This is a genomic window from Erwinia sp. JUb26 (genome assembly GCF_003751505.1).
Taxonomy (GTDB): domain Bacteria; phylum Pseudomonadota; class Gammaproteobacteria; order Enterobacterales; family Enterobacteriaceae; genus Erwinia.
This window is the reverse complement of record NZ_RJVB01000005.1, coordinates 228489-285221: the sequence shown is the minus strand read 5'-3', so window position 1 is coordinate 285221 and position 56733 is coordinate 228489. Positions and strand designations below refer to the sequence as shown.

Below are 56733 nucleotides of genomic sequence, written 5' to 3'. Positions count from 1 at the left end.
AAGAAACAAATTTACTACTGCCATGTCACGTAGTGGCTGTTAACAAAAAATTAGATGAGATGAAATAATGAAACAAAAAATTATTATGGGACTGGTTTTGGCTCCTCTGACGGTCCAATCAGCCTTTGCGGCTATCGCGTTAGATCGTACACGTGTTGTTTTTGATGGGAGCCAAAAATCGATTAGCCTGAGCGTCAGCAATGAAAATAAACAGCTACCTTATCTCGCTCAGGGCTGGCTTGAGGACGAAAAAGGCAACAAGATTAATTCACCCTTGACCGTACTTCCGCCGGTACAGCGTATCGAGCCGGGCGTTCAAAGCCAGGTCCGCATTCAGTCTGTGGGCGCAGAGAAGGCCTTACCTCAGGACCATGAGTCGCTGTTTTATTTCAATCTGCGGGAAATTCCACCGCGCAGCGAAAAGCCTAATACGCTACAAATTGCGCTGCAGACACGCGTTAAGCTTTTTTATCGCCCTGCTGCGCTAATGACCCAAAGTAACAGCGCACCGTGGCAGGAAAAAATCACTCTGACTCGCCAGGGCGATCGCTATGTGGTGAATAACCCGACCCCGTACTACGTCACTCTTATCGATGCCAGCAGCAGCGTTAAGGGGCCATCAGCAAAAGACTTTGAAGCGGTGATGATCGCGCCTAAAGGTGAGGCCCCGATTAACATTACTGCCGGTATTTTAGGTAACAGCCCGGTATTAACCTATATCAATGACTACGGTGGACGTCCTCAGCTGCAGTTTACCTGCAGTGGCATCACCTGCCAGGCGTCACCGGTTAAGTCCAAATAACGGATAGACAGATTAAACGGCGAGATAAGGAGATCAGGTATGCAAAGACAACAGGGAGAAGAAAATTGCAGGCCACCGGCGCAGAATAAACAACCTTTTCGCTTAATCAGGTTTGCTGTTGCGACAGGAGTTCTTGCTGCGTGCATGCTAAATCACTCCGCCATTCAGGCGGCAGATAACTGGGACGTTGACGGTGCCCATGGCCAAATTCACGTTCATGGCTCGTTAAATGAAAGTGCCTGCCGTCTGGCAACCAGCTCTGTCTGGCAGGATATTGCTATGGGTGATATAGGGACCGCACAGTTACGTCATATTGGCGATCGCGGCAAAGCGGTGAAAATCGAATTAAAACTGGAGGACTGCGCCTCCTCCGCTTCACGAATTAGTGATAGCTTTACGGGAAACGTAACGTGGAGCAAGAGGCAACCCTCCGTTTCAATTAGTTTTAAGGCACCCCTGGATGCCGATAATTCTCAGCTAATAAAGGTCAGCGGAGCAAGCGGGTTTGCACTGCGCCTTACGGATATGCTTGGGAGAGATGTGCGCGTTGGCGGTCATGCATCTCCTCTTATGCTGACCCCAGGAAGTAATCAGCTGATTTACACCATTATCCCCGAACGTACTCGCGCGAATTTAGTCGCTGGCAGCTGGTGGTCTCTGATAAATGTTGGCCTTGATTATCAATAGTTTTATAACAAGGAAAGTAATAATGAGGTTATTGAGAAAGAATGTCGTACTCGTTCTGTCTATTTTATTCTGTCACCAGACCAGCGCCGCTGATAATTTAAAATTTACAGGTACTCTGGTGATTCCACCGCAGTGCACCATTGGTAATGCGGCAGGAGGAATGATTGAAGTACCGTTTCCAGGTCGTATGCCGATCAGTAAAATCGATGGTGTTAACTTTATACTTCCTGTTCCATATAACCTGAAATGTGGTAATGGAACACCGGGATTGGATCTACAACTAACGCTCGTTGGGAGTTCACCCTATGGCGATGGTGTCCTCAAGACTAATCTCGGAGACTTGGGGATTCAGATTTACTATGGTAGCGCGAGCTCAAAAAAGAAATTCACGCTGAACAAACCTATTAACATTAATTTTAAAAATCAGCCTGAACTATGGGCCGTTCCCGTTAATAAGCCAGGAGGAACTCTGAAAGACGGTTCCTTTGAAGCAACGGCGACATTAAAGGCTGAATACCACTAATTGGAGCTGGCTCGATGAAAATATATCACAGGTTTAGCAGGTCGTTTTTATATACTAGCCTGCTGATATCGTCTTTGGCAGCAGGGTCGTATGTTTATGCTGATGAAGAAAAGAATGGAACTGATAACCTGAAGTTTTCGGGGCAGTTGGTCGCGCAGCCCTGTATTATAGGTCCGGGAAATGAATCGCTTGAGGTTGATTTTCATTCAATAATTGACACGTCGCTATATCTGCACGAGCGGTCTTACCCTCGCCCATTTAGCGTAATTTTGTCCGAGTGCGATCTAAGCGTAGGTAAAAGCGTGCGCATATCTTTTACCGGCAATAAAAGCCTCGCTCTTCCTGGCCTGCTGGCGGTAAATACGGATAGTTCAGCTGCTGGCATAGCTATCGGCCTTGAAACAGCCAGTGGTTCACCGCTTCCGTTAGGTAAAGAAACCTCAGAATATCAGCTGAAAGAAGGGGAAAATAGCATTGATTTTAAAGCATTTATTCAGGCTGAGCCAGATGCGATAAGTAATAAAAGTATCGTATTGGGACCGTTTGCAGCCACTGCAACATTCTATCTTGAGTATGAGTAAATCATTAATCCGATAATCTTTACATCAATAATATTACAAAAATTTTAATTTTTTGTATTGAATAAAATTTATTTCTCTTCCTGCTGAGTGTGGTGAATTCTTCAAGATCTAAAATTGACACTCAGCAATACCGCTTTATATATAATTTTATCTCTTTGGTTAAAAATAATCTTGTGTGTCATGCCTACCAAAATTGTTTTATTAAAAATCTGAAATTGAATTAAAAGTTAAATGTCGCCATAAAATTCCCTATAATGGTTTTAGCTATCAAAGAATTATACGCGATATAATATATCGCAATTAATCTATCAATGAAACCCTGCTTTTTTTATTAAATCCTCTGAGATACAATCCTCACGAATGCCATCAGGAGATAGCAGGGGGGAGTTGTTGAGAGTGAAAACAACTTCCTGGGTTAGGGATAACATCAGGATCTATTATGAAAAAAAACCTTTTAACAGTTGTCATCAATGACCCAAATCGCTTCTTTGCTGAAGGGCTAATGGACTGTATACGCGATAACTCATCATCAATGGGAATGAACATAGAGTTTACTGACTGTGTTTTTAATAATCGGGCGAAACTCGTATTTCTGGCGGCGGATACAGTATCTGTTGCTAATCTTCATTATTTGAATCGCAGGCAGGTTTCGCGCGCAATGAGCGTATTTATAATACATGATACGGTATCAGCTAATGCGGCGAACTCATTAAAAATTAGCAAGTTAAATCAGTATTCTCCTTTATTCAGAAATCAGTCTATTGATGACGTGTCTGCTGCTATTCGCCACCATCTCGAGCCGCAGTCTGATTTGCGTAACATTCTGATACCACCATGTTCAGTTCGTACTAAGAACAATTTTACTCGGCGTGAGACTGAAATACTGCGTTATCTCGCTCGTGGTATTAGCAATGGAGCTGTTGCTCATTTTCTGCATATCAGTGAGAAAACCGTCAGTGCTCATAAAAGAAATATTATGTCTAAGCTGAACATGATTCGCCCTGCCGAGCTCAATTACTGGCTGCTCCAGGAAGGGTGGTGTGAATCATGGCGTGCACGTGAAAAATAACTGAGATACCCATGATTATAACGTATTCGAAATTATTTTTTCATGTTAAAAATAAATCGATTTTGTTTTTTGCATTTTTTTTATTTGGTTGTCAGACGGCATCAGACCCAGGAAAATCGATGGTAAATACATCATTGAATGCGGGTCAAGTGCAATCTACCGCCGTGAGCTCTCCTTCCGCTTCTTCTTCCGTCGACTCTGGAAGAACCGGGCTTGAACCACAGAACGGCAGTACCGTACAGCATAGCGATAAGTATAAAACGGACAGTGAAAAACTTGAGCAGTGTCAGTCTCAGCTGGAAGCGCTGAAAGTCATGAGCCCTGCCCAATATACGCGTCTGCGTAGTTCATTCGACTATCTGATGAATGGCGCTGCGCAATACGCCAACCTTCGTCAAAAAACCAATGCCGATACGCAGGACACGGTAGATGCGCTGTATCGCTATCGCGCTAACCTGCTCTGCGCGCAGATCGCGCAAACCCTGCTGGATGGATTGACACGCCGAGGTGAGGCTCGTCCATGAACCGTAAGCCTGGCCCATTCCCTTTCGTTCATTCTCCGATCGCATTGCTTATGCTGAGCCTGACGGTTATGGGCAGCCCGGCTTATGCTGAATCTGATGAGGCGCCAGCCGTTCTGCAATTTGCGCGTCAGTATCAGCAGCAGCAGATCGATTTTCCACGCTACACGCCATCAAAAAAAGCGCCTAAGCCGAAACGCAAGACCCTGCCTAACCCTAAAAAACCTGTTCCCGTATCTGTGGTCAATAAGACGCCGATGACGGAGCCGGATCGACTTCAGCTGGTGCAGCTACAGAGCAGCATTTCGCAGAAAGAACAGGCGATCGCTGCACAGAATCTCACTATTCAGAAGCTCGAAAAGCAGCTCTCCGTATTGCACCTTGCGGCACAAAAAGCATCGGTTTCCCCTGTCGTATCAGCGCATGACGTGCAGATGGTACAAAAAATGGTTGAGAGTCTTTACCGGACATTTACCCTGCGCCCGGCACCTGAGGCTCTGGCCGAAAATCTTAAGCAGGCTAACCAGCAGGCTGCCAGAGCGCGACAGGCGGAATCTGTTCTGCAGGAGCAGCAAAAAGACCTGAAATTGCAGCTTGGTAAGTTACAGAATCAGCTTACGGTTCTCAAAAATGATCGTAGCCAGATGACTGGGGAACGTGAATCGTCACTCAGCGCTCAGTTGGAAAAGCAGAACACGCTCAACCATCAGTTGGAATCAGACCTTACGGCAAATCGTCAAAAAGTCTTGCAGACTTCAGATCGGGTCTATCAGCTAGAATCGTCGATACGTAAGCTGGAAAGCGAGAATAAACAGTACGCCGACGATAACAAACAGCTTTTGCTGCAAATTTCCGGGCATAGCAACGCCAGCGAAACGCTGGCGTCGGTTAAGAACCAACAGAGTAAGCTGCAGGACGAACTGGCTACCCGCCAGCAGCAGCTTACTCATCTGCAAAATGAAAAACAGCAGATGCAGCAACAGTTGGCAGCAGCACCTACGCCTGCTCAGCTTGCCGATAGCCAGAACAAAGTTAAAGCTCTGCAAATAAAGCTGGATGAAAATGTTCAGCAGTTACAGAAGCAGGAGCGCAGCGCTAGCGAGCAGGTGAAATCAAGCAGTGAAGTGCTAATCGCTGAAAAAAAATTAGCGGAAGATAAAATCAAAGCTCTGCAAGTAAAACTGGACGCTTCGCAAACTCAACAGGCTGCCATCCAGTCTGAGAAACAGCAGCTTCAGCAAAAGCTACAGAGCAATCTGCTCAGTAAAGAAGAAAACAGTGCGGCGATTGCCGGTCAGATTAAAGCGCTTCAGGATAAATTGGCTACTGCCCAGCTTCAGCAGACGGCCATGCAGGCGGACAAAGAAAAACTTCAGCAGCAGCTCGATCACGCGCCAACTCCGGCACAGTTGGCCGACAGCCAGTTGAAAATCAAAGCACTTCAGGGGCAGCTGGATAATGCGCTACTACTCCAGAGCAAAGAAGGCGTTACCAGTGAAGACGCGAAAGTCAGTGATCCCATCATCACCGCCGATTACAAAGCGGCAGAGGATAAGGTTAAAGAACTCCAGCAAAAACTGGATGCAACGCAGGCCCAGCTTACCGAGGCGGCAAAACAGAGTGCAGCGCCTAAAGTGAAAGGTACGCCTGAGATGAATTCGGAAACGCTGAAGAAGAAAGCAACCCGCGAAGCTTATGCCGTTGGCATCTCTCTTGGAACAGAGATCCTTCAGATCCAGGCAGAAAACCGTAACTGGGCATCAACGGACAGCGATAAACCGAGCGTTCTGGCCGGGATTATTGATGCATTCCAGGGGAAAGAAAAGCTCGCTCCTGATGAACTGCATAAAGCGCTGATGAATATCAGCGAGCGAGTAAAATCCGGTCGTGAAAAATATATGGGCGATTTAGATAAGTCGACTAAAAAATTTATTGCCAACTTTACCAAACAGAAGAATGTCAAAAAAAGCGATTCCGGTTTCTGGTATCGTGTTGGTTATGTCGGTGATGTCCCTATCCCTGCCGGTGCGACCATTGATGTGGTTGTTAAAGAAAGCCTGGCAAATGGTATGATTATTGAAGATATGGATGCGAAAGGTATTGTACTGACCCAGCCAATTTCAGCATTCCCACCGGTATTCCGGGAAGCACTCTCGAGGCTGAAAAATCATGGATCAATTACTATCGTCGTACCACCGTCGCTGGCCTATGGGGACAAAGGTTATCCTCCTAAGGTGCCACCGAATGCGACTATGGTTTATGATCTTCGCGTTTCAGATATTTATCCAGAACAGTCGAAGAAGTAATGATATAGTCGGGCAATGTAAACGATAACGCATTCAGTAATACTGAATGCGCGATTTTTTCACCGGTCAACCAGTAAAAGACTCGGTTTTATTCCAGTACAAGCTCTTTCTCTGTTTAACAGAGGTGATAACGCCTTCTTTTTCCAATTTGATCAGGATATGCCTGGCATTGTAAATGCTGAGTTCAGATCTGTCGGCGATATCTCTGGTGCTGGCATACACCTTAGTATCACTTTCTTTATAAAATTCCTGCAGTGCAGTGATGACACGTTCAACGGATGTTGCTCTTTGAAAGTACCTGGTGGATTCAATCATTTTATAACTCCTTCTTGGTAAACCCGGCTCCTGCCGATAAATAAAAAACCAACCCCTGATAGTCAAGTGGAGTAATGATAACTTTTGTAGTTATAAATCAAAACTTAATATCAATTAGTTGAAAATTACAAAATAAAAAACCAAATTAAATTCATTTGTTAGATTAATATTCTAACGATGGTGTGAAAAAATAAAATGTTTAGAATGTTAAATCGCGGATGTTAAGGAATGACACAACTTAAAATATTATCAGGTCATAAAGACATCTTATAATTAACGAGTTCAGGATGCCAGGTGAGCTTTTTAATCGTCAAGTTCCTGCTGTTCGTGAATAGACTTGTAATTTTTACATGCAGATACCCAATGAAATACTTGATAAACAATTTCGTTGAATTTGATTCTTGCGCTGGAATACTGACTCTGGTAAGCGACGAAAGTATTTCTGTAGCGCTTTCGAAACCGGGTAGCCGGCTTTTGAATGAGTTAATTACTCATTCTGGTATCACGCTATCGCGCGAGGAATTGTTAGAGCGCGTTTGGGAAAATCATGGATTAATCCCTTCCAGCAACAATCTTAGCAACCATATCAGTTTCCTGAGAAAAGTTTTCTCACAAATTGGAATGGAGGATAATATTATTATTACCTCTCCCAGAGAGGGTTTCAGACTGGAGGCTGATGTGCAGAAATTCACTGATAGCCCTTGTGAGCAGAGTGAGTCGCCTGTAAATAATGATCGTGATGAGTATTATGAGGATTGGAATAAGGATGTGGTTCCTCCAGTGGAGCAGTCTTTTGCCAGGCGGTGCAGAACTAAAATAATAATACTACATCTGTGTCATTTCACTAAAAGAGAAATTATAAATAGAAAATTCATTGTTCTTACTGCAGTTTTATTATCTCTTGTTGTAATAAGAAATGGGTTTCCTGGTTTTTTTTATTCAAATGGAAAAAACGCCACTTCATCAATTGGTTTATGTGAGATTGTAGATTTAGCTTCAGGAAAAGGAATTAACGACAAAGAGAAAGTGAATCTTGTAGAGGATATTATCAACGAGAAAAATATTAACTGTGTTAATAAACGAAGCCGTATTTATCTGAAAACAACACAGGTCACTAAGGACACAAAACACAATCAGCGGTCGACTTTTCTTGTGCAGTGTTTATCCGGGCACATGGAAATAAATTCCACGTGTGAGAGTTACCTCTCACTAACGCTACAAAAACCATGAAGAAAATCATTTTTTTTTGCGGCGTAATGCTCAGCTTAATTGCCGGAACCGTTATCAGCCTGAGCAATAAAAATCCTCCTTCCGGTGATGGGAAACTGGTGCTCTCCTGCAGGGCGAAGGTGGATTTTGAGATAAAACAGCCCGATGCATCCGCGCATATGGAAGGGCGACTGAGCCTGACGACATTGGGCAGCAGCCGTCTGGCGCTGCTTTATACCGGGCGGCTGACCGCGCCGGAAGGCCGTTTTATCCTGAGTAGAACGCTGTTAATGGATTACCAGTACCATCCAGAAAATCACGTGCTGGAACTGACGTGGGATCGCAGCATCGTCAGTGAGATAGACACGGTTCCCGATGAGGTGTTCTACCGCAACCTGATGAAAAGTAAATTCTTTATCCTGTATTTGACTCGGTTCAATGACGGAGCATGGCTGGTTTCAGGGTTGACGACACCGCTGTATGTGTGTAACGACAGATAATAAAACGGCTTATTGCGGCAGGCGCAATAAGCCGTTTTATTGAAGCAGATAGGGAATATTCGGTGATTACTGACGGCGCTGAATGTAGGTGATCGCCAGCGCAACCGCCAGCACCAGGCCTTTAATAATATCCATGGCGTAGTAGGGAACGGACAGCATCACCAGACCATTTTGCAGCACGCCGAGGATCACCGCGCCAAGCAGGGTTCCCAGCGCGTTTGGCTTACCGGCGCCGGCCAGAGAAAGCCCAATCCACGCGGCGGCAACCGCATCCATCAGGTACCCGCCGCCCGCGTTAACCTGTGAAGAACCGATACGGGAAGCCAGTAAGATACCGCCCAGGCCGGCCAGCAGTGAGGCGATAACGTAAGCCACCACGCGATAGCGGTTGGTGCGGATCCCGGACAGGCGCGCGGCCTCCGGGTTGCCGCCGATGGCGTACATGCGGCGTCCGTGCTTGGTGAGTGAGAGCAGCAGCTGCGCCAGCACCGTCACCACCAGCATCACGATAACGATAATCGGCACCTGGCCCAGCAGCGAGAACACCGCCGGAATGGTGCCTTCTGCCATATCTCCGCTTGGCAGTACCATATTTTCCGTAATGGAGCCGCCAAAGCTGTAGGTCATCGCCACACCCTGCACCACAAACAGGCTGGCGAGCGTGGCCAGCATGTCAGGGATTTTCAACACCACGATCATAAAGGCGTTAAACAGGCCAACCAGCGTACAGAGCAGCAGCGTCAGCGCAATCGCTGCCGTGGGGCCAAACCCGTACCAGACGAAGAAGGAGATCACCAGCGAGTTTGCCAGCGATGCGGTTGAGCCGACGGAAAGGTCGAAACCGCCGATAGTCAGTGAGATCGATACGCCAATCGCAATCACCGTCACGATAGCGATTGAGCGCAGAATATTGATGATGTTACTCGGCTCCAGGAAGCTGTCTGACGCCAGGCCAAAACCGATAATCAGCGCTGCTACCGTCAGCAACATTCCCCACTTATAGAGAAAATCAAACAGCTGGTGCCGGACAGATGTTGTCGGCTTGAGGGAAATTTCTTTGCTGCTCACGCAGGTGTTCCTCCGGTGGAATAAAGTAAAAGTGTTTCTTCGTCGGTTTCACTGGCGGCCATTTCGGCCACAATTCGCCCATCCCACAGTACGCAGATGCGGTCGCACAGCCCGACCAGCTCGGCAAATTCGCCGGAGGCATAAATGACTCCCTTGCCCTGGCGAGCCAGCCCGTCGATCAGTTCGAACAGGTCTGTTTTTGCTTTGATATCAACGCCCTTGGTAGGTTCGTCGAAAATCAGCACATCAGCATCATTCCGCAGCCATTTGCCAATCGCCACTTTCTGCTGATTGCCGCCGGACAGTCGACGCAGCGTTTGTCGCGGGCCGGTGGTGCGGATCCCCAGCCTGGCAATCACCTCCTCCGCCCAGCGCCACGCCTGGCGATGGCCAAACAGGCTCCAGCGGGAAAAACTGTTGTCGGCGCTAACGCTAAGATTCATCACCACCGATTCATCAATAAAAATGCCCTCTTTTCGCCGCTCCTCGGGGATCAGCGCCATGCCCTTTTCAACGGCGGCATGGGGTGAAGTCGGCTTCCACGGCCTGCCGTGCAGTTCTCCCTGGGTAATCCGGCTGCTGCTGGCCCCAAACAGCGCCTTGCACAGCTCGGTTTTTCCTGCACCGGCCAGTCCGGCAATGCCCAGGATCTCCCCTTTACGCAGCGTCAGCGTAATATCCTTCAGCAGCTGCTCGTCGTGCAGGCCGTCGATGTGCAGCAGGATGTCTTCGCTGAACGGCGGGCGGCGCGGCGGATAGATGTCGTCTAACTGGTGGCCCAGCATCTTTTCCACAATCTGCTCGCCGCTGAGGTCCTGCATCGGGCCGCTTTCAATCAGCTCGCCGTCACGCAGCACCGTCAGGCGATCGCAGATAGCTTTTAGTTCATGGATGCGGTGCGATATAAATACCACGCCAATACCGCTGTCCTGCAGGCGGCGAACCACCGCAAACAGGCGATCGCTTTCGTGCTGGTCGAGCGGCGCCGTCGGCTCGTCCAGAATCAGAAAGCGGCAGTGATGCGATAGCGCACGGGCCAGTAAAATCTGCTGTTTTTCCGCCAGCGTGCAGTGCTCGACCTTGCGGCGGACGTCGATTTGTACATCCAGCTGCTCCAACAGCGCGCGGGCCTGGCGGCGCATTGCGCCCCAGCGATAAAGCTGGCCACCTTCTGCCAGCCGGTCCAGCATAATGTTCTCCGCCACGCTCAGGCCGGGCACCAGGGCCACATCCACTTCCTGCTGGACCAGATGAATGCCCAGCTGCTTGGCATCACGCGGGGAGCGAATCGTTACCGGCTGGCCGTCGAGCAGAATCTCACCGGTAAAATGATCGTATGCCCCTGACAGGACGGCCATCAGCGTTGATTTACCGGCCCCGTTGGCGCCGGTCAGTGCATGAACAGAGTGTCCCTCGAGGGTGAGGTCCACCGATTTGAGTGCCATAAAACCGCCAAAAGCGATGGAGATATGGCGCATTTCAAGGCGATTTTGCGCGGTCACAGGCGTGTATTCTCTGGCTTATCAATGAGGATGCGCTGCATTTTTTAATGAATTATCACGGCAGGCAACAAACGAAAGAGCATAAGCTAACACAAAATCTTATTAGCCATCCAGATGTCTATATATAACAGAGTTTCGCGCTAAATCCCGGATGAAAAGCAGTACATAACAGTGAATTTCGACCTGAAGCCAGTGCAGTTATATCATTAAGTTCACTGGGCGATGAAAGCTGGGTTAACGCGTTATAACGTGGAGGACATGCGAGGATTGAGACGCATAAAAAAACCGGCAACGCATCGCGTCACCGGCTTTTATCACGCCTGCGGCAAGTTACTTCGCAGCAGCGAACAGGTCAGCAGCCTGATCCCAGTTAACCACATCCCAGAAGGCTTTGATGTAGTCAGGGCGTTTGTTCTGATATTTCAGGTAGTAAGCGTGTTCCCACACGTCCAGACCGATGATTGGCGTACCGGATGCACCGGAGATCGCTTCACCCATCAGCGGGCTGTCCTGGTTAGCCGTAGAAACGACCGCCAGCTTGTCACCCTTCTTAACCAGCCACGCCCAGCCTGAACCGAAGCGGGTGGTTGCTGCTTTTTCGAATTCTGCTTTGAACGCGTCAACGCTGCCGAAATCTTTTTCGATAGCCGCTTTCAGATCGCCGCCCAGCGTGGTGCCGGTTTTCAGACCTTTCCAGAAGAAGCTGTGGTTAGAGTGGCCACCGGCGTTGTTACGCAGTGGGCCTTTCTTATCCGCTGGCAGCTGGTCCAGTTTAGCAATCAGTTCATCAACAGGCAGGTTGGCGAATTCAGTGCCTTCCAGCGCCGCGTTAGCATTGTTCACGTAGGCCTGGTGGTGTTTGGTGTGATGGATTTCCATCGTCTGCTTGTCGAAATGGGGTTCCAGCGCATCGTATGCGTAAGGCAGGGATGGTAGTGAATAACTCATGTTCATCATCTCCATTAATCTTAGGGGGTGCCAGTGTGGCACCGGGTAAGCAGTCGGATCATTATAGTTAAATAAATGATCGGGAAAAGGGTTATCAATGCCCCGAACAAAGTAAGGGTATCGTTCACAGCGGGTGAAAGGCACGGGTTATAGCATTTACGCGTAGGGTTACAATGAAATGATCTAAGGGAACGTTAAGCCCGCAGGCAGGGATGCTGGCCGGTTTGACCCGGCCAGCAGAGCAGCAAACTAGCGGGTCAGCGCCGCCAGCGACTTATCGAGCGCACCGACCAGCCAGTCGATATCGCTTTCCTGGAACGCCAGCGGCGGGCGCAGCTTCAGCACGTTGCCGTAAGGCCCGGCCACCGAAGTCAGCACATGGTTGTCACGCAGCATTTCGGTAACGTCCAGCGCCAGCTGTTTATTCGGCGCTTTACTGGCTTTATCCGTCACCAGCTCAAAACCGATAAACAGCCCGGCACCGCGCACGTCGCCCACGCACTCGTACTTTTCTTTCAGCGTTAGCAGTTCTGTCAGCAGCTTCGCGCCCACCACGCGGCTGTGTTCCTGTAGCTTCTCCTCTTCAATCACCTTCAGCACCGCCTGCGCCGCGGCCATCGCCACCGGGTTGCCGCCAAAGGTATTAAAGTAGGGGATATCGTCGCTGAAGGCCGCCAGCACATCGCTTTTGGCCAGCAGACCGGAAACCGGAATACCGTTACCCATCGGTTTACCGGTGGTGATCACATCCGGCACCACGTCGTGGCGCGCGAAGCCCCAGAAGGTATCGCCGGTACGGGCAAAGCCCGGCTGAACCTCATCGGCAATAAAGATGCCGCCGTTCTTATGCACCACGTCAACGGCCTGCTTCAGGAAGCCGCGTGGCCCCGGCAGCACGCCGTCGGAGGAGAAGATGGAATCGGCAAGAAAGCCGGCAAACTTGATGCCGTGCGCGGCCATATCGTCGATCTGCTTCTGAATTTCACCGGCGAACCAGGCGCCAAGATCGGGGGTATTAACGCGATAATGGTCCGGCGGCGGCACCAGACGAGTCGTTGCCGCCATCGGCTGCCCGCTCCCCAGCGCGGGCGAGGCGCCGGAGGTGAGATCGCTGGTGCCGTGATAGGCTTCCTGGCTGACGATAATCCCGGTTCCACCGCTGTATGAACGCGCAATGCGGATCGCCAGATCGTTGGCCTCCGAGCCGGTGCACATATACATCGCGCGATCGACGGTCGCCGGGGCGGTGGCTAACAGCTGTTCGGAGTAATCAAGGATCGATTCGTGCAGGTAGCGGGTGTGGGTGTTCAGCTGCTGCATCTGCTGATACACCGCATCAATCACCGCCGGGTGGCAGTGGCCAATACTGGCGACGTTATTGTATACGTCGAGATATTTGTTGCCCGCCGCATCCCACAGATACTGCCCCTTGCCTTTCACCAGATGCACCGGCTTGCGGTAGAACAAACGGTAGGACTCACCCAGCACTTTGCTGCGCTTATCGGTCAGTTTACGCACGTCGGCATCCAGCCCGTCAGCGTGCTCGGCTCGAAAACTGTTGGTATCCATGATGGTTGAACGTGTAGCCATTGATTGCTCCCGTTACAAAAATGAGGTGTGCCCGGCGGCAGGCATTCAGTGATGTCTGGGGATTATCATGGCAACTTTTTCGGCAAATGCAACAAAATACACAAACGCAATAAAATACACATGCAGAGCCGCGCATTGTCAGTTAGGCTATGGCGGTGAGTTATCGTCAGGAAATCAGAATTATGCTGCAGGAAACACGCTTACATCGCATCCGCGCACTGCTCAGCACGCTGAATCAGGTGAGCACCGAGCGCATCATTAAAGAGCTGGGTATCTCCCGGGAAACGGCCCGTCGCGATATTATCGAGCTGGAAGCGCAGGGCCTGGCGCGCCGGGTACACGGTGGTCTGGTGGCGCTGGACGCCGCACCGGAACCGCCGCTGACCGTACGCAGTAGTTCAATGGCGAAGGAGAAGCGCGCGATTGCCCGTGCGGCGGTGCAGCTTTTACAGCCCGGCCAGACCCTGTTTATCGATGCGGGCAGCACCACCACCATGCTGGCGGAAGAGCTGCGTTCGATGTCCGGCCTGACGATCGTCACCAACAGCCTGAACGCCGCGCTGAAGCTTAGCGCAGCGGAAGAACATGAGACGCTGAACAACGAGGTGATCCTGCTGGGCGGCAGCATGCGGGCGGGTGCGCAGGAAACGCGCGGCGAGCTGACGGTCAGCGAGATTTACCGCTATCGCGCCGATCTGGCGCTGCTGTCGCCGGTCGGCGTGGACGCCCGTCAGGGTGCCAGCAGCTTCCACCCGCACGAGGCGGCGATTGCGCGGGCGATGACCGAACAGGCTGGCGGGCTGATCCTGCTGGCCGATCACAGCAAGATTGGCATCAGCAGCCGCATGAACTACGCCAGCATTCGGCAGATCGGCACGCTAATCAGCGACCAGGGGGCGGCCACGCTGCCCGCCATGGCGGCCTTACAGCAGATACTGCCGCAGGTACTGCTGGCGTAAATCAGCCGCCAATCAGCCGCTGCGGATGGGTGTACACCGTTGCGCGGCCGGGCTTGCTGAAGCCGACCAGCGTCAGATTACTGCGCTGGGCCACCTCAACCGCCAGTCGGGTGGCGGCGGAGACGGCAAACAGGATCTCCACGCCGCACATCGCGGCCTTCTGCACCATCTCGTAGCTGGCGCGGCTGGAAACCAGCACCGCGCCCGCTCCCCAGTCGGCCCGGCTGCGCAGGCCAAGCAGCTTGTCCAGCGCCACGTGGCGGCCCACATCTTCACACCCCGCGGTTAAATGGCCGTCAGGCTGGATCCAGGCGGCAGCGTGAGTGCAGCCGGTCAGCTGGCCCACCGGCTGGAAGTCGTTGAGCTGGCGCAGGGCGCTGTCGAGATGGCTAAGGTTGAAGGTCTGACTGAACGGCAGGGCATCAATGGGCTTGCCGATTTCCGCCAGCTGCTCCACGCCGCAGACGCCGCATCCGGTGCGCCCGGCCATCGCCCGGCGGCGCTCTTTCAGCCCCATAAAACGACGGCTGGACAGCTCAACGTGCACTTCAATCCCTTCGCAGGCATTTTGGATATCAATACCGTAAATCTCCGTCGGGCTGCTGATAATCCCTTCCGATAACGAAAAGCCAACGGCAAATGCTTCCAGATCTTTCGGCGTGGCCATCATCACCACGTGGGAAATGCCGTTATACACCAGCGCCACCGGAACCTCTTCCGCCAGCCAGTCCGAGCGGGCGAGCTGCAGGTTATCTCGTGGCCAGACTTCCCCTAAACCGGCGCCGATAACCTCAGCCGGATTTATGTCGATATTGTGCTGTTTTTCGCTCACTCTGTTTTATCCTCAACCAACAACCACACGGTTAATGTGGTAACATTGCGGCCGCATGCGTTTCAACTGGGGCAATTGTGAACCTCTGAAGGAAACGCCGCAAAAATAAATGAGTCACATCGATACAGGAAGAATCCGATGAATGTCAGCAGAAGACGCTTTTTCAAAATCTGCGCGGGAGGGATGGCAGGCACCACGGCCGCCGCTCTGGGCTTTGTCCCGACTGCCGCACTGGCGGAGAGCCGCCAGTACAAGCTGTTACGCGCTCGCGAAACCCGCAACACCTGCACCTACTGCTCTGTTGGCTGCGGACTGCTGATTTACAGCATGGGCGACGGGGCAAAAAATGCCAAACAGTCGATTTTCCACATTGAAGGGGATGCGGACCATCCGGTAAACCGGGGTGCGCTTTGCCCGAAAGGGGCTGGCCTGCTGGATTACATTCACAGCGACAGCCGCCTCAAATACCCCGAATATCGTGCGCCCGGCGCCAATAGCTGGCAGCGCATCAGCTGGGATGAAGCCTACGATCGCATTGCCCGCCTGATGAAAGACGATCGCGATGCCAACTTTGTGGCACGTAATGAAGAAGGCGTCACGGTTAACCGCTGGCTGAGTACCGGGATGCTGTGTGCTTCCGCCTCCAGTAATGAAACTGGCTATCTCACGCAGAAAATCACCCGTTCGCTCGGCATGCTTGCCGTCGATAACCAGGCGCGCGTTTGACACGGACCTACGGTAGCAAGTCTTGCTCCTACGTTCGGCCGCGGTGCGATGACCAATCACTGGGTCGACATCCGCAATGCGAATCTGATTATTGTGATGGGTGGCAACGCCGCTGAGGCGCATCCGGTGGGATTCCGCTGGGTGATGGAAGCCAAAATTCATAACAATGCCAAACTTATCGTTATCGATCCGCGCTTCACGCGAACCGCGTCGGTGGCCGATTTCTACACGCCTATCCGTTCCGGCAGCGATATTACCTTCCTGTCCGGAGTTCTGCGTTACCTGATTGAACACGATACCGTTCAGCACGAATACGTCGCGTCCTATACCAGCGCCAGCCTGCTGGTGCGGGAAGACTTCAGCTTCGATGATGGCCTGTTCAGCGGCTACGACGCGGAAACGCGCAGCTACGATAAGAGCAGTTGGAACTATCAGCTGGATGACCAGGGCCACGCCCTGCGCGATCCCACGCTTCAGCATCCCCGCTGCGTCTGGAACCTGCTGAAAACGCACGTCAGTCGCTACACGCCGGAAATCGTGGAACGCATCTGCGGCACGCCGAAGGCCGATTTCCTCAAGGTTTGCGAAATGCTGGCCGAGACCAGCGCCCGCGATCGCACCGCGACCTTCCTCTATGCCCTTGGCTGGACGCAGCATTCGGTGGGCGCGCAGAACATCCGCACAATGGCGATGATCCAGCTGCTGCTCGGTAATATGGGCATGGCGGGCGGCGGTATTAACGCCCTGCGCGGCCACTCCAATATCCAGGGGCTGACCGACCTCGGCCTGCTGTCGCAAAGCCTGACCGGCTATATGACGCTGCCTTCCGATAAGCAGACCACGCTGCCCGCTTATCTTGACGCCAACACGCCAAAAGCGCTGCTGCCGGGCCAGGTGAACTACTGGGGAAACTATCCTAAGTTCTTTATCAGCCTGATGAAATCCTGGTGGGGCGACAAAGCCCAAGCGGAGAACAACTGGGGCTTTGACTGGCTGCCGAAGTGGGATAAAGGCTACGACGTGCTGCGCTACTTCGACATGATGCACCGTGGCGAAGTGAACGGCTATCTGTGCCAGGGCTTTAACCCGCTGGCTTCTTTCCCGCATAAGAAGAAAGTCAGCGAGTCACTGTCTAAGCTGAAATTCCTGGTGGTTATCGATCCGCTGAATACCGAAACGTCAACCTTCTGGGAGTCCCACGGCGAGTATAACGACGTGCATCCGGCTGAGATTCAGACGGAAGTGTTCCGCCTGCCGTCAACCTGCTTTGCGGAAGAAGACGGTTCGATCGTCAACTCGGCGCGCTGGCTGCAGTGGCACTGGAAGGCGGCGGACGGCCCGGGCGAAGCGCACAACGATGGTGAAATCCTTGCCGGTATCTACTCGCGCCTGCGCAAGCTTTACGCCAGCGAGGGCGGCGCAGTGCCGGAAGCGGTCCTGAACATGACCTGGGACTATCGGACGCTTGATTCCCCGGCATCGGAAGAAGTCGCGCAGGAGAGCAACGGCCGCGCGCTGGTGGATCTGGTCGACGATAGCGGAACGGTACTGGTTAAAAAAGGCCAGCAGCTCAGCAGCTTCGCACAGCTGCGTGCCGACGGTAGTACGGCCAGCGGCTGCTGGATCTTCGCCGGCAGCTGGACGCCGGAAGGTAACCAGATGGCGCGGCGCGACAACAGCGACCCGTATGGCCTGGGCAATACGCCGAACTGGAGCTGGGCATGGCCGCTTAACCGCCGCATCCTTTACAACCGCGCCTCCGCCGACCCGCAGGGGAAAGCGTGGGACCCCGAGCGTCAGCTGCTGCAGTGGGACGGCACGAAATGGGGCGGGCAGGACGTTGCCGACTACGGCACGGCACCGCCGGGTAGCGAAGCCGGGCCGTTTATCATGCAGGCGGAAGGGCTGGGTCGTCTGTTCGCCCTCGACAAGATGGCGGAGGGTCCGTTCCCGGAACACTACGAGCCGTTTGAAACGCCTATCGGCACCAACCCGCTGCATCCTTCGGTGATTTCTAATCCGGCGGCGCGCGTGTTTGCCGACGACCTGAAGGCCATGGGCAACGCGGCGGAGTTCCCGTACGTTGGCACCACCTACCGCCTCACCGAGCATTTCCACTACTGGACCAAGCATGCGCGGCTTAACGCTATTGCGCAGCCGCAGCAGTTTATCGAGATCGGTGAAGTGCTGGCGGAGAAGCTGGGCATTGCCAAAGGGGACTGGGTGAGGGTCAGCTCTCAGCGCGGCTATATCAAAGCCGTCGCGGTAGTGACCAAACGCCTGCGGCCGCTGATCGTCGACGGTAAAACGGTCGATACCATCGGCATTCCGCTGCACTGGGGCTTTACCGGCGTGGCGAAGAAGGGATTCCTGGCGAACACCCTGACGCCGTTTGTCGGCGATGCCAATACGCAAACGCCGGAATTTAAGGCGTTCCTGGTCAACGTGGAGAAGGTGTAATCGATGGCTTATCAATCTCAGGACATTGTCCGCCGTTCGGCAACCAACGGTTTTACCCCCGCTCCACGTGCGCGCGACCACCAGCAGGAAGTGGCCAAGCTGATCGACGTGACCACCTGTATTGGCTGTAAAGCCTGTCAGGTGGCCTGCTCCGAGTGGAACGACCTGCGTGATGAGGTGGGCAGCAACGTCGGGGTGTATGACAACCCGGCCGATCTGTCCGCGCAGTCATGGACGGTGATGCGCTTCTCGGAAGTGGAAGAGAATAACCGACTGGAATGGCTGATCCGTAAAGACGGATGTATGCACTGTGCCGATCCCGGCTGCCTGAAGGCCTGTCCGTCCGAAGGGGCGATTATTCAGTATGCCAACGGCATCGTCGACTTCCAGTCGGAGCAGTGCATCGGCTGCGGCTACTGCATTGCCGGCTGTCCATTTAACGTGCCGCGCATCAACCCGAAGGACAACCGCGCCTATAAATGCACGCTCTGTGTCGATCGCGTTAACGTCGGGCAGGAACCTGCCTGCGTGAAAACCTGCCCAACCGGTGCGATCCACTTTGGCAGCAAAGAGGAGATGAAAACGCTGGCGGCCGGACGCGTGGAGGAGCTGCAGGGGCGCGGCTATCAGCACGCCGGGCTGTACGATCCCGAAGGCGTGGGCGGTACGCACGTGATGTACGTGCTGCACCATGCCGACAGGCCGCAGCTGTATCACGGGCTGCCGCAGGATCCGGCCATCAGCCCGGCGGTCACCTTCTGGAAGGGCATCTGGAAACCGCTGGCGGCGATCGGCTTTGCCGCCACCTTTGCCGCTTCGGTATTTCACTATGTTGGTATCGGGCCCAATCGGGTTGAAGAAGATGATGATGATGAGGAGGAACAGCCATGAAAAAGCCGCAGCGTATTCAGCGCTACAGCGCACCGGAGCGCATTAATCACTGGTTGGTGGCCATCTGCTTTATCCTGACCGCGATCGGTGGACTGGGATTCTTCTTCCCGTCGTTTAACTGGTTGATGCAGATCATGGGTACGCCGCAGCTGGCGCGTATCCTGCATCCCTTTACCGGCGTGGTGATGTTTGTGGCCTTCCTGCTGATGTTTTTCCGCTACTGGCGGCACAATTTGCTGGAGCGAAACGACATTCTGTGGGCAAAAAACATCCATAAAATTGCCCAAAACGAAGAGGTGGGCGATACCGGGCGCTATAATTTTGGGCAAAAGTGCGTATTCTGGGCAGCAATACTCTGTTTAGTGCTGCTGCTGCTAAGCGGCGTGGTGATTTGGCGCCCCTGGTTCGCCGGCTACTTCAGCATCCCGCTGATCCGACTGGCGCTGGTGGTGCATTCTGTCTCAGCCGTGACGCTGATCGTGGTGATTATGGTGCACGTTTATGCCGCACTGTGGGTGAAAGGGACGATTACCGCCATGGTTGAAGGTTGGGTTACCGCAGGCTGGGCTAAACGGCATCACCCGCGATGGTATCGCTCACTACGCGAGCAGCAAAACCCACCGCGACAACACGAGAAAGGTCCCTGATGACGATTAGAATTATTCCGCAGGACCGGCTGGAGAAGGATAAAAGCAATGTGGCGGAGGGTATCCCGCCGTTGCTTTTCCCTCAGCTGAAGCATCTGTACAGCCGTCGCGCTGCCCGTCTGCGGCAGCTGGCGGAGAAGAATCCGCTGGGCGACTATCTGCGTTTTGCTGCCGTTATCGCCACCGCGCAGGAAATCGTGCTGTACGATCATCCGCTGCAGCTTGATTTGCAGGCGCGGCTGGAAGAGAGCGCGCGCCTCGGCAAACCGCCGCTGGATATCGCCACGCTGCCGCGTGATGCTCACTGGCAGCGGATGCTGCATTCGCTGATCGCCGAGCTGAAACCGGAGATGAGCGGGCCGGCATTGTCGGTGCTGGAAAACCTGGAAAAAGCCTCCGCCAGCGAGCTGGAACAGATGGCGGCAGCGCTGCTGGCTCATGACTTCGCCCAGGTCAGCAGCGATAAAGCGCCCTTTATCTGGGCGGCGCTGTCGATCTACTGGGCGCAGATGGCGTCGCTGATCCCCGGTAAGGCCAGAGCCGAAGCGGGCGAACAGCGCCAGTTCTGCCCGGTGTGCGCCAGCGTACCGGTCGCCAGCGTGATCCACATGGGCAGCCATAAAGATGGTCTGCGCTACCTTCACTGCAACCTTTGCGAAAGCGAGTGGCACGTGGTGCGGGCGAAGTGCAGCAACTGCGAACAAACGCGGGATCTGCACTACTGGTCGCTGGATAGCGAAACTGCGGCGATTAAAGCCGAAAGCTGCGGCGACTGTGGGACCTACCTGAAAATGCTTTATCAGGAAAAAGATCCGGCCGTTGAACCGGTTGCCGACGACCTCGCCTCGCTGATCCTCGACGCGCGGATGGAGCAGGAGGGTTTTGCCCGCAGCAGCCTGAATCCCTTCCTGTTTCCCGGAGAATAAGCCATGAAGCCGACCGGCAATATTTCTCCGCTCCGCCTGGGCAACGTGGCGATTCACCGTGAGTAACTTGTTTCATCAGCTTCCCTCCGTTGACAGCCTGCTGCGCCAGCCCGCGCTGAAGGCGCTTTCCACCGAATGGGGCCACGTCATGCTGGTCGCCATTCTGCGCGAGATGCAGCAGAGCGCGCGTGATCATATCCGTCAGCATCAACAGCTGCCCGCCTGGAGCGACGACTGGGCAGGCTATGCCCGTAGCCAACTGCTGCTGCACAGCCGCAGCGGGCTGCGTCCGGTGCTGAACCTCAGCGGCACCCTTCTGCACACCAACCTTGGCCGGGCGCAGCTGGCTGAAGCTGCCGTTGCCGCAGCAGTACGAGCGATGCGATCCCCCGTCACTCTCGAATATTCGCTGGATGACGCCGGTCGCGGCCACCGTGACCGGGCGCTGGCCGATCTACTGTGCCAGCTTACCGGCGCAGAAGATGCCTGCATCGTCAACAATAACGCGGCGGCGGTGCTGCTGATGCTGGCCGCGCTGGCACCGGGTAAACAGGTGATCGTCTCACGCGGTGAGCTGGTGGAGATCGGCGGCGCGTTCCGCATCCCTGACGTCATGACCCAGGCAGGCTGTACCCTGCGCGAGGTGGGCACCACCAACCGCACGCATCTGAAAGATTACCGCCAGGCGATTGAGGAAGACACCGCGCTGCTGATGAAGGTGCACACCAGCAATTATCAGATTCAGGGCTTTACCAAAGCCGTCAGCGAGGAAGAACTGATCGCGCTGGGTGAGGAATCAGGCCTGCCGGTGGTGGTCGATTTGGGCAGCGGCTCGCTGATCGATCTCAGCCAGTACGGTCTACCCGAAGAACCGATGCCGCAGCGGCTGATTGCGGCGGGCGTCAGCCTGGTCAGCTTCTCTGGCGATAAGCTGCTGGGCGGGCCGCAGGCGGGGATTATTATCGGTAAGAAAGTGCTGATCGAACGCCTGCAGCAGCATCCGCTGAAGCGCGCGCTGCGGGTGGATAAAGTCACGCTCGGCGCGCTGGAAGCCACGCTCCAGCTTTATCACCAGCCGGATAAGCTGGCGGAACAGCTGCCCACACTCAGATTCCTGACCCGCACCCAGGCGGATATTCATGCCCAGGGGCTGCGGCTGCTGCCCGCTGTGGAAGCCGCCTGCGGGCAGCGGTTCTGCGTAGCGCTGGCACCCTGCTCTTCGCAGATCGGCAGCGGCTCACTGCCGGTCGAGCGCCTGCCGGGTACGGCAATTACTCTGACCCCTCGCGACGGCAGCGGCAGTACCCTGATGGCGTTCAGTAATCAGCTGCGGCAGGGCGATGTGCCGGTGATCGGGCGCATTCACGAAGGTGCCCTGTGGCTCGATCTGCGCACGCTGGAAGACGAAGAACTGTTTATCAGGATGATCAATGCATGATTATTGCCACCGCCGGTCACGTTGATCACGGGAAAACCTCGCTGTTACAGGCGCTCACCGGCGTGAATGCCGATCGGCTGCCGGAAGAAAAATCGCGCGGCATGACCATTGATCTCGGCTACGTCTACTGGCCGCAGCCTGATGGCGAAATCGTCGGATTTATTGACGTGCCCGGCCACGAGAAATTCCTCAGCAATATGCTCAGTGGCATAGGCGGCATCGATCGCGCCCTGCTGGTGGTGGCAGCCAATGACGGCGTGATGCCGCAAACGCGCGAACATCTGGCGCTCCTTCAACTCGTCGGGCGACCACCGCTGACCGTGGCTATCACCAAAAGCGACAGCGTGGAACCCGGTCGGCTGGCAGAAGTGGCGCAGCAGATCGCTGCTCTCACCCAGCAGATGGGCTGGCAGCAGGTCGCTCAGTTTGCCACCAGCACCGTCAGCGGTGAAGGGATAGCGGCGCTGGCGGACCATCTGCGCCAGCTTCCGGCCGGGAAATCCCGTCGCGCGGGGCCGTTTCGCCTAGCTATCGATCGGGTATTTAACGTCAAAGGTGCCGGACTGGTGGTCACCGGGACTGCGCTCTCGGGTGAGATCGGCGTGGGCGATACGCTGTGGCTGAGCGGCGTCAATCAGGCCGTCCGCGTGCGCGGCTTGCACGTGCAGAATCAGCCGAGCCAGACTGCGCACGGCGGCCAGCGGGTGGCGCTGAATATTACCGGCAGCGTGGAAAAATCCGCGATCGCGCGCGGCGACTGGCTGCTGTCTTCGTTACCGGATGCTCCCGCTGAGCGAGTTATCGTTGCGCTTGAACAGCACCAGCCGCTGCGCCAGGGACAGCCGCTGCATCTTCATCACGGCGCCCGCCATATTACCGGACGCCTGTCGCTGCTGGCGGATAACCTGGCGGAGTTGCTGCTCGACGCGCCGCTGTGGCTGGCCGATAACGATCGCCTGGTCCTGCGCGATATCGGTGCGAAACAGACGCTGGGTGCGGCCCGGGTGCTGCTGCTGGCGCCGCCGAAACGCGGCAAGCGGCAGCCCGAGTTTCTCGCATGGCTGCACCAGCTGGAACGGGCGCGGGACGATGCTGAAATTATCGGCCTGTATCTGCAACAGCATCCACGGACGCTGTCGGAACTGAGCTGGGCACGTCAGCTCAGCGAGGATGCACTGGTCGGTCTGGACTGCCGCCCCCGGCCCGAGATTATCGCGGGCCATATGATTTTGCCGCAGACGATTGCGGACTGGCAGCAAAGGCTGCTCAACGAGATGGCGCAGTATCATCGCAGCAATGGCGATCGGCCCGGTCTCGGACGCGATCGCCTGCGGCGCATGGTGTTGCCCGATCGGCCGGTCGGGCTGGCAGGCAGTGTGATCGATCGGCTGATCGATAGCGGCATGCTGGTTAACAGCCGGGGCTGGTTACATTTACCCGATTTTGCCATTTGCTTCGAACCGCAGGAAGCGGCGCTCTGGCAGCGGGCTGAGCCGCTGTTTGCCGATGACGCCCGCTGGGTGCGGGATCTGGCCCTGGCGCTGAACTGCCCGGAAGATTTGATGCGGCAGGCGCTGCGCAAAGCGGCACAAAATGGATTTATCATCGCGGTGGTGAAGGATCGTTACTACAGCCATCAGCAGATTAGCCGTTTTGCCGATATCATTCGCCAGCGCGATGCCGAGGGACTGAGCAGCAGCGCTGGCGATTTCCGCGATCGGCTCGGCGTTGGGCGCAAGCTGGCGATACAAATTCTGGAGTTTTTTGACCGCTGTGGTTTTACCCGCCGCAAAGGGAATGAGCACCTGCTGCGCGACGGCGGGATGTTTTTATAACTCGTAGTTTACCGATTCTCTATGCAGCATCCGTAACGTTCCCTCCTGGGTTGATTGACCACAAATAAACCCTGCGCAACCTGTGGGATAAAAGTGAGTACGCTTACTTTTCAGTGCCCGGCATCGAGCCAGGCAGCATTAACAGGGGACGTTATGAATGACTTCAGGAAAGAGAGGCGGCTAAAGTGGCTGCGCGGCTGGCGCGTGCTGTTGCTGATGCTGCTGGGCCTGGTTATCGGCCTGCTGCTGGTCGCCGGTGGCGCCACCGTCATGCACAAAACCAGCGATACCGCCTTTTGCGTCTCCTGCCACAGCATGGAGAGACCGCTGGCCGAATACGAGGGCAGCGCTCACTTTCAGAACCCGGCCGGTATCCGTGCCGAGTGCGCCGACTGCCACGTTCCCGGCGAACCCGTTGCCTTTATGCTTACTAAGATCGCCGCAGCTAAAGACGTTTACGGCGAAATTACCGGAAAGATAGATACTGAAGAGAAGTACAACGCCCACAAACTGGCGATGGCGGAATCGGTGTGGAAAACCATGAAGGCTAACGACTCCGCCACCTGCCGCAGCTGCCACAGCTTTGATGCCATGGATATTCTCGCCCAGCGTCCCGAAGCCCGCAGGGCGCACCCGGTGGCGATAAAAGAGAATCAGACCTGCATCGACTGCCATCGCGGCGTGGCGCATATCCTGCCGGATATGACTTCCAGCAACGCCGCCGGTGCCAGCCAGCTTGCCGCCCTGACGACCAACGTCAAACCCGCAGACAGTCCGCTTTACAGCATCAAAACGCAGTCTTTTGTGCTGGAGCCTGGCGTCACCCGCCCCGCCGGCACGCTGTTCCCGTCTACGCCGCTGATCCCGCTGCGCCGTGAAGGTTCGCTGACCGAAGCGCAGCTGGAAGGCTGGCAGCAGGACGGGGTTGCCGGGGTAATTTATGGCGCGCCTGGGCGACGCATTATTCGCGCGGTGCTGGACGAAAATAGCCAGCAGCAGCTGAAAATCCTGGGATCGCAAGCCGACAGCCAGACCGACACGCAGTGGCATCAGGTTGCTCTAACCGTCTGGTTCCCCTCGGAAGCCCTGATCGCCGATCGGCAAAAAATCTGGCAGTACGCCGCCGACCTGATGTCCGCCAACTGTACCGGCTGTCACGGCCTGACCGCGCTGGATCACTTCACCGCCAATCAGTGGATTGGCGTAATCAAAGGCATGGCTCCTCGTACCGCACTCAATGAGGAGCAGCTGCGCATTCTGACGCTGTACGCGCAAAACCACGCCAGTGATATGCCGGCCGGGCAGCTCTCTGCACAAGGACGTTCTCATGACAAATAACGCATTCTCCGGCCTGTCGCGCCGTCGTTTTCTACAAATGGGCAGCACCCTGCTGGCCACCAGCGCGTTGGATCTGCTGTTTTCTCCCTCTGCCGTAGCCCGGGCGGTAAGCCAGGCGATGGCGCTGTTTGCCGCGCTGCGCCCGGCGAAAAAAGGCATTCTGACCTCCGCGCACTGGGGAGCTTTTGAAGCGATTGTTGAGAAGGAAAAAATGGTGGGTGTACGGCCGGTACAGGACGACCCGGTGCCCAACGAGTTGATCGAGATGGCGCCGTGGCAGGTTCACGCCGCTAATCGGATTACCTCGCCGGTGGTGCGCAAAAGCTGGCTGGAAAAGGGCCCCGGCAGCCGTAACGACCTGCGCGGGCGGGATGAGTGGGTGAAGGTCAGCTGGGAAAAGGCCATCCAACTGGTCAGCGATGAAATTAGACGGCTGCAGTTGACCTTTGGCCCCTCCTCAATTTATGCCGGTTCCTGCGGCTGGAAAAGCACCGGTATGCTGCATAACTGCCGGGCGCTGCTGCAACGCCTGATGAATCTGAGCGGTGGATTCCTGAACTACAGCGGTGACTACTCAACCGGTGCCGCACAGGTGATCATGTCCCACGTTATGGGGTCGACCGAGGTGTACGATCAGCAAACCACCTGGCCCAACGTGATTGATAACAGCGAACTGGTGGTCCTCTGGGGATGCAACCCGTGCACCACGCTGAAAAACAGCTTTAACGTGCCGGATCACGTCGGGCTGGAAGGCTTTGCCGCGCTGGCGAAAAAAGGCACGCGGATCATCGCCATCGACCCGATCAATAACCCCGGCTCGAAGCAGCTGAACGCGGAGTGGATCGCACCGCACGCCTACACCGACGCGGCGATGCTGCTGGGTATTGCGCACACTCTGCTGAGTGAGAAACTTCACGATGAGGCCTTTCTGCAGCGTTATACCACCGGTTTTGCACCGTTTCGCGCCAGCCTGCTCGGCGAGCACGACGGCGTGGCCAAAACGGCAGAATGGGCCAGCGATATCTGCGGCGTTGAGGCCGAAACGCTGCGCCAGCTGGCGCGCGACATGGCGAATAAGCGCACGATGATTATGGCGGGCTGGGGCATTCAGCGGCAGCATCACGGTGAACAGCCGCACTGGCTGCTGGTGACCGTGGCGGCCATGCTCGGCCAGATTGGCATGCCGGGCGGCGGCTTCGGGTTCAGCTACCACTACTCCTCCGGCGGCAGCCCGTCGGCGAAGGGCGGTATCCTGTCGGGCATCAGCGCCGGGCAGGCACCGCAGAACACACCTGCACCGATCCCGGTGGCCAGAATGGCCGACTGCCTGGCCAATCCGGGAAAAACCATTGATTACAACGGCCGCCGGGTGACCTATCCCGACGTAAAAATGGTCTACGTTGCCGGGGGTAATCCGCTGGTACACCAGCAGGATACCAATAACCTGCGGCAGGCGATGCAGCATCCGGAAACCATTATTGTGCATGAACCCTGGTGGACGCCCACGGCAAAATTCGCCGATATCGTTCTGCCCTGCACCACCAGTTATGAGCGCAACGATATGGATATGGGCGGCGATTACTCCCAGCGCTATGTGTTTCCGATGCACCAGTGCGTTCCGCCACAGCACGAGTCGCGTAACGACTTCGACATCTTCCGCGATATTGCCGCCCGGCTCGGCGTTGAGCAGGCCTTTACCGAGGAGCGGGATGAGATGCTGTGGCTGAAATCGATGTACGACAACATGAAGGATCAGGCCCGCAATGCGGGCGTGCCGCTGCCGCCCTTCGATCAATTCTGGCAGTCAAACAACTACATTCGCTTCCCGGTGCCGGAAAAGAATAAAAACGGGATACGCTTCGCCGACTTCCGTGCCGATCCGCTGCTCAACCCCTTGGGCACGCCGAGTGGACGCATCGAGATTTTCTCCCGCAGCGTGGCGAAAATGAATTACGACGACTGTGCGGGGCTGCCGGGCTGGTCCCCGCCGCACGAGTGGCGCGGCAGTGCGATCGCGGAGCGCTATCCGCTGTCGCTGAATACCTCTCACCCGCCGCACCGCCTGCATTCGCAGCTGGACAACACCCCGCTGAGAGACAAATACGCGGTCAGCAACCGGGAGGCGATGCTGATTAACACCCAGGATGCTGCGGCCCGGCAGATCCAGTCCGGGGACCTGGTGCGTGCGTTTAACGATCGCGGGCAGATTCTGGTCGGTGCGCAGGTGAGCGACGACATCCGCCCCGGCGTGGTTCGCGTCTGCGAGGGAGCCTGGTACGACCCGGCGGATCCGGCCGAATCGCAAACCCTGTGTAAAAACGGCAGCGTTAACTGCCTGACCTTTGATATCGGTTCCTCCCGGTTAGCGCAGGCTAACTGCGGCCATATGGCACAGCTGGAGATTGAAAAATATTGCGGCGGGGAGCAGAAAAACACCGCCCATTCGGTGCCTTTTGGCGCTTAAACGGTTAAATTCAGTACCCAACCCGTTAATAAGGAATGTTATTTATGCAACGCTGTGGCTGGGTATCTGAAGATCCGCTTTATATCGCCTATCATGACCGCGAGTGGGGCGTTCCCCACAATGACGACCGCTCGCTGTTTGAAATGATTTGCCTGGAGGGCCAGGTCGCCGGGCTGTCCTGGCTGACCGTGCTGAAAAAACGGGAAAACTATCGCCAGCATTTTCACCACTTTGATGTTCAGGCCGTCGCACGCATGGATGAAGGCGATATTGAACGGCTGATGCAGGAGAGCGGTATTATCCGCCACCGGGGAAAAATTAACGCGATTATCGCCAACGCCCGCGCGCTGCTGGCAATGGAAGCCGCCGGGGAATCGTTCCGGGATTTTGTCTGGAGCTTTGTTAATGACGAACAGCAGATCACCCGTTTCGGCCACTACCGCGAGGCGCCGACCACCAATTCAGCTTCCGATGCGCTCTCTAAAGCGCTAAAAAAACGCGGGTTTAAATTTGTCGGATCCACGACCTGCTACTCGTTTATGCAGGCCTGTGGATTAATCAGCGAACACACCACCGACTGTTTTTGCCACCCGGATAACAGTAAATAGCTTTCGCTTACACTTTGAGAATTTGCCTGAGTATTTTCCTCATCATTGCGCGCCATAATTAAGGCTTACGGGCGACGTTGCCTGCGATGAATGAAATGAAAGGAATACTCATGAAAAAAAGCGTCATCACTCTTTCCCTGATACTGAGCGGCACGCTTGCGCTGGCCGGTTGTACCACTAACCCCTACACCGGTGAGCGTGAAGCTGGCAAGTCCGGTATCGGTGCAGGCCTCGGTGCCGCGGTAGGTGCTGGGGTAGGCATGCTCTCTTCCTCGAAAAAAGATCGCGGCAAGGGCGCACTGATTGGTGCTGCCGCCGGTGCCGCCCTCGGCGGCGGCGCGGGCTACTACATGGACGTGCAGGAAGCGAAACTGCGCGACAAAATGAAAGGCACCGGCGTGAGCGTGACCCGCAACGGCGACAATATCGTGCTGAATATGCCGAGCAACGTCACCTTTGACAGCAGTAGCAGCACGCTGAAACCGGCCGGAGCCAACACGCTGACTGGCGTGGCAATGGTCCTCAAAGAGTACCCGAAAACCGCCGTGAACATTATCGGCTATACCGACAGCACCGGCAGCCGGCAGCTGAATATGTCGCTGTCGCAGCAGCGCGCGGACAGCGTCGGCAGCTCGCTGATTACCCAGGGCGTTGCCGCTAACCGCGTGCGCACCAGCGGCATGGGGCCGGACAATCCGGTGGCCTCTAACACCACTGCCGAAGGGAAAGCGCAGAACCGCCGGGTAGAAATCACCCTCAGCCCGCTTCAGTAATCCTTTCAGCCCCGGCACACCGTGCGCCGGGGCCGTTATTCTCTTTTTTGGGAATAATCCGTCAGGGCCATAGTGGCCATTAGCATTTTGTGCTACCCTGCGCAAAAACTGATCAGTACTCACACATCATGTCACTGAAAGATATTGCCTCGGCGCTGGGGCTCTCCGTCACCACCATCAGCCGTGCCCTTAACGGCTACGATGATGTGGCTGAGGAAACCCGTGAGCGCATTCAGCAGGAAGCCCGACGGCGAGGATACCGCCCTAACCCGGTCGCGCGCAGCCTGAAAACCGGTAAAACCAACGCGATCGGACTGTTGTTTCCCTCTTCTCCTCTCCCTTTTAACGGCACCAGTTTCGTTGATGTGATCGGTGCTATTGCTCAGGCGCTGGCCGAGCGTGAAGTCGACCTGCTGATCGTCGCCGACACGCCCGATAATGACCATCGTTCCCTGCAGCGGATGCTGCGTTCGCGCTTTGTCAGCAGCCTGATCGTGGCGCATACCACACGCAATGACAGCCGACTGGCGAAACTTCAGCAGCTGGATTTTCCTTTTCTGGCGATGGGCCGCAGCGAACTGACCGCCCCTTACGCCTGGTTCGATTTCGATCATGACACCGGCCCTCGCCTGGCGGTGGATCACTACGTTGCACAGGGACTGCGCCGTGTTGCCTGGCTTGGCAGCCATCGCGATCAGACCTTTGTCAGCCAGCGGCGCGAAGGCTACCTGAGCGCAATGCAGCGGCACGGTTTAGCCAGCGATCTTTGCTGGCGGACAGAACCAAGCCGGCTGGAGGGGTATCGGGTGACTCGCCAGCTTCTTGCCCTGCCGCAGCCACCGCAGGCGCTGATTGCTGACTCTAGCTCACTCGGCGAAGGGGCGGCGATCGCCCTGCGCGAGATGGGCCGCCTGACCGGTCCGGACCGAATTGAGCTGATGATCTACAATGGGCTGCCCGCCGACTCGGTGATTGACGTGCCCATCGCCAGCATCGCGCAGGCCACCTGGCCCGCTATCGGACAGCAGGCGGCAGAGATGGCGCTGCGGCTGATGGCAGGGGAACCCGTATCGTCCCTGCAGGTGCTGTGGCAGCCGGAGCTGAAACTACCCTGATGCTGCCGTTGGCGGGCAGTTATGGTAGTCTCACGCCAGTCACATCATCAGGGAAAGCCATGAATAACAAGGCCGCAAAAACGACCATCAGCGACGTCGCCAGAGAGGCGCGTACCGGTAAAACCAGCGTTTCCCGCTATCTGAACGGTGAATTCAGCGCGCTTTCTGACGATCTGAAACAGCGCATTGAAGCCGCTATCAGCGCGCTCAACTATCGTCCCAGCCAGATGGCGCGGGGCCTGAAGCGTGGACGAACCCGGCTTATCGGCCTGATTATCGCGGATATCACCAACCCCTATTCCGTGGACGTGCTGAGCGGCATCGAATCCGCCTGCCGCAGCCACGGCTTTACGCTGCTGATGTGCAACACCAATAACGAAATCGACCTTGAGCAGTACTATCTGAACCTGCTGAACAGCTACCAGGTGGAAGGCATCGTGGTTAACGCGGTGGGTATGCGCGAAGAGGCGCTGAGTCAGCTGCAAAAATCGCTGCTGCCGATGGTGCTGATCGACCGCAAAATACCGGATTTCGCTTGCGATGTCGTCGGGCTGGACAACCGCGCGGCCGCGCTGCAGGCCACCGAACATCTGCTGGCGCAGGGCTATCGCGCGCTGCTGTTTATCAGCGAGCCGCTTGGGCTGGTCAACACCCGGCTGGAGCGTATCGACGCGTTCCATCAACGCATGGCGCAGCAGCCCGATCTGGCAGCTGAACATGCCGAAGTGACGCTGGACGATGAAGCGCGGATGAACGAAGTGTTGAGCGAATTCTACCAGCGTCACCAGGGCGCGCCCTGCGCGGTAATGGCCGTCAACGGTGCGCTGACGCTACAGGTTGCCCGCGCGCTGCGTCGGCTGAACCTGAACTGGGGCGAACAGTTGGGCCTGCTGGGCTTTGACGAGCTGGAGTGGGCGGAGCTGGCGGGCGTTGGCATCACCACGCTGAAGCAGCCCACCTGGCAGATTGGCTATGCCGCGCTGGAGCAGGTTATCAGCCGCATTGAGGGCGGAGAACAGCCGCTGCACGACCAGGTCTTTGCCGGGGAACTGGTCGTACGTGGCTCAACGCAGCCGATCGCCCGCTAGCCATATTCTCTGTTCATCAGCCGGGGCGGATCGCGCCCCTGAATACCTTCAAATCTCCCCTGCTCACCATCGATTTTCCCGCATAAAAACGTTCACTCCGTGAGCGCCGTCATAAAATCCCGTTTTGGTTCTTTTCTTTGGAACCGGTTCCATTTAACGTTTTTTCATCAAATCGGGTGAAAGAGCCGGAGAAATCATGAAAAGAGAAGTCATCGTTGTCACCGCCGCCTACGGCAACAAACAGGTGCGTGAGCTGGGCGGCCAGCAGGCACTGCTGCCGATTATTGCCGCTGCAGGTGCAGACGGCGTGGAGATCCGCCGCGAACTGCTGGATGAACGGGAGCTGGGCCAGCTTTCCTCGCTGGGCGCGGACATTGCCCGCAGAAAACTGATCGCCTTCTACTCCGTGCCGGAAGCGCTGTTTACCGAAGACGGATCGCTGAACCCACATCTGGACCAGCATTTTGCGGAAGCGGGGCAGCTGAATGCCCAGCTGATTAAATATTCGCTGGGCAACTATCGTCACGATTTCGACAGCAGCGAACTGCGTGCCAGGCTCGCCGGTAAGAAAGTGCATCTGGTGGTGGAAAACGACCAGACCGAATACGGCCGTTTCGCCGCGCTTGATGCCTTTTTCCATACCTGTGGCGAAAGTCGTATCTGCAACGGCATGACCTTTGATACCGGCAACTGGCTGTGGGTAGGCGACAGGCCACTTCCGGCAGCGGAAAGCCTGAGCCGCTACGTCAGCTACATCCACGTCAAAGCGGCGGTGCCCCACGGCGACAGCTGGCGTGCCATTCCGCTGGATGAGGCCGACAGCCTGTGGCGCGAGACGCTCGCCCTGCTGCCGTCTGATGTGCCGCGGGCCATTGAATTCCCCCTGGAAGGGCCGGACCTGGTGGCGGTAACCCGCCACTATGTTGATCTGCTGCGCGAGGCATAAATCATGGCGATTCATACTAACGGTACGCTGGATGTCGTCACGATCGGTGAAGCCATGGCGATGTTTGTCGCGGCAGAAAACGGTGACCTCGCTGGCGTTGAAAAATTTACCAAACGTATTGCCGGTGCTGAACTGAACGTGGCGATCGGTCTGGCGCGCCTCGGCCTGAAAGTGGGCTGGGTGAGCCGTGTCGGCGATGACTCGTTTGGCCGCTTTACCTGCCAGCAGCTGGATCGCGAAAGCGTCGATCGCCAGCAGGTGACGCTGGATGCACGTTTCCCCACCGGCTTTCAGCTGAAGTCGAAGGTGGACGATGGTTCCGACCCGCTGGTGGAATATTTCCGCAAAGGCTCTGCCGCCAGCCATCTCTCCTGCGACGACTTTAACCGCGATTACTTCGGTGCCGCGCGCCACCTGCACCTCAGCGGCGTGGCCGCCGCGCTCTCCGACAGCTCGCTGGCGCTGGCGAAACATGCCGCGCAGGAGATGAAGGCGATGGGCAAAACCATTTCCTTTGACCCCAACCTGCGGCCCGTACTCTGGTCCAGCGAACGGGAAATGGTAACCCAGCTGAACGAGCTGGCCTCGTATGCCGACTGGGTTCTACCGGGCATCAAAGAAGGCAACATACTCACCGGCTATGACCAGCCGGAAGCCATCGCCGACTTCTATCTGGCGATGGGCGTAAAAGCCGTGATCATCAAAACCGGCTGTGAAGGCGCGTGGTTCAAAACCGCCGACGGCGTGAAAGATCGGGTCCCTGCGGTCCTCACCGCCAACGTGGTGGATACCGTCGGTGCCGGAGATGGCTTTGCGGTAGGGACGATCAGCGCCCTGCTGGAAGGAAAATCGCTGCCTGCGGCCATCCGCCGCGGCAACAAAATCGGTTCTCTGGCGATCCAGGCAATCGGTGACAGCGAAGGACTGCCAACCCGGGCGGCACTGGGCGATTTTTAACCCTGACGGCCGGTCGGAAACATAACATCACCACATCGTTCCCCTACAGAACAGAATGTGGCCCCTCAACAGAGGAAACACCATGAAAGAGCAGACGAAGCAGACAATCGCGCCAAAACGCTGGTGGTATATCATGCCCATCGTGTTTATCACCTACAGCCTGGCGTATCTGGACAGGGCGAACTTCAGCTTCGCCTCCGCCGCCGGGATTAATGAGGATCTCGGCATCACCAAGGGCATCTCTTCCCTGCTCGGTGCGCTGTTCTTCCTCGGCTACTTCTTTTTCCAGATCCCCGGCGCGATCTATGCCGAACGCCGCAGCGTAAAAAAACTGGTGTTCTGGTGCCTGGTGCTGTGGGGCGGCTGCGCCTCGCTGACAGGGATGGTGAGCAATATTCCGATGCTGGCGGTGATTCGCTTCACGCTCGGCGTGGTGGAGGCGGCGGTGATGCCGGCGATGCTGATTTACATCAGCAACTGGTTCACTAAATCCGAACGTTCGCGCGCCAATACCTTCCTGATCCTCGGCAACCCGGTGACCGTACTGTGGATGTCGGTGGTCTCCGGCTACCTGATTAGCGCCTTCGGCTGGCGTGAAATGTTTATTATTGAGGGCTTCCCGGCGGTGATCTGGGCCGTGGCCTGGTGGTTCCTGGTGCAGGATAAACCGTCGCAGGCGAAGTGGCTGAGCGATGCGGAAAAAGCCGCGCTGCAGGCACAGCTGCAAAAAGAGCAGGAAAACCTGAAAGCGGTGCGTAACTACTCGGAAGCGTTTAAGTCGCGCAACGTTATCCTGCTGTGTGCGCAGTACTTTGCCTGGAGCATTGGCGTGTACGGTTTTGTGCTGTGGCTGCCTTCCATTCTGCGTAACGGCACGCAGATGGGCATCGTTGAAGCCGGATGGCTGTCGGCGGTGCCGTATCTGGCGGCGACCATTGCGATGATCGTGGTCTCCTGGGCCTCCGATAAGTTACAAAACCGCAAATTGTTTGTCTGGCCGTTACTGTTGATTGGTGCATTAGCCTTTTTAGGCTCATATTTGGTGGGTTCCGACAATTTCTGGCTGTCCTATGCGCTGCTAGTGATTGCCGGTGCGTCGATGTATGCACCGTACGGTCCCTTCTTTGCCATCATCCCGGAAATGCTGCCGCGCAACGTTGCCGGGGGCGCGATGGCGCTGATTAACTCGATGGGCGCGCTGGGTTCATTCCTCGGCTCCTGGGTGGTGGGATACCTCAACGGTGCCACCGGCAGTCCGTCCGCATCCTATATCTTTATGGGGAGCGCATTACTGGTGGCGGTGGGGCTGACGCTGATCGTCAAGCCATCGCAGGACCGGCAGACGCCGCTGCCCCATGATGCAAAACATGCTTAAATTAAAACGGGTCAATGCTGGCCCGTTTCACTGTACTGAACAGGGAGAACCGTATGAAACCGTCTGTGGTGCTGTATAAGTCGTTACCTGAAGATCTGCGTGCGCGGCTGGATGCGCATTTCAACGTGACCGAAATTAACGGCTTAACCCCAGAAAATATCGCCGCCCACGCCGAAGCGTTCCGTCAGGCGGAGGGCATCCTCGGCTCCGGCGGTAAGGTCGATGCTGAGTTTCTGCAGCAGGCGCCTAAGCTGCGTGCGGCTTCCACGGTGTCCGTGGGCTATGACAACTTCGATGTGGCGGCGCTGAACGATAAAGGCATCGTACTGATGCACACCCCGACCGTGCTGACCGAGACCGTCGCGGATACCATGATGGCGCTGGTGCTGAGCAGTGCCCGCCGGGTGGTGGAACTGGCCGAGCGGGTGAAGGCCGGAGAATGGCAGAAAAACATTGGCCCTGACTGGTTCGGCATTGACGTGCACCATAAAAAGCTGGGTATTCTGGGTATGGGCCGCATTGGCCTGGCGCTGGCGCAGCGTGCCCACCTCGGCTTCAGCATGCCGATCCTTTACAACGCCCGTAAGCATCATCAGGAAGCGGAAGACCGTTTTGATGCGCAGTACTGCGATCTGGATACGCTGCTGGCGGAGTCAGATTTCCTCTGCATCAGCCTGCCGCTGACGGCTGAAACCCATCATCTGATTGGCCGCGAGCAGCTGGCGAAAATGAAGCCGAGTGCGATCCTGATTAACGCGGGCCGCGGGCCGGTGGTGGATGAGCAGGCGCTGATTGAGGCGCTGAAGGACGGGACTATTTTTGCTGCCGGTCTGGATGTGTTTGAGCAGGAGCCGCTGCCGGTGAATTCCGAGTTGCTGACGCTGCGCAACGTGGTGCCGCTGCCGCATATCGGTTCAGCGACGCATGAGACGCGTTACGGGATGGCGCGCGATGCGGTGGATAATTTGATTGCCGCGCTGACCGGCAAGGTGGAGAAGAACTGCGTGAATCCGCAGGTATTGAACAAAGGCTGATTCTCGTTGCTTCACGTTTGGCTGCTGTGCTGCTGTTGAGGACAGGTTGCTGCACGTTCTGCGCCCGGCTTATCGGGGCTGGTCGGAACGCGGACCCGCTGTCACGTCCATGTCCGCTCGGCCTCGCACATCCTTGTGCTCGGACGGTCCGCTAACCCGTCCATCCCCGATTGCCTGCATGTTCCTTAGTACCTGCCTGAAAGCCACTTTCCTCTGGCAGCAAGGTAATGATTCGAAGGGGAACCGTTACGGGACAGGTTAGCCGGGTGTCTGCCGCAGGGATGCGGCAGTCAAGCCCTCAGGGAAGGGTTCACGGCGACCCGGCGATCTGCCCGTAACGGTAGCCCCATTCGCAGATCTCTCCGCGACCTGCTCCATAACGGTCACTCCGTTACGGCCCCTGCCGCGAAAAATTGCTGAACGTCCAGATTAACGATCGTTATCTGGCAGCAACGCAATGGTTTGAAAGGGGAACCGTTATGGGACAGGTTAGCCGGGTGTCTGCCGCAGGGATGCGGCAGCCAAGCCCCCTGGGAAGGGTTCACGGCGACCCGGCGATCTGCCCGTAACGGTAGCCCCATTCGTAGATCCCACTGCGACCTGCCCCGCGACGATCATTATCTGCGCCCGCCAGGCTACGGCCGAATAAACCGCACATAAATAAACCTTACGATATAAAACTCCACTGCGCCCAGCAGAAAAAACCATAAACAAAACAACAACGTATACAGCTGACCAATATCTTCCAGGTGGAACATCTCCACCAGCCTGCGCGTCAGCGCCAGGCCAAACCACGGAGCGGGCAGTAGCAGCGCAGAAAGAAAACCGAACATCAGCGTGCTCAGCGGCATCAAAAAGGTTTCAAACGGACTTTTCATCATTGTTCCGGCGTGTAAACAGTTGCGTCATTTTCAGCGATCCCTCCCGCAGGTTCAATCCTTAAACCGCCAGCGCCAACGGCAGCTGCTCGTGGAGCCAGGCAATAAAGCTGCTGCGCTTTTCCGACGGGCTGAGATCCTGGCGCCACAGCAGATGGATCGGGCGGCTGGCCTGCTGCCATTGTTGCAGCACCGGCACCAGCCTGCCGGCGGCGATATCCTCCGCCAGCAGAATTTCCGGCTGGAGCACCAGCCCTGCACCGGCCAGTGCGGCCTGGCGCAGCGCCTGGCCATCGTTGCAGATAAAGCTGCTGTCCGCAGGCCAGAACACATCGCCCAACTGCCAGGCATTGCTTTTATTCCACGCCATATTGGCCAGGCAGCGATGCTGGTACAGCCCCTCTGGTGTCTGCGGCGTGCCGTGCTGCGCCAGATAGCCAGGCGTGGCACAAACCACCATGCGGTAATCGCCGATTTTTTTTGCCACCAGCGGCTCGGCCGGATTAAGGCTGCCGATGCGAATGGCAAAATCAAAACCCTGGCCGATCAGATCGACGAAGCCGTCGCTCAGATCAAGCTCGATCCGCACCTGCGGATAGTTCAGCTGATAGCGGGCAACCAGTGTGGCGATCGTCGCCGATCCCAGATTGAGCGGCGCGCTGATCCGCAGCAGCCCCGACGGCGTGCGCTTCATATTTCCTACTGTATCTTCCGCCAGCCGCAGCTGCGCCAGCGCGGCTTTGCACTGCTGATAGTAGCTTTCCCCGGCTTCGGTGAGATGCTGACGACGCGTATTACGTTGGAGAAGTCGGCTGTCGAGGCACTTCTCCAGCTGGCGTACGTGCTTGCCGACCATCACCGCGCTGATATCCAGACGGCGGGCGGCTTCGGTGAAATTGCCGCTTTCCACCGCGCAGATAAAGGCCTCGATGCTGCTTAATTTGTCCATGATTACAAACCTGTGGTTCGGAGTTCCCGAAAGTATGGCCCGTTTATCCGCCGCCGGCACTGCTTCATGATGGGGTAACCGTCATTTGCAGAGGAAATACGATGAAAATTTTAGTGATTGGGGCAACAGGTACCGTTGGTCAGGGCATCGTTAACGAGCTCAGCCGGGATAATCAGGTGATTCGCGTGGGGAAAACCCAGGGTGACTATCAGGTCGATCTCACCAGCGAAGAGAGCGTCCGCGCGCTGTTTGCCCAAACCGGCAAAGTGGATGCGGTGATCTCCGCCACCGGCGGCGTGCACTTCGGCCCGCTGTCCGGGATGACCAGCGAGCAGTTTAACAGTGGGCTGCAGGACAAGCTGATGGGTCAGGTGCGACTGGTGCTGATTGGCAAAGAATTTGTCAATCCGGGCGGATCGTTCACCCTGACCACCGGCATTCTGACGCAGCAGCCGATCCGAACCGGGGTAAACGCCACGGCGGTGAATGCCGCGCTGGAAGGCTTTGTTCTGGCTGCCGCCAATGAACTGGCGGGCCTGCGAATTAATGCCGTCAGCCCGACGGTGCTGACCGAAGCGCTGGAAAGCTACGGCCCGTTCTTCCCCGGCTTTGAAAGTGCGCCCGCCAGCCGCGTGGCCCTGGCCTACCGCCGCAGCGTGGATGGCGTAGAAACCGGTAAGGTTTATCGCGTCTGGTAGCCAATTATTTTTGGGGAAATGCTTCGGTAAAGTGCTGAACATTTCCTCACACTCCTCGCGGTTATTTATCCCTACGCTCTGTGTAACACGGTAATTCTTTTAGAGTTTCCCGCTGTTTTTTTGCCACCAAAATAGCATCCGTTAAAAAGTATAGCCGATGCTATACTCAAATCCATGATTTTGTTGTCTTTTTTTCTGGCGATTCGCGTGATAGGATGCGCTTCACTTGAACGGACCAGTGGTTATTTTTCCTACATAACCTGGGGTTTTAACGATTTGGAACGCACCCGTCGCTTCAAACCGGGATAAATACAATGAACCTATACGCAACTCTGATTCTGGCTTTCGCCATGTCGATGGATGCCTTCGCTGCTGCCATCGGCAAAGGTGCAAGCCTGCATCGTCCAAGCCTGAAAGAAGCCCTGCGCACCGGTCTGATCTTCGGCGTGATCGAAGCCCTGACGCCGCTGGTCGGCTGGGCTATCGGCCTTGCCGCCAGCAAGTACGTGATGGCGTGGGACCACTGGGTGGCGTTTGGTTTACTGCTGATCCTCGGCGGACGAATGATTGTTGAGGGGATGCGTAAAAAAGAGTGCCGACCTGAAGAAGCCCCGCAGAGCCACGGCTTCTGGCTGCTGGCCTGTACCGCCGTTGCCACCAGTCTGGATGCGATGGCCGTCGGCGTCGGGCTGGCCTTTTTGCAGGTCAATATTGTGACCACCGCGTTGGCAATCGGCGCTTCAACGATGATTATGGCCACCCTCGGCATTCTGCTGGGCCGTTTCCTTGGCCCGGTGATGGGTAAATGGGCGGAAATTTTTGGTGGCGTGGTGCTGATCGGCATCGGCTGTAGTATTTTGTTCGAACATCTGGGCAAATAAGCGGAAGGCACGCCCGGTCACTTGCGCGGGGCGGCTATGGCATTATCGGTAGTAGACTGGAACACCCGAAATAATATTGAGTGCTCACACCTCACCGCCAGCAACGCAGCGTTTCCGCTGCACACCCACGAAGAATATGTTATTAGCGCCAACCTCAGCGGCGTAGAACAGCTCACCCTCAATGGTCAGACCCTGCCGGTTCTTGCCGGTGATATCACCATTTACAATCCTGAAACGCTGCAGGCTTCGCGATTTGGCGATGTGCCGGTAGAGTTTTTCAGCGTGCATCTCCCGTCCGGTGTATTTGCCGATCTGGCGGATCGTTCTCTGCCGATCCTGCGCGAAGGCGTGCTGCGCGATCCTCAGCTGTTTGCGGCAATCTGCGATTATGTCCGCTCGCCCGCCGACGATCGGAACCAGCAGCAAAACCTACTGTGGCTGACCCACTGCCTGTTACAGCACGGCAGCGACAGCGAGATCGCGGAAGCGCCGATCGCTATCGGCAGGGCGCTGGAATGCATGCGCGATAATCTGACGGAAAAACTGACCCTGGACGGTCTGGCGGCGGCCAGCGGACTGAGCAAATATCACTTTGTCCGCCAGTTCCGCCAGGAGATGGGGGTTGCGCCGTTGCAGTATCATATGCAGCTGCGCCTGGCGGCGGCGCGCAATCTGCTGCGCCATCGCAACAGTACGCTGGACGTGGCGCATCAGCTTGGCTTCTACGATCAAAGCCACTTTATTAACAGCTTCCGTAAGATGATGGGCATCACGCCGCATCACTATCTGCGCATTATCAGCCGATAAATTCGCGATAGCCGGAGATAATCACGTAGCCGGCGAAGTAGCAGAAGATCACCGCCGAGGCGATATAGGACCAGCGCAGCATTTTATTGCCCAGCATGCGGCCGCCGAGGCTGCCAATCGTACAGAGCACCACCGTCCACACCACCCCCGCGAGGAAAAATCCCGACAGGAACCAGGCCGAGGCGGCCGTACTGCCGGTACCCATGCGTGAAATCAGCGCTCCGCCCACGGCGGCAAACCACAGGATCGCGGTGGGTGACGAGACGGCGAGGAAGATACCACGCAGGAAGTTCTGCCGGATGCTAAGCGCCTGCCCGACATCGCCCGCGCTGAGTTCCGGCACCGGACGCAGCGCGCTCAGCACCATTTTCCAGGCAAACCACAGCAGGATCAGCGAGCCGCCGATCCACAATACCCAGCGCACGGTGGTGAACTGGAGCAGCACCGCCATGCCGGCCATGGCAAGGATCGCGTAGATCAGATCGCCCACGCAGGTGCCGATCCCCAGCCACAGGCCGTGGAAATAACCGCGCTGCATCGCCAGGGTAATAATGGCGATATTGGCGATGCCGATATCCAGGCACAGTGAAAGACTCAGTAAAAAACCATTAGAAAAGGGCATAGCGTGGCGTCCGTTAAGCACAATATCGGCATTATCGGTCCGCATACGGCTAAAATATTGGAAAAAATTGCGCAGCGATCTGGCTCAAGGGGGAATAAAAGTCACCGGACGGCAGAATGATGTTTTGCGGTACTTCTCACTTTTTTTGGCGATAAACGGTCTGTTTTTGTGATCTGGTTCAAAAAATCTTGCCTGGAAAAACACCGTTCGTTATAATTTGCGGTGTATTTTTCAACAATATTTGTCACAGGCAATCATGAAAAAATTCTTCCGCAACGTGTTTCGCTCTTATGTGAATACCTTCAAACACGTTCCGCCGGGCGCGGTTCGCTAAACCCGCCAAGCTTACACCCTCGATAACCGCGGTCAGGGACTGGACCGATGGTTATCACTTATTCCCGCTTTCCTGACTGTTGCAAAAAAACGTGCCAGCGGCACGGTGATATGCAATTCTTTGGGTTATGAAAATGACCCGGCTGTTCCTCACCGCGACCACCACAACCACGACCGCTTCTGGCGGGTCGGGGTCGGTTTGCGTGCCTGAGAAATAGCACATCCGCTTCGTCCCGCCGGTTTCCGACGGGGCTGAATATTTCTCCGTCGTGGCCGGTTAACGGTAACCAAGGAGAAATATCATGTCCGATGCGTCCGCGCTGTTAGTGATCGATATGCAGGCAGGTCTGCTGCATGCCCCACAGCCCCCTCACCAGAAAGATGAGCTGATTGCCAACACCATTCGGCTGGTCCATGCTGCCCGCGCGGCACAGAAACCGATATTTTTTGCCCGGCATACCGGGCCGGAAGGTTCGCCGATTGCGGTCGGCAGCCGGTTCTGGCAGCTGGCGGATGAGCTGCCGCTGGAGGCTGGCGACAGGTATTTCAATAAAACCCGCCCGAATTGTTTCTTGAATACGCCGCTGCTGGTTGAACTGCAGCAGGCGCAGGTGAAGCGGCTGGTGATTGCGGGCATGAAAACCGACTACTGCGTGGATACCACCTGCCGGGCGGCGGCGGATCTGGGATTTGAGGTGGTGCTGGTCAGCGATGCGCACAGCACCACCGATAATGCGGTACTCGGTGCGGCGCAGATCGTTGCCCATCACAACGCGACGCTGGCGGGGCCGTTTGTCACTCTGCTGGCAACGGACGACGTCAAGTTTTAACGCCAAGCAAAAGGGCAGCCATGGTTAATGGCTGCCCCTCAGACAACAGATTTTGAAACCTGGTTCGCTAACGACCGGGAACCCGACCCGTTAGCGATTACTCGAAATCAACCCAGGTCGCGCCCGCGTCGGCGGACTCAACGCAGCGCTCCACCCACTGCACGCCCGTCACGCCGGCGTGAACGTCCGGGTACCAGAAGTTCTCCAGCAGCGCTTTATCGCCACGATCGCTGGCATCCATTGCCACTGCAAAGCGGCGGTAGAGGTTAGACCAGGCTTCGAACAGCCCTTCCGGGTGCCCGCCGCCGATGCGGTCCTCTTCCAGCGCGCGCGGCGCCAGGTAGCCCATACCGCGTTCCAGAATCTGCACCGGTTCACCCTGCACTTCGTAGCGCAGCTGGTTTGGCTGTTCGTCCCACCACTCCAGGCTGGCTTTCGATCCGATCACGCGGATCTTTTGTCCGTGCATCGATCCGCAGTTCACCGCTGAACACCACAGCGATCCGACCGCGCCGTTATCGTATTCCATCAGCACAAAGGCGTTATCTTCCAGTGGCGCGCGGGTTTTCACAAAGCTCTGGCGCGAACACATCAGGCGCTTAATTTTCAGCTCCGGCAGCATGGTTTCCGCCAGGAACAGCGGGTGGGTGGCGAGATCGCCCAGCACGTAGCTTGGCCCGACAAATTTCGGGTCCACGCGCCAGCGGGTGCTCGGGTTCGCCAGCTCAACGGCCTCGTTGTGGAAGCCGTGGGAGAACGACATATTTACAATGCGGATCTCACCCAGCAGGCCTTCGGCGATCATGCTGCGCGCCTGCTGAATCAGCTGGTGACCGGAGTAACCGTAGGTGACGCCGATAATTTTGCTCTTCGCTTCGCTCAGCGCGGCCAGCTCTTTCGCTTCTGCCGTGGTAAAGCACAGCGGCTTTTCGCACACCACGTGCAGGCCCGCTTCCAGCGCCGCTTTACAGATGGCGAAGTGGGTATTGTTCGGCGTAGCGATTGATACCGCCTCAATGCCGTCTACGCGCTCGGCTTCCTGCTGGAAAAGGGTCTGGTAGTCCGGATAGCAGCGGTCGCCCGCCACGCCCAGGCTGGCACCGAAGGTGCGTCCGCGCTCGGCATCGATATCAAATGCACCGGCCAGCAGGGTAAAGGTGTTATCGCGCAGCGCCGCTGAACGATGGATATAGCCGATCTGGCTGGTGCCGCCGCCGCCAACCATGCCCCAGCGCAGGGAGCGATCGAGAGGTTTAATGCCGTTAATCATCGGGTGTTCCTCAATTAAAATCCAACGGAGTTCAGGTAGCGCAGGCTTTCGGTCACATCGTGCAGGCTGCCGTCAGCATTGCGCGGGTCGCGCTCCTGTTCAATGGTGATCCAGCCCTGGTAGTTGCGCTCGGCCAGGAAGGCGCGCACGGCCGGATAGTCGATAGCGCCTTTACCAATCGGGCACATTACGCCTTCCGCACAGGCCGTGAAGAAGTCCACTTCACGGGCGATAACGTCGCGGAATACGGCGTCGTTAACGTCTTTAAAGTGCAGGTAGTCGATGCGATCGAAGTAGCGGCCCAGCCAGGTAATCGGGTCCATATCGGAGTAGTACAGATGGCCGGTATCCAGGCACAGACCGGCCACGCTGTGCGGAATATCCTGTACCAGCCGTTCGATCTCGTCGGCGAACTCAATGCAGCCACCGGCATGCGGATGGATCACCGGGCGCACGCCGTACTCCGCCGCGATGCGGCTGATTTCGGTGATGTGAGACATCATGCGCTGCCAGTCGCTGTCGGACAGGCGCGGTGCCTTGTCGTACTGTCCGGCCAGGCGTGCGCGTTCGGCGTTGCCGAAATCAATGATCACCAGATACGGCGACGGGAAATTATCACCGTGGGTTTTGGTCGCGGTCGGCACTTTTGACAGATTACGGCAGAGGTTGTGCGTCAGCTCAATCATCGCCGGGAAGTTCTCTTCGCTCACCAGGTCGTCAAAAATGGTACCGGCAACCAGCGACAGGCCGTACTGATTCAGTTTCTCGGTCAGGACCTGCGGGTCGGTCGGCAGGTAGGTCCACGGCCCCAGCTCAATGCTCTTATAGCCGGCCTGCGCGGCTTCTTTCAGCACCTTCTCATACGGCGGCAGGTGCGGGTTTTTCGGGTCGTCCACGCCCCAGCTGCAGGGTGCGTTAGCAATATGAATGGTCATTTTGGTGTCCTTTAAATCAATGAGTGGCTGTTTTGCTTTCGCGTTGCGTAGTGTCAAAGCGATCCAGAATCAGGGCTTCCATTTTTTCCAGTGAAACGCCTTTGGTCTCCGGCAGCAGCGCCTTAACGAACCACCAGGAGGCCAGCGAGCACACCGCGAACAGCAACAGCGGGAAGCCGCCGTGGAAGTTATCGTTGAGGTAAGTGCTCTGGTTCATCATCGGGAAGGACTGGCTGACAAAGAAGTTGCCGGCCCACATGGCGCAGATAGAGAAGCCCATGCCGGCACCGCGCAGGCGGGTCGGGAAGATTTCGCCGATCACCGTCCACACCACCTGGCCCCAGGTGCCGCCGAACAGGAACATAAAGCCGAACAGGCCGAGCACGGAGATCACGCCGGTCATGCCGCTGTAGAAGGTCCAGAAGGTGAACAGCAGGCAAATGGCGGAGCCGAGGGAACCGATCAGCAGCAGCGAACGGCGGCCCATTTTATCAATCAGCATCATGCCCACGATCACGCCGGCGAACTGCAGCACCGCCAGCCAGATGGTGAGATACATCGCTTCCTGCATGTTGTGGGTCACGTTCATCAGCAGCGTTGGGCCAAAGTACTGAATGACGTTGATGCCGGTCAGCTGGTTAAAGATGGCCAGACCGACGCCAATCACCAGGAAAATCGCCGTTTTGCGGTTAAAGCTGGCGCGTTCGCGGTTCACTTCGCTGCTGGCGGAAAGCTGGAGTGAGGTCTGAATTTCACCCATCAGGCGCTTCGCGTGCTCTTCTGAAGAGATGCGGGTCAGGGTTTTCATCGCGGCCTCGTTGCGGCCGACCATGATATTCCAGCGCGGGGATTCCGGGATAAAGCCAACAAACAGGAAGAACAGTACGCAGGGAACGAAGGCCGCGCCCAGCATCCAGCGCCAGCCGTAGGCGTTCAGCCACTCCGGATCGGCGTTTTTCGCAATCAGATAGTTGGTCAGCAGCACCAGTACCTGGCCGCCGACGCAGCAGATCATGTGCATGGTCATTGCGCGGCCGCGATAATCTTTAGGGGCGACTTCCGCGATATAGATTGGCGAGATAACCGAAGCCAGGCCAATACCCAGTCCGCCGATAATGCGGAATACCACAAAGGTGGTGAAGTCCGGCGCCAGCGCGGTACCGGCAACCGAAACCACAAACAGAATGGCGGTGATGATTAACATCGATTTGCGGCCGTAGCGGTCCGCCAGTTTACCGGCAATCAGACAGCCGATAACGCAGCCGATAATCACATTAGATACGGCCCAGCCCGTTTCAGCCGGGGAAAGCTGATAGTGATGGGTGATAGGTTCAATCGCGCCGGAAATGACCGAAGAGTCATAGCCGAACAGCAGCCCGCCGAGCGCGGCAACCGCGCAGATGGCCATCACGTAGGCCATATTGTGTTTTGGTGTTTGCAGAGGCACAGAACATTCCTTCCTGTTTTAATTTGCAGGAAGTATCAAACGAATGTTCCATTATCAGCAATGATAGAATGTTTATTTTTTGATGGCGATCGCACTATTAATGATAGATTTTTTTGATAAAAAACTATCATTAATGCGTTATCAGCGGGTTAAACGGCGAACGTCAGCGGCGGTTGAAAGGCGAAATGGCCGCTGCGCCGTTTATACATTCTCTTTAGTAATCAGCTCAAAGCTGCTGTGAAGTGAAATAAAACTTCCATGCGCCTCGGAATTTGCCTGCAGCATGGCTTCCACGACGGAGCCGGCCAGTTCCTCAAGGCGGTGTGACACCATGATATCAAGCGTACCGTCGATCAGCGCCAGCTGCGCATCCTGCAGCGGGCCGTGGCAGATGAGGGTGATCTCATCCTTCTTGCCGCTGTCGCGCAGGGCATTAACCACCCCTTCAACCCCGCCGCAGGGGGCATAAATCACCGACAGGTCGGGATGATTCTGGATCAGCTGCGTGGTGACGTGATAGCCCTGCTCAACGTTTTCGAAACTGGTGACTGGCTCCAGCACGGTATGTCCGGTGGCGTGTTCGCGCAGATAAGAGCGGAAGCTGATTTCGCAGGTTTCCTGGCACAGAAAACGATTATCGCCGATGATCACCCCAACTTTGCCCGGCGGCCCGCTCAGGCGCTGGACGATCCAGGCGGCGGTTCGGCCCGCCTTGCGGTTATCCAACCCGATGTAGCCGGTATGATCGCAGGGGGAAAGGTCAGAAAGCAGCGTGAAGACCTTCACGCCCTTCTTCGCGGCTTTCTGCACCGCCCGCCGCACCAGCGCGTTATCCAGCGCGATCAGCACCAGCGTATTTACGCGATTGCTCATCTCATCAATACTGGCGGCGGCCGCTTCCACGGCGTGGATATCGTGGAAAACAAACTCCACCCGCGTGCCCGGCTGGCAGTGTGGCGAAGCCTGTTTTTCCAGCGAGCGGGCAAAGGTATCGTAGAAGGAATAGTCGCGCGACAGCAGGATCACGCCGATGCGCAGCGCGCCGCCGTTGCCTGATATTCCCTCTGCGCTGCTATCAGCCAGAAACTCCGGTGCAAAGCGGTAGCCGAGGCGCGTTGCGGCCTGCACCACGCGGTTTTCCGTTTCGGCGCGCACGGGAGCCCGGCGGTTCAGCACCCGATCCACGGTGGCGACCCCCACTCCGGCCTCGCGGGCAATATCGGTGAGCGTGGTTTTTTTCATCGAAAGTTCCAACTAAGTCTGAATGAGGAAAAACTATCATAAAACCCGCAGGGGCAGGGCGATAAGATGCTAAAGATATGACAGTGCTCAGATTATATTTTTTAACTATCCACTGATTAAGCATAAAAATTTCATTTTTTTGTCCCGAGGACATGGCTGCTATTGCGCTGCGCCAGGTGCTTTAGCGCTTTAACCTGCAAGATAAGTTTTATCTGAACGTCATCGTTTTATGGTATTTTACTGGCAACATACCGCGCGGTATCTTTCTTGTATTAATCTGTAAATTTAAATGAAACAGCTAATTGAATCAGATATACCTCAGAATACGGGCCATGACAAAACGGCCTATAAGCGAAAAAAACAGCCCGAACAGGTACGAAACGCCCTGATTGAATCTGCCGCAGCGCTGGCCGTCAGCCGTGGATTGAATGGCATCACCGTACAGGCGGTCGCCCAGGCCGCCGGGGTGACCAAAGGCGGCTTCTTTCACCATTTCCCCCACAAGCAGGCACTGCTGGACGCCATGTTTGATGCCTTTCTGGCGGAAAGCGAGCGGGAGATAGACCGGCTGATCGCGGAAGACGGCCAGCAATCAGGCTGCTTTACCCGCGCCTATGTCATCGTGGCCTTTAATGAAATCCAGCAGGGCTTAAACAGCATGCGGGTACCGCTGTCGCTGTCAATGATGGCCTCTCCGGTGCTTTGCCAGCGCTGGGCCGCGTGGATGAACGGACGGCTTGAGCGCCATCGGCGAACGGACAGCCTGCCGCTGCATCAGATGGTGCGGCTGGCCGCGGACGGTGCCTGGCTTGTGCAGTCGCTGGTGAACGGTGACACCATTCGCGATATGCAGGCGCTGCGCGACGATTTGCTGAGACTTATCAGGGAGAGTGATGAATTGTGAAAACCACATTTAAGCAGGAAGTTGTGCATCAGCTGCTGCGCTGGCTGGAAGGCAATATCCATACGCCGCTAACCATTAACGACTTCGTTGAAAAGTCGGGTTACTCCAAATGGCACCTGCAGCGCATTTTTAAAGAGGTCACCGGGCAAAAGCTGGCCTCCTACTGCCGCCAGCGGCGGCTGACCTCCAGCGCGGTGATGCTGCGGCTGTTTGATAAGCAGATTGACTCGGTGGGGAGCGAACACGGCTTCTCCAGCCATAACGTTTACCACAAAACCTTCAAGCGTCATTTTAACGTCACGCCGGCCCAGTACCGCGATGCGCCACACTGGTCGTGCGAGGGGCTGTGCCCGCCGATCAATCTGACCACTATGAACGTGCCGGAAGGCAAGCTGGTGGAGCTGGACGGGCTGCATCTGAGCGGCTGCGTGAACAACTACGCCTTTACCCTGGACACGATTGATGATTTTTCCTGGCGCGAGCGCGACAGCTTCTGGCAGCGGCGGCTGAATGCGCTGGCCGAACAGCCGGATGTACTTTACGGGCTAATCAATATCATCAGGGGCGGCCCGCGTACGGGCGATCGCGCCACGCTGCAGTATCTGACGTGCCTGGAGCAGAACGTCTGCGCGAACGATGCGGCGCAGATGCAACTCAGCATTGAAAAACAGGCCTATTTGAAATTCAGCTATCGGGGTGATGAGCGTCTGTACAGCACGTTTATTGATCTGATTTACCAGCATGCACTGCCCGGTGCTGGCGCAGTTCGCCGGGACGGTTACGACGTTGAACGTATCGATCGTCGGGAGCCGCAGGAAGGCAGAACGGTGGTGGTGGATTACTTTGTGCCGGTGCTGGCGGAGAATGACAGCATGCCCGTCCCCTGATGGTCAGGGTTCGGGCACTGCCGGTAGTGCGGTTTACGCTTATTTGATCAGCTGGGCAGTCATATGCACGCCGTTGTTGCTGTTGGCTTCAATGATGCGGTAAGAGGTGCCGGCCTGCTGAGCCTGGGCGGCAATTTTCGCTTCGGCGCTGTCGATGGTTGAACCGGTTGCGGTGACGGTCTGGGCGAAGCTACCGAAAGAAACTACGGAAAGGGCGATAACTGCAGCAAAAGTTTTGATAGATTTCATGATGTCATTCCTTCAGATTATTTGTTTGTGTAAGGCGTTGTGCCTTCGTTGAAAACAATAATAGGCCGATTGAAGAGATTCGGATAGCGGAGTGATTTGCTGAAGTTAGTCAAAAAAATTGATTAATCAATCCGGGCCACATACGGCAAGGCAGCCCCGATGGTATTACTTCATATACGAACGAATCACCGACACGATCTGCTCTAAATCCTGCTCGCGCTGAGCGGGTTCATTTTGCTCATCAAGCAGATGTTCACGAATATGTCCTTCCAGCACTTCCGCCATTAATCCATTCACCGCACCGCGAACGGCGGCGATTTGCTGCAAAATATCGATGCAGGGTGTTTCTGCCATCAGGGCTTTTTCCAGCGCGTCCGCCTGGCCGCGAATGCGGCGTACGCGGGTCAGAAGTTTCTTTTGTCCGGCAATTGTGTGTGACATCGCTGCTTCCATCTTGTGAGTTAGTATACTGGGGTATAGTATATTTACGGTGTTCTTCTCCCTATGATAGCTTCTTCGAGGCAAAAACAATGATGGATTTTACTGCGCTGTTGCAGCAGGGGGCCGGCAACGTCTGGCTGTTTATTCCCGGTGCTATCCTGTTAGGGGCGCTGCACGGGCTGGAACCCGGGCACTCTAAAACGATGATGGCGGCGTTTATCATCGCGGTGCGTGGCACGGTAAAGCAGGCGGTACTGCTGGGGCTGGCGGCGACGATTTCACATACGCTAGTGGTGTGGGCGATCGCGCTGGGCGGCATGATGCTCAGCCGACGTTTTGACGCGGCAACCACCGAGCCCTGGTTCCAGCTGGCATCCGGAGTGATTATTCTTGCCACGGCGGCGTGGATGTTCTGGCGTATCCGCCGCGAAAGCCAGCATGCGCACGACCATCATCATGGGCACAGTCATTCCCATGACCACGCTCACGATTATCATCACGGGCATAGCCATTCCCATGACCAGGCTCGCGATCGTCATCATGGATACTCTCATGGCCATGCCCACAGCCATGAGCAGGGTCATCAGCAATTTCATGACCATTATCATCCCGATTCCGCTCGTCAAAGCCTGCTGCATGTATATCGGCCCGCTCAGGTGCAGGGTCAGATTCTCAGTGCCCGTTACACTCCCCATCATCACGACCATCACGCACCCGTGCATCATCACGGCCAGGCTGCGGCCTCTACGCAGGGGGCACTGGCTCTTCCGCGTATCGACCTGCATAGCGAGGAATATCAGGACGCTCACGCCCGCGCGCATGCCAGCGACATCAAGCGGCGCTTCGCTAATCGCAAAGTGACTACCGGGCAAATCGTCCTGTTTGGCTTAACCGGCGGGCTGATCCCCTGTCCGGCGGCGATCACCGTGCTGCTGCTGTGCATTCAGATGAAGGCGCTGTCGCTGGGGGCGCTGCTGGTATTGTGCTTCAGTATCGGTCTGGCATTAACGCTGGTGACGGTCGGCGTGGTGGCGGCGCTGAGTATGCGACATGCAGCCAAGCGCTGGAGCGGATTAAGTACGCTGGCGCAGCGTGCACCCTGGTTCAGCAGCGCGCTGATTGCGCTGGTGGGGATTTATATGGGGATCCACGGCTGGATGGGTATAGCGGGCGCTTAAAATACAGCATGCCCGTCCCCTGATGGTCAGGGTTCGGGCACTGCCGGTAATGCGGTTCGCGCTTATTTGATCAGCTGGGCAGTCATATGAACGCCGTTGTTGCTGTTGGCTTCAATGATGCGGTAAGAGGTACCGGCCTGCTGAGCCTGAGCGGCAATTTTCGCTTCGGCGCTGTCGATGGTTGAACCGGTTGCGGTCACGGTCTGGGCGAAGCTGCCGAAAGAAACTACGGACAGGGCGATAACTGCAGCAAAAGTTTTGATAGATTTCATGGTGTCATTCCTTCAGATTGTTTGTTTGTATAAGGCGGTGTGCCTTCGTTGAAAACAATAATAGGCCGATGGAAGACATTGCGATAGCGGAGTGATTTGCTGATATTTGTCAAAAATATTGATTGTTTGGTGCGGGTGGGAGAGTGGGGATAGATTGGCTGGATTGTCGCGGGAACACTCTCTGGAACTGGAACTGGAACTGGAACTGGAACTGGAACTGGAACTGGAACGGCAGTTGTGCTGCCGCACCGAAAGGCGCGGCAGCTGCGGGTTTATCAGGCATCCACAATCGGGTCGCGGACGATAAACAGATAGGAGAGCGCACCGACCACCGTCACACAGGCGCAGACGGTCAGCGCCATGCTGAATGAACCGGTGGTGTCGAGGATCCAGCCTGTCAGGACCGGAGCAAACGAGGCAAACACGAAGCTGGCAAAGTTCTGGATACTGCCCACTGACGCGGTCATACGTGCGGTGACCGAGCAGTGGATCAGGCCCCAGCACGATGTGCCGGCGAAGTGGATGCAGAACAGCGCCATGCCGATCAGCAGGACCGCGCTCCATGTTGTAGTGGCATAAGGCACCACGGCGGTAAAGGCGGCAGAGAGCAGCATACCGGCAATAATGCACACCTTACGGGTTTTCAGCGGATGCGCGCCGCGGTTTACCACTGCATCAACCACGTAGCCGTTCAGCAGCATGCCCGCTGCGCCAAACAGGAACGGAATTGCCGTCATCCAGCCGGTGCTTTTCAGATCCAGATTGTAGGTGGCCTGCAGGTAGCCCGGCAGCCAGGCCAGATACAGCCATGCGGTGTAGTTGATGCCGCTGAAGCCGATCATCATGCCCCACATGGTGCGGTTCCTGAACAGGCCGCGCCACTCTTTCATGGTCATCGGCTCTTTCTTCGCCACCACGCTGCCCGCATCCAGATAGTTGATCTCTTCCTGAGTCAGGGTGTTGTTATTACGGTTGCGGTAGATAGTGTACCAGCCGATGGAAAGGAAAATCCCCAGTACGCCGATAGTAATAAACATCGCACGCCAGCCCATGGTCAGCATCATTGCCGCCAGGATCGGCGGGCTGATAGCCAGGCCAATCGTTGAGGCGGCGTTGAAAATACCCATCGGCATACCGCGATGGCGGATATTGAACCAGTCGTTGATCACCTTAACGCCGCACGGGTTCATCGGCGCTTCGCCAATCCCCAGACCGATACGCACCAGCACAAACTGGGTAAAGTTCTGCACCATACCCGCCATGGCCTGGAAGCAGGACCAGACGAACATGCCGACGCCGAGCATAATGCGCGGGCCTTTACGGTCCAGCAGCAGGCCGCACGGCAGCTGAGCGATGCCGTAAGCCAGCGAGAAGGCGGAAAGCAGAATACCGATTTCGGTGCCGCTCAGTCCCAGGTCACCACGGATGGTCTGGTTAGCCACGGACAGCGAGCTGCGGTCAAGGTAGTTAATAATCGCCGCCAGGAACAGCAGGATCATCGCGGTGGTTTGTACGCGCTTAATGCGCGCCGAGCGCTGCAGCGGACCGCGCTCTGGCACCACGGTGGCCTTTGGCTCTTCGTGGCTGGCAGGGCGGTTTTGACCGCGAACGGTCTGGCTATTTTCCATACGGTACTCCCCGGGTATAAAAGTCTTGTTATTAGAATCGGGCCGGGGCATTGCTTTAAAAAACCACGGCCAGAACAGGGTTGAAGTAAGGCTGAATAGCAGACTAGTGGCGGGCGAAGTCGGTGTTGCCAACTTGTTATCTTTTTCGTGCGGCAGGCGTCGATTTACGGTTTTTAATCGGCTTTTAATTACTGTGGTTGATGGCTTTTATCGATAAAAACCCGTAATTGGTTAAGAAATCATCCGCGATACTGACGGATTGAACGCTGCATCGATTCCTTGGCGGTAATCAGATGGCGGTGAAATTCGATGATGGCTTCCACATCGTTGCGGCTGACCAGCGCGGTAAGGATCGCCAGATGCTCCTCCAGTGCCACGATGTTTCGCTGCTTAAGGTCGCTCTCATCCCACAGATAATGGAAGTGGAAAATAACCGAAATTACTTCAAGAGACTGATCGAAAAAGGGATTATTGGCCGCCGAGAGGATCAGCTTGTGCATCTCGCGGTCCAGCTGCGAGAAGTTACGATAGCTGATGGCAATGGTATCGCGCATCTGGCGATGGCGGCTCAGCAGGTCGCGGGCGGCAATCCAGCGCGGGTCATCGGCGGGCAAATTGATAAAGCGCTTCAGGGCGTGGATCTCCAGCATCTCGCGCAGCTCAAACAGTTTTTCCGCGTACTCCTGGTCAAATTTCTTCATCAGCCAGTGGCCGCGCCGCACGTTTTCAATCAGCCCGTAGCGGCAGAAGCGCAGCAGGAACTCCCGCGCGGCCAGCGGACTGACGCCGACGGCCTGCGCCAGCTGCAGCTCGGAAAAGCTGTCGCCGGCCATCAGCTCGCGCTGGTTAATCATCTGGAAAAACGCCTGTTCTACCAGATTAGCCTGCGCCTCCGGCCCCGGCAGCGTTGCGGCAAAGCCGTCGTCATTGTCGGGCTGGCGGGCAATCACCCAGCTGCCGTTGACCTTTTCCAGCACGCCGCACTGCTGTAAATGTTCCAGCGAATGGCGCACGGTGGTACGGCTGATATTAAACATTTCCGCCAGTGCGGCCTGGGGCGGCAGCGGTGAAGGAATATGCTGCTGGGCGATGGCTTCCAGCATTTGATTCACGACGTTATGACGAAGGTTCTGCGTGCGGCTCATGGCTTCTCCCGGTTTTTTATCTATTAAAAACCAATTCAGAACAGCGAAAGGCGCGCTGGCTCACAGATCCAATTCTTTAACAAAACGCGCCGCTTGATTTGCGCCATAACCCTGTGCAGACAACGGAGAAAAACCATGACAACGATGAATACGCTGGTGTGTCTGGAGCCGAAACAGATGGCTTACCAGACGCGTAATAAACCGCAGCCTGCTGCGGGTGAAGCGCTGCTGAAAATTATCAGCGCCGGAATTTGCGGCACCGATATTCACGCGTGGGGCGGCAATCAGCCGTTTTTCAGCTATCCACGCGTGCTGGGGCATGAACTCTGCGGCGAGGTGGTGGAGCTGGGCGAAGGCGTCAGCGGCTGGAAAGTCGGTCAGCGCGCGGCGGTGATCCCGTACCTCTCCTGCGAACAGTGTTCGGCCTGCCTGAGCGGCAAAACCAACTGCTGTGAAAATATCTCGGTGATCGGCGTGCATCAGGACGGCGGTTTCTGCGACTACCTCAGCGTGCCGGTGAAAAACCTGCTGTCGGCAGAAGGCATCGACCCTGACGCGGCCGCGCTGGTTGAACCCTTCGCCATCAGCGCACATGCGGTCCGCCGCGCGGCGCCGGAGCCGGGCAGCAATCTGCTGGTGGTCGGTGCGGGTCCGATCGGGCTGGGCGTTGCCGCTATTGCTCACGCGTCGGGCGCTAACGTCGTGGTGGCCGATACCAGCGAGTTCCGCAGGCAGCACGTTGAGCAGAACCTCAAGCTGGTGGCGCTGGATGCAGCGGCGGAGGATTTCCCGCAGCAGCTGCGCGACCAGTTTAACGGCCAGCTGCCGTCAACGGTGATTGATGCCACCGGCAACGCGGCGGCGATGAACGGCGCGGTGCGTCTGATGGCCCACGGCGGCACGCTGGTGTTCGTTGGGCTGCACAAGGGTGATATTCAGATCCCTGACCCGGAATTCCACAAAAAAGAGACCACGCTGATGGGCAGCCGCAACGCCACTCGTCAGGACTTCGAGCGGGTTGCCAGCCTGATGGCCGACGGGAAAATTACCGCAGAGATGATGCTCAACCAGTGCTTTGAGTTTGCCGCGCTGGCGGAGATTTTCGAACAGCAGGTGATTAACAACCGTGGGCTGATCAAAGGCGTTATCCGCTTCTGATCCCGGCAGGTTCAGTCGCGTAGCGCCACAAGGAAATGCGCTTTGACCCGTTCGCTGTCCACCGCCAGGCACAGTTTCTGGATGCCGGCAGCGGCAAACGGGTCATCGCGTGACGCCAGAGGATGCAGCCGGCGCAGCGTCTGCCCGCGTGAAATCCCTTCCGTCACCACCCGCACTGGTGATTGGGTAATGCCGAATAATTCGGGATGATTCAGCCAGGCAATGGTCAGCGTATCGTGCAGCGCCATCCCTTCGAACCCTTCTTTCTCCAGGCTGTACTGCAGGTAGCTGCGGGAAATCGCCTCCAGCTCCGGCCGGTTCAGGCTGCGAATGTCTTCTCCGCTGATTTGCACCTGATGTGTGACATCCAGCGGCAGCACCACGATTTTCAGCTGTGAGCTGAGCACCTGATCCGCCGCGTGCGGATCTTTCCAGATATTGAATTCGGCAAACGGCGTGACGTTACCGCCGTGGCCGAGCGTGCCGAATGCGCCGCCCATAATCACCAGCTGCGCCACCTTCGCCACGATATCCGGGGCCTGATTGATCGCTGCGGCGATATTGGTCAGCGGCCCGATGGCGACCAGAGTAATTTCACCGGGATGCTGGCGAACGCGGTTGATAATAAAGTGAATGGCGTTATCCGCTTCGCCGCTGCACGGGTTATCAAAAACGCCGCCGAGGCCATCTTTGCCGTGAACCTGCAGGGCGGGTGGGGTAGGCGCACAGGCCAGCGGGCGCGAGCTGCCGCGATAAATCGGTACATTGAGGCCGATTTTCTGGCTGAACAGGCGGGCGTTTTTGACCGCCTGCTCCACCGACACATTGCCGAATACGGTGGTAATGCCGAGGATGTCGGTGCTTTTCGCCGCATAGGCCAGCGCGAAGGCGTCATCTACGCCGATATCGGTATCAAAAATAATTTTCTGCATCAGATTCTCCTTTCTGTGGTGGCTGTCATCCCTGCGCGTGCAATCAGGTGGTCAACAGGGTGTGCAGCGTTTGCAGATCCTGTTTTACCATCTCCAGCTCCTGAGCAAAACGATCGTCCGAGAGCAGCGGCTGGCGGAACACCGTAATCAGCACCTGCGATCCGGCACCGTTAGCCACAATGCGCATCGGCACGAAAATCTCTTTGCTCAGGCCGGTATCCACGTAGTGATCCATAATGCAGAACGGATTGTGTTCGGTAAAACGCACCTTAACCGCGCCCAGCGGGCCTTTACCTCGCCAGACGTTGCCATCATGCTCCAGCGGCGTTTTGCTCAGCCCGGAAGCCCATTTCGGGAAGAATTCCGGTTTCCAGATGGTTTCATATAAATCGACCCAGTTACGGGGAATAGCGATGCTAAGGGTATGTGAGGACAGCATAAAACCTCCGATCGGTGATGAATCAACCCTTCATCGTTTAAAGTAGAGTGCAGATAGCGGATTTAAGCACCCCGGCAGGCTAATGAGAAGTCTTTCACATTTTCAACTTTCCAGATCACGACACAGCTCCCACTTTCCGTTAACAAATCTCCATGACCGATAACGGCTTGTTTTGCCAGACGGTGCGGCATATAACTACTCTTCCGCTGGCGGGATCACCCTGCGGCAGTGAATTTTTTATCAACGGGAGAAGTGCGTGAGACAAGGGGATATGGGTCGTTTGCTGCTGCTTGCCGCCATCTGGGGCGCCAGCTTTCTGTTTATGCGGGTTGCCACGCCGGTTTTTGGCTCGCTGAATACCGCTTTTCTGCGCGTTTTCTTTGGCTGTCTGGGCCTGGTCGTGCTGCTGCTGATCCTGCGGGTGAAGTTTACCTTTAACGGTAAAGCGCTGCCGGCGGTGCTGCTGGGAGTGATCAACTCCGCCGTACCGTTTGTGATGTACTGTCTGGCGGCAAAATGGCTGCCCGCGGGCTATTCCGCCATTCTGAATGCCACCACGCCGCTGATGGGCGTGC

The 56733-nt window shown here is 56.3% G+C and carries 57 protein-coding genes (2 of these 57 running past the window's edge); 37 read left to right on the top strand and 20 right to left on the bottom strand.

Translation table 11 applies throughout. The features are described from left to right. From EC836_RS14950 to EC836_RS14915, 8 genes are all read left to right on the top strand, one after another. Positions 1-68: the 3' portion of an outer membrane usher protein gene (locus tag EC836_RS14950; RefSeq protein WP_123334708.1), read on the top strand. The gene continues 2473 nt to the left of window position 1, outside the view; only the last 68 of its 2541 coding nucleotides appear in the window; its start codon lies off the left edge, out of view; the stop codon is at positions 66-68. Then, positions 68-802, top strand: a complete 735-nt coding sequence (locus tag EC836_RS14945; RefSeq protein WP_123334475.1) for a fimbria/pilus periplasmic chaperone — start codon at positions 68-70, stop codon at positions 800-802. Before EC836_RS14950 ends, EC836_RS14945 begins: the two co-directional genes overlap by 1 nt. Positions 803-841: 39 nt before the next feature. Next, entirely contained in the window at positions 842-1489 is a 648-nt protein-coding gene (locus EC836_RS14940; protein WP_233599338.1) for a fimbrial protein, read from the top strand. Between the two features lie 22 nt (positions 1490-1511). Then, a complete protein-coding gene (locus tag EC836_RS14935) occupies positions 1512-2012 on the top strand; it encodes a fimbrial protein (RefSeq protein WP_158612794.1) in 501 nt (166 codons plus the stop codon). Between the two features lie 14 nt (positions 2013-2026). After that, complete coding sequence (locus EC836_RS14930; protein WP_123334471.1) at positions 2027-2593, top strand: fimbrial protein; 567 nt, start codon at positions 2027-2029, stop codon at positions 2591-2593. Positions 2594-3032: 439 nt separating this feature from the next. Further along, positions 3033-3662 (top strand): LuxR C-terminal-related transcriptional regulator, encoded by a 630-nt coding sequence (locus tag EC836_RS14925; RefSeq protein ID WP_123334469.1) that lies wholly within the window; start codon positions 3033-3035, stop codon positions 3660-3662. 11 nt (positions 3663-3673) lie between these two features. Next, positions 3674-4186, top strand: coding sequence for a hypothetical protein (locus EC836_RS14920; RefSeq protein WP_148050381.1), 513 nt, complete (start codon positions 3674-3676; stop codon positions 4184-4186). Next, positions 4183-6489 (top strand): FKBP-type peptidyl-prolyl cis-trans isomerase N-terminal domain-containing protein, encoded by a 2307-nt coding sequence (locus EC836_RS14915; protein ID WP_123334465.1) that lies wholly within the window; start codon positions 4183-4185, stop codon positions 6487-6489. The genes EC836_RS14920 and EC836_RS14915 overlap by 4 nt, the downstream gene beginning before the upstream one ends. A 66-nt stretch (positions 6490-6555) precedes the next feature. Here EC836_RS14915 and EC836_RS14910 read toward each other — a convergent pair whose 3' ends face one another. After that, positions 6556-6804 carry a FaeA/PapI family transcriptional regulator gene (locus tag EC836_RS14910; RefSeq protein WP_123334463.1) on the bottom strand — a complete coding sequence of 83 codons (249 nt, stop codon included), beginning with the start codon at positions 6802-6804 and terminating at the stop codon, positions 6556-6558. A gap of 363 nt (positions 6805-7167) precedes the next feature. Here EC836_RS14910 and EC836_RS14905 point away from each other — a divergent pair, with 363 nt between their 5' ends. Next, a complete protein-coding gene (locus EC836_RS14905; RefSeq protein ID WP_148050380.1) occupies positions 7168-8034 on the top strand; it encodes a winged helix-turn-helix domain-containing protein in 867 nt (288 codons plus the stop codon). A gap of 26 nt (positions 8035-8060) precedes the next feature. Then, a complete protein-coding gene (locus tag EC836_RS14900) occupies positions 8061-8513 on the top strand; it encodes a hypothetical protein (RefSeq protein WP_158612793.1) in 453 nt (150 codons plus the stop codon). A gap of 66 nt (positions 8514-8579) precedes the next feature. Here the strand turns inward: EC836_RS14900 and EC836_RS14895 are convergent, their stop codons facing one another. The 4 genes from EC836_RS14895 to EC836_RS14880 all read right to left on the bottom strand — a co-directional run bounded on the left by EC836_RS14895 (position 8580) and on the right by EC836_RS14880 (position 13621). After that, positions 8580-9581 carry an ABC transporter permease gene (locus EC836_RS14895; protein ID WP_123334456.1) on the bottom strand — a complete coding sequence of 334 codons (1002 nt, stop codon included), beginning with the start codon at positions 9579-9581 and terminating at the stop codon, positions 8580-8582. Then, positions 9578-11083 (bottom strand): sugar ABC transporter ATP-binding protein, encoded by a 1506-nt coding sequence (locus EC836_RS14890; protein WP_123334454.1) that lies wholly within the window; start codon positions 11081-11083, stop codon positions 9578-9580. Before EC836_RS14890 ends, EC836_RS14895 begins: the two co-directional genes overlap by 4 nt. A 330-nt stretch (positions 11084-11413) precedes the next feature. Beyond that, positions 11414-12031: a superoxide dismutase [Mn] gene (gene sodA, locus EC836_RS14885; RefSeq protein ID WP_123334452.1), complete on the bottom strand. Its 618-nt coding sequence runs from the start codon at positions 12029-12031 to the stop codon at positions 11414-11416. Positions 12032-12280: 249 nt separating this feature from the next. After that, on the bottom strand, positions 12281-13621 hold the full coding sequence (locus EC836_RS14880; protein WP_123334451.1) for an aspartate aminotransferase family protein: 1341 nt from the start codon (positions 13619-13621) through the stop codon (positions 12281-12283). 182 nt (positions 13622-13803) lie between these two features. Here EC836_RS14880 and EC836_RS14875 point away from each other — a divergent pair, with 182 nt between their 5' ends. Next, complete coding sequence (locus tag EC836_RS14875; protein WP_123334449.1) at positions 13804-14580, top strand: DeoR/GlpR family DNA-binding transcription regulator; 777 nt, start codon at positions 13804-13806, stop codon at positions 14578-14580. Position 14581: 1 nt separating this feature from the next. On the opposite strand, the gene fdhD is transcribed toward EC836_RS14875, so the two are convergent. After that, the gene (gene fdhD, locus EC836_RS14870; protein WP_233599346.1) at positions 14582-15367 is read right to left on the bottom strand and encodes a formate dehydrogenase accessory sulfurtransferase FdhD; all 786 of its coding nucleotides are present in this window, start codon (positions 15365-15367) and stop codon (positions 14582-14584) included. Positions 15368-15550: 183 nt separating this feature from the next. On the opposite strand from fdhD, the gene fdnG reads away from it, so the two are divergent. The 16 genes from fdnG to ghrB all read left to right on the top strand — a co-directional run bounded on the left by fdnG (position 15551) and on the right by ghrB (position 36033). Next, entirely contained in the window at positions 15551-18598 is a 3048-nt protein-coding gene (gene fdnG, locus EC836_RS14865) for a formate dehydrogenase-N subunit alpha (protein WP_123334445.1), read from the top strand. 3 nt (positions 18599-18601) lie between these two features. Further along, positions 18602-19489 carry a formate dehydrogenase subunit beta gene (fdxH, locus tag EC836_RS14860; RefSeq protein ID WP_123334443.1) on the top strand — a complete coding sequence of 296 codons (888 nt, stop codon included), beginning with the start codon at positions 18602-18604 and terminating at the stop codon, positions 19487-19489. Next, a complete protein-coding gene (fdoI, locus tag EC836_RS14855) occupies positions 19486-20136 on the top strand; it encodes a formate dehydrogenase cytochrome b556 subunit (protein ID WP_123334440.1) in 651 nt (216 codons plus the stop codon). Before fdxH ends, fdoI begins: the two co-directional genes overlap by 4 nt. Beyond that, complete coding sequence (fdhE, locus tag EC836_RS14850) at positions 20136-21062, top strand: formate dehydrogenase accessory protein FdhE (RefSeq protein ID WP_123334438.1); 927 nt, start codon at positions 20136-20138, stop codon at positions 21060-21062. The genes fdoI and fdhE overlap by 1 nt, the downstream gene beginning before the upstream one ends. Positions 21063-21120: 58 nt before the next feature. Further along, positions 21121-22500, top strand: a complete 1380-nt coding sequence (gene selA, locus EC836_RS14845) for an L-seryl-tRNA(Sec) selenium transferase (protein ID WP_123334436.1) — start codon at positions 21121-21123, stop codon at positions 22498-22500. Next, entirely contained in the window at positions 22497-24335 is a 1839-nt protein-coding gene (gene selB / locus EC836_RS14840) for a selenocysteine-specific translation elongation factor (RefSeq protein WP_123334434.1), read from the top strand. Before selA ends, selB begins: the two co-directional genes overlap by 4 nt. Before the next feature lie 153 nt (positions 24336-24488). Then, positions 24489-25673: a NapC/NirT family cytochrome c gene (locus EC836_RS14835; RefSeq protein WP_123334432.1), complete on the top strand. Its 1185-nt coding sequence runs from the start codon at positions 24489-24491 to the stop codon at positions 25671-25673. Beyond that, positions 25663-28137: a molybdopterin guanine dinucleotide-containing S/N-oxide reductase gene (locus EC836_RS14830; protein ID WP_123334430.1), complete on the top strand. Its 2475-nt coding sequence runs from the start codon at positions 25663-25665 to the stop codon at positions 28135-28137. The genes EC836_RS14835 and EC836_RS14830 overlap by 11 nt, the downstream gene beginning before the upstream one ends. Positions 28138-28181: 44 nt before the next feature. Beyond that, a complete protein-coding gene (locus EC836_RS14825) occupies positions 28182-28745 on the top strand; it encodes a DNA-3-methyladenine glycosylase I (RefSeq protein WP_123334428.1) in 564 nt (187 codons plus the stop codon). A 110-nt stretch (positions 28746-28855) separates the two neighbouring features. Beyond that, the gene (locus tag EC836_RS14820) at positions 28856-29518 is read left to right on the top strand and encodes an OmpA family lipoprotein (protein WP_123334426.1); all 663 of its coding nucleotides are present in this window, start codon (positions 28856-28858) and stop codon (positions 29516-29518) included. Positions 29519-29646: 128 nt separating this feature from the next. After that, positions 29647-30633: a LacI family DNA-binding transcriptional regulator gene (locus tag EC836_RS14815; protein WP_123334424.1), complete on the top strand. Its 987-nt coding sequence runs from the start codon at positions 29647-29649 to the stop codon at positions 30631-30633. Between the two features lie 59 nt (positions 30634-30692). Continuing rightward, positions 30693-31721, top strand: a complete 1029-nt coding sequence (locus EC836_RS14810; RefSeq protein ID WP_123334422.1) for a LacI family DNA-binding transcriptional regulator — start codon at positions 30693-30695, stop codon at positions 31719-31721. 196 nt (positions 31722-31917) lie between these two features. Next, positions 31918-32667: a sugar phosphate isomerase/epimerase gene (locus tag EC836_RS14805; protein ID WP_123334420.1), complete on the top strand. Its 750-nt coding sequence runs from the start codon at positions 31918-31920 to the stop codon at positions 32665-32667. Positions 32668-32670: 3 nt separating this feature from the next. Continuing rightward, positions 32671-33624 carry a sugar kinase gene (locus EC836_RS14800; RefSeq protein WP_123334418.1) on the top strand — a complete coding sequence of 318 codons (954 nt, stop codon included), beginning with the start codon at positions 32671-32673 and terminating at the stop codon, positions 33622-33624. Positions 33625-33706: 82 nt separating this feature from the next. Then, complete coding sequence (locus EC836_RS14795; protein WP_123334416.1) at positions 33707-34999, top strand: MFS transporter; 1293 nt, start codon at positions 33707-33709, stop codon at positions 34997-34999. A gap of 53 nt (positions 35000-35052) precedes the next feature. Further along, positions 35053-36033 carry a glyoxylate/hydroxypyruvate reductase GhrB gene (ghrB, locus tag EC836_RS14790; protein ID WP_123334414.1) on the top strand — a complete coding sequence of 327 codons (981 nt, stop codon included), beginning with the start codon at positions 35053-35055 and terminating at the stop codon, positions 36031-36033. Positions 36034-36668: 635 nt separating this feature from the next. Here the strand turns inward: ghrB and EC836_RS14785 are convergent. Beyond that, the gene (locus tag EC836_RS14785; RefSeq protein ID WP_123334412.1) at positions 36669-36911 is read right to left on the bottom strand and encodes a DUF1158 family protein; all 243 of its coding nucleotides are present in this window, start codon (positions 36909-36911) and stop codon (positions 36669-36671) included. Between the two features lie 61 nt (positions 36912-36972). Continuing rightward, a complete protein-coding gene (locus tag EC836_RS14780) occupies positions 36973-37860 on the bottom strand; it encodes a LysR family transcriptional regulator (RefSeq protein WP_123334410.1) in 888 nt (295 codons plus the stop codon). Between the two features lie 101 nt (positions 37861-37961). Here EC836_RS14780 and EC836_RS14775 point away from each other — a divergent pair, with 101 nt between their 5' ends. From EC836_RS14775 to EC836_RS14765, 3 genes are all read left to right on the top strand, one after another. Further along, positions 37962-38558 (top strand): short chain dehydrogenase, encoded by a 597-nt coding sequence (locus tag EC836_RS14775; protein WP_123334408.1) that lies wholly within the window; start codon positions 37962-37964, stop codon positions 38556-38558. A 314-nt stretch (positions 38559-38872) separates the two neighbouring features. Then, positions 38873-39439, top strand: a complete 567-nt coding sequence (gene mntP / locus EC836_RS14770) for a manganese efflux pump MntP (RefSeq protein WP_123334407.1) — start codon at positions 38873-38875, stop codon at positions 39437-39439. A 36-nt stretch (positions 39440-39475) separates the two neighbouring features. Beyond that, positions 39476-40246, top strand: coding sequence for an AraC family transcriptional regulator (locus EC836_RS14765; protein WP_123334405.1), 771 nt, complete (start codon positions 39476-39478; stop codon positions 40244-40246). Here the strand turns inward: EC836_RS14765 and EC836_RS14760 are convergent. Further along, positions 40236-40868: a LysE family translocator gene (locus tag EC836_RS14760; protein ID WP_123334704.1), complete on the bottom strand. Its 633-nt coding sequence runs from the start codon at positions 40866-40868 to the stop codon at positions 40236-40238. The two genes, EC836_RS14765 and EC836_RS14760, sit on opposite strands and share 11 nt — an antisense overlap. Before the next feature lie 256 nt (positions 40869-41124). On the opposite strand from EC836_RS14760, the gene azuC reads away from it, so the two are divergent. Both azuC and EC836_RS14750 read left to right on the top strand, forming a co-directional pair. Next, the gene (azuC, locus tag EC836_RS25135) at positions 41125-41202 is read left to right on the top strand and encodes a stress response protein AzuC (protein ID WP_370347978.1); all 78 of its coding nucleotides are present in this window, start codon (positions 41125-41127) and stop codon (positions 41200-41202) included. A gap of 301 nt (positions 41203-41503) precedes the next feature. Beyond that, complete coding sequence (locus EC836_RS14750; RefSeq protein WP_123334401.1) at positions 41504-42031, top strand: cysteine hydrolase family protein; 528 nt, start codon at positions 41504-41506, stop codon at positions 42029-42031. Between the two features lie 97 nt (positions 42032-42128). On the opposite strand, the gene EC836_RS14745 is transcribed toward EC836_RS14750, so the two are convergent. The 4 genes from EC836_RS14745 to EC836_RS14730 all read right to left on the bottom strand — a co-directional run bounded on the left by EC836_RS14745 (position 42129) and on the right by EC836_RS14730 (position 46925). Next, the gene (locus EC836_RS14745) at positions 42129-43301 is read right to left on the bottom strand and encodes a Gfo/Idh/MocA family protein (RefSeq protein ID WP_123334399.1); all 1173 of its coding nucleotides are present in this window, start codon (positions 43299-43301) and stop codon (positions 42129-42131) included. Positions 43302-43315: 14 nt separating this feature from the next. Then, the gene (locus EC836_RS14740) at positions 43316-44236 is read right to left on the bottom strand and encodes a TIM barrel protein (protein ID WP_123334397.1); all 921 of its coding nucleotides are present in this window, start codon (positions 44234-44236) and stop codon (positions 43316-43318) included. A gap of 16 nt (positions 44237-44252) precedes the next feature. Then, positions 44253-45683, bottom strand: coding sequence for a sugar porter family MFS transporter (locus EC836_RS14735; protein WP_233599337.1), 1431 nt, complete (start codon positions 45681-45683; stop codon positions 44253-44255). Between the two features lie 201 nt (positions 45684-45884). Continuing rightward, positions 45885-46925 carry a LacI family DNA-binding transcriptional regulator gene (locus EC836_RS14730; protein ID WP_123334393.1) on the bottom strand — a complete coding sequence of 347 codons (1041 nt, stop codon included), beginning with the start codon at positions 46923-46925 and terminating at the stop codon, positions 45885-45887. A gap of 289 nt (positions 46926-47214) precedes the next feature. On the opposite strand from EC836_RS14730, the gene EC836_RS14725 reads away from it, so the two are divergent. Further along, positions 47215-47829 carry a TetR/AcrR family transcriptional regulator gene (locus EC836_RS14725; RefSeq protein ID WP_123334390.1) on the top strand — a complete coding sequence of 205 codons (615 nt, stop codon included), beginning with the start codon at positions 47215-47217 and terminating at the stop codon, positions 47827-47829. Further along, positions 47826-48716 carry a helix-turn-helix domain-containing protein gene (locus tag EC836_RS14720; protein ID WP_158612792.1) on the top strand — a complete coding sequence of 297 codons (891 nt, stop codon included), beginning with the start codon at positions 47826-47828 and terminating at the stop codon, positions 48714-48716. The genes EC836_RS14725 and EC836_RS14720 overlap by 4 nt, the downstream gene beginning before the upstream one ends. Positions 48717-48755: 39 nt before the next feature. Here EC836_RS14720 and EC836_RS14715 read toward each other — a convergent pair whose 3' ends face one another. Then, a complete protein-coding gene (locus EC836_RS14715; protein ID WP_123334382.1) occupies positions 48756-48965 on the bottom strand; it encodes a YdgH/BhsA/McbA-like domain containing protein in 210 nt (69 codons plus the stop codon). A gap of 165 nt (positions 48966-49130) precedes the next feature. Next, entirely contained in the window at positions 49131-49406 is a 276-nt protein-coding gene (locus EC836_RS14710) for a metal/formaldehyde-sensitive transcriptional repressor (protein ID WP_123334386.1), read from the bottom strand. 89 nt (positions 49407-49495) lie between these two features. Here EC836_RS14710 and EC836_RS14705 point away from each other — a divergent pair, with 89 nt between their 5' ends. Then, positions 49496-50584 (top strand): nickel/cobalt efflux protein RcnA, encoded by a 1089-nt coding sequence (locus tag EC836_RS14705; RefSeq protein ID WP_123334384.1) that lies wholly within the window; start codon positions 49496-49498, stop codon positions 50582-50584. A 62-nt stretch (positions 50585-50646) separates the two neighbouring features. Here the strand turns inward: EC836_RS14705 and EC836_RS14700 are convergent, their stop codons facing one another. The 3 genes from EC836_RS14700 to EC836_RS14690 form a co-directional block, all read right to left on the bottom strand. After that, the gene (locus EC836_RS14700) at positions 50647-50856 is read right to left on the bottom strand and encodes a YdgH/BhsA/McbA-like domain containing protein (protein WP_123334382.1); all 210 of its coding nucleotides are present in this window, start codon (positions 50854-50856) and stop codon (positions 50647-50649) included. A gap of 275 nt (positions 50857-51131) precedes the next feature. Further along, complete coding sequence (locus tag EC836_RS14695) at positions 51132-52355, bottom strand: MFS transporter (protein WP_370347975.1); 1224 nt, start codon at positions 52353-52355, stop codon at positions 51132-51134. A gap of 368 nt (positions 52356-52723) precedes the next feature. Next, entirely contained in the window at positions 52724-53629 is a 906-nt protein-coding gene (locus tag EC836_RS14690) for a GntR family transcriptional regulator (RefSeq protein WP_123334378.1), read from the bottom strand. Positions 53630-53764: 135 nt separating this feature from the next. On the opposite strand from EC836_RS14690, the gene EC836_RS14685 reads away from it, so the two are divergent. Continuing rightward, entirely contained in the window at positions 53765-54787 is a 1023-nt protein-coding gene (locus EC836_RS14685) for a zinc-binding alcohol dehydrogenase family protein (RefSeq protein WP_123334376.1), read from the top strand. Between the two features lie 11 nt (positions 54788-54798). Here EC836_RS14685 and EC836_RS14680 read toward each other — a convergent pair whose 3' ends face one another. Then, positions 54799-55719, bottom strand: a complete 921-nt coding sequence (locus EC836_RS14680) for a nucleoside hydrolase (RefSeq protein WP_123334373.1) — start codon at positions 55717-55719, stop codon at positions 54799-54801. Between the two features lie 43 nt (positions 55720-55762). Next, positions 55763-56158, bottom strand: a complete 396-nt coding sequence (locus EC836_RS14675; protein ID WP_123334371.1) for a polyketide cyclase — start codon at positions 56156-56158, stop codon at positions 55763-55765. 256 nt (positions 56159-56414) lie between these two features. Here EC836_RS14675 and EC836_RS14670 point away from each other — a divergent pair, with 256 nt between their 5' ends. Further along, positions 56415-56733, top strand: partial view of a DMT family transporter gene (locus tag EC836_RS14670; protein ID WP_123334368.1) — the beginning only. 596 nt of this gene lie beyond the right edge of the window; only the first 319 of its 915 coding nucleotides appear in the window; it begins with the start codon at positions 56415-56417; the stop codon falls past the right edge of the window.

Excerpts from the sequence above, each read along its gene's own strand:
- EC836_RS14875 (WP_123334449.1), top strand. The coding sequence starts at position 13,804 with ATGCTGCAGGAAACACGCTTACATCGCATCCGCGCACTGCTCAGCACG.
- EC836_RS14685 (WP_123334376.1), top strand. The coding sequence starts at position 53,765 with ATGACAACGATGAATACGCTGGTGTGTCTGGAGCCGAAACAGATGGCT.
- EC836_RS14695 (WP_370347975.1), bottom strand. The coding sequence starts at position 52,355 with ATGATCCTGCTGTTCCTGGCGGCGATTATTAACTACCTTGACCGCAGC.
- azuC (WP_370347978.1), top strand. The coding sequence starts at position 41,125 with ATGAAAAAATTCTTCCGCAACGTGTTTCGCTCTTATGTGAATACCTTC.
- EC836_RS14825 (WP_123334428.1), top strand. The coding sequence starts at position 28,182 with ATGCAACGCTGTGGCTGGGTATCTGAAGATCCGCTTTATATCGCCTAT.
- EC836_RS14820 (WP_123334426.1), top strand. The coding sequence starts at position 28,856 with ATGAAAAAAAGCGTCATCACTCTTTCCCTGATACTGAGCGGCACGCTT.
- EC836_RS14920 (WP_148050381.1), top strand. The coding sequence starts at position 3,674 with ATGATTATAACGTATTCGAAATTATTTTTTCATGTTAAAAATAAATCG.
- fdxH (WP_123334443.1), top strand. The coding sequence starts at position 18,602 with ATGGCTTATCAATCTCAGGACATTGTCCGCCGTTCGGCAACCAACGGT.
- EC836_RS14750 (WP_123334401.1), top strand. The coding sequence starts at position 41,504 with ATGTCCGATGCGTCCGCGCTGTTAGTGATCGATATGCAGGCAGGTCTG.
- EC836_RS14740 (WP_123334397.1), bottom strand. The coding sequence starts at position 44,236 with ATGACCATTCATATTGCTAACGCACCCTGCAGCTGGGGCGTGGACGAC.
- EC836_RS14715 (WP_123334382.1), bottom strand. The coding sequence starts at position 48,965 with ATGAAATCTATCAAAACTTTTGCTGCAGTTATCGCCCTTTCCGTAGTT.
- EC836_RS14915 (WP_123334465.1), top strand. The coding sequence starts at position 4,183 with ATGAACCGTAAGCCTGGCCCATTCCCTTTCGTTCATTCTCCGATCGCA.
- EC836_RS14780 (WP_123334410.1), bottom strand. The coding sequence starts at position 37,860 with ATGGACAAATTAAGCAGCATCGAGGCCTTTATCTGCGCGGTGGAAAGC.
- EC836_RS14785 (WP_123334412.1), bottom strand. The coding sequence starts at position 36,911 with ATGAAAAGTCCGTTTGAAACCTTTTTGATGCCGCTGAGCACGCTGATG.
- EC836_RS14815 (WP_123334424.1), top strand. The coding sequence starts at position 29,647 with ATGTCACTGAAAGATATTGCCTCGGCGCTGGGGCTCTCCGTCACCACC.
- mntP (WP_123334407.1), top strand. The coding sequence starts at position 38,873 with ATGAACCTATACGCAACTCTGATTCTGGCTTTCGCCATGTCGATGGAT.
- EC836_RS14725 (WP_123334390.1), top strand. The coding sequence starts at position 47,215 with ATGAAACAGCTAATTGAATCAGATATACCTCAGAATACGGGCCATGAC.
- EC836_RS14800 (WP_123334418.1), top strand. The coding sequence starts at position 32,671 with ATGGCGATTCATACTAACGGTACGCTGGATGTCGTCACGATCGGTGAA.
- EC836_RS14760 (WP_123334704.1), bottom strand. The coding sequence starts at position 40,868 with ATGCCCTTTTCTAATGGTTTTTTACTGAGTCTTTCACTGTGCCTGGAT.
- EC836_RS14730 (WP_123334393.1), bottom strand. The coding sequence starts at position 46,925 with ATGAAAAAAACCACGCTCACCGATATTGCCCGCGAGGCCGGAGTGGGG.
- fdoI (WP_123334440.1), top strand. The coding sequence starts at position 19,486 with ATGAAAAAGCCGCAGCGTATTCAGCGCTACAGCGCACCGGAGCGCATT.
- EC836_RS14945 (WP_123334475.1), top strand. The coding sequence starts at position 68 with ATGAAACAAAAAATTATTATGGGACTGGTTTTGGCTCCTCTGACGGTC.
- EC836_RS14805 (WP_123334420.1), top strand. The coding sequence starts at position 31,918 with ATGAAAAGAGAAGTCATCGTTGTCACCGCCGCCTACGGCAACAAACAG.
- EC836_RS14765 (WP_123334405.1), top strand. The coding sequence starts at position 39,476 with ATGGCATTATCGGTAGTAGACTGGAACACCCGAAATAATATTGAGTGC.
- EC836_RS14690 (WP_123334378.1), bottom strand. The coding sequence starts at position 53,629 with ATGAGCCGCACGCAGAACCTTCGTCATAACGTCGTGAATCAAATGCTG.
- EC836_RS14925 (WP_123334469.1), top strand. The coding sequence starts at position 3,033 with ATGAAAAAAAACCTTTTAACAGTTGTCATCAATGACCCAAATCGCTTC.
- sodA (WP_123334452.1), bottom strand. The coding sequence starts at position 12,031 with ATGAGTTATTCACTACCATCCCTGCCTTACGCATACGATGCGCTGGAA.
- EC836_RS14705 (WP_123334384.1), top strand. The coding sequence starts at position 49,496 with ATGATGGATTTTACTGCGCTGTTGCAGCAGGGGGCCGGCAACGTCTGG.
- EC836_RS14905 (WP_148050380.1), top strand. The coding sequence starts at position 7,168 with ATGAAATACTTGATAAACAATTTCGTTGAATTTGATTCTTGCGCTGGA.
- EC836_RS14680 (WP_123334373.1), bottom strand. The coding sequence starts at position 55,719 with ATGCAGAAAATTATTTTTGATACCGATATCGGCGTAGATGACGCCTTC.
- EC836_RS14930 (WP_123334471.1), top strand. The coding sequence starts at position 2,027 with ATGAAAATATATCACAGGTTTAGCAGGTCGTTTTTATATACTAGCCTG.
- selB (WP_123334434.1), top strand. The coding sequence starts at position 22,497 with ATGATTATTGCCACCGCCGGTCACGTTGATCACGGGAAAACCTCGCTG.
- EC836_RS14810 (WP_123334422.1), top strand. The coding sequence starts at position 30,693 with ATGAATAACAAGGCCGCAAAAACGACCATCAGCGACGTCGCCAGAGAG.
- EC836_RS14795 (WP_123334416.1), top strand. The coding sequence starts at position 33,707 with ATGAAAGAGCAGACGAAGCAGACAATCGCGCCAAAACGCTGGTGGTAT.
- EC836_RS14775 (WP_123334408.1), top strand. The coding sequence starts at position 37,962 with ATGAAAATTTTAGTGATTGGGGCAACAGGTACCGTTGGTCAGGGCATC.
- EC836_RS14900 (WP_158612793.1), top strand. The coding sequence starts at position 8,061 with ATGCTCAGCTTAATTGCCGGAACCGTTATCAGCCTGAGCAATAAAAAT.
- ghrB (WP_123334414.1), top strand. The coding sequence starts at position 35,053 with ATGAAACCGTCTGTGGTGCTGTATAAGTCGTTACCTGAAGATCTGCGT.
- EC836_RS14940 (WP_233599338.1), top strand. The coding sequence starts at position 842 with ATGCAAAGACAACAGGGAGAAGAAAATTGCAGGCCACCGGCGCAGAAT.
- EC836_RS14835 (WP_123334432.1), top strand. The coding sequence starts at position 24,489 with ATGAATGACTTCAGGAAAGAGAGGCGGCTAAAGTGGCTGCGCGGCTGG.
- EC836_RS14700 (WP_123334382.1), bottom strand. The coding sequence starts at position 50,856 with ATGAAATCTATCAAAACTTTTGCTGCAGTTATCGCCCTGTCCGTAGTT.
- EC836_RS14910 (WP_123334463.1), bottom strand. The coding sequence starts at position 6,804 with ATGATTGAATCCACCAGGTACTTTCAAAGAGCAACATCCGTTGAACGT.
- EC836_RS14745 (WP_123334399.1), bottom strand. The coding sequence starts at position 43,301 with ATGATTAACGGCATTAAACCTCTCGATCGCTCCCTGCGCTGGGGCATG.
- EC836_RS14880 (WP_123334451.1), bottom strand. The coding sequence starts at position 13,621 with ATGGCTACACGTTCAACCATCATGGATACCAACAGTTTTCGAGCCGAG.
- EC836_RS14830 (WP_123334430.1), top strand. The coding sequence starts at position 25,663 with ATGACAAATAACGCATTCTCCGGCCTGTCGCGCCGTCGTTTTCTACAA.
- EC836_RS14935 (WP_158612794.1), top strand. The coding sequence starts at position 1,512 with ATGAGGTTATTGAGAAAGAATGTCGTACTCGTTCTGTCTATTTTATTC.
- EC836_RS14675 (WP_123334371.1), bottom strand. The coding sequence starts at position 56,158 with ATGCTGTCCTCACATACCCTTAGCATCGCTATTCCCCGTAACTGGGTC.
- EC836_RS14710 (WP_123334386.1), bottom strand. The coding sequence starts at position 49,406 with ATGTCACACACAATTGCCGGACAAAAGAAACTTCTGACCCGCGTACGC.
- fdhE (WP_123334438.1), top strand. The coding sequence starts at position 20,136 with ATGACGATTAGAATTATTCCGCAGGACCGGCTGGAGAAGGATAAAAGC.